Consider the following 57671-nt stretch of genomic DNA (forward strand, 5'->3'; position numbering starts at 1 on the left):
TAAGTCGCCTACCTGCAATTGCATATTTTGATTGGCCGTGACCATTGCCATTTTTACCGGCTGTAAAAACTTGCCATTATACGCCCCAGTTAAACCCATAGCTTCGTATTGCTCGCTCAAGTAACCCACTGTTTTTACTTCACCATGAGTAAGTGGGCCGCGACCTTGAAAGTCATCAGAGGCGAGCGTTTTTATATGCTGTTTAACGTTATTTAGGCTTACGCCGGGCGTATTTTCTAAAGAAGAGTGCTCGCTTGCAGGTTCAGAGCAACCAAAGAGAGCGACTAGCAGGCTTAGGCTAGCGCTTTTAAAAAGAGTAGAGGCCATAGTTTTTTGAATAGTTTTAAAAATTGGCTTTTAATATAAAGGAAGCACTGATGTGAGTCGAATATTTATCATCTTGCCAGTTCTATTTTTGAAAAATTGAAAATTGCCGGTGTAGGGTGTATAAATAATCGACAACAATAAATGGAGCACACACAATGAGCCAATCTAAAAAAAGCGGATACCTGTTTATAGGCAGCGGCGTAGCATTTTTTGCAGCAGCTTTGCTCGCACAGCAAGCGATGTTTTTTGCTTTAGCTGCATCTTTTGTAGTGTTAGGTACAATTAGTATAAAAAAAGCGGCACCCTAGGCGCTTAATATTTTAAAGCGTCGCGCTAATATTAATCTGTTTTATAGCGTACCTTAAAACGTAAAAAACCAGCAAATAGCTGGTTTTAATCATATAGCAAGTAACTAATTACTCATCTGCGTATTTTACGCGAATTTTGCTTTTATCAACGCTTAATTGATTAAGTGCTTTAATAGCGCTTCTACTTTCTATGTCGTTTGGCATTTCTACAAAGGCAAAACCTTTTGATAAACCAGTGTCTTTATCAAGCACCAAGTTACAGGTAGTTACTTTACCGTGTGCTGCAAACAACGTGCGAAGGTCTTGCTCTGTGGTAGTGCGAGACAAATTACGAACTAATAATTTCATATATAACCTAAATAAGGGGTTCGCTGAGGATTATCTCAAGTAACTTGGTTTTAACCTAATTTTATTTTAACCCTTTTATTTAAAGTTGTTTTTCACAAATAGCTCAGCTAACAATTATAAAACCATACTGGTAATAAAGATCTAGTTATTAAAACGAATAATTGGTAAGTTATATTTTACTTTATTTACTTACCATTAACCTGGACTGGTTGTTTATGTCAAAATTTTGCTTGCGTATTTTAACTATTACTTCTGTTTGTTCTTTGGGTATTTTAGCTGTAGGGTGCGGTAGCTCAGGGTCAAAAAGTGAGCCTGTAAATGCATCGGTTGTAGCGCAAAGCGCCGCGGTAATTAGCGGTCAAACAGCTGTAAGTATTGAAAATACCCGCGATATAGCAATTTCAGGTGAACTGTCTATAACGGATGCACAAGCCAATGAGGCAGTATTTAAAACGCAAAGCAATAACACCACAGCTTATGGTTTATTTAGCTTAACTGAAGATGGTAATTGGTCATATACACTTAATGGCGAGCATGCCACTGTGAGTGCACTAAACGAGGGCGAAACCTTACTTGATGAAATAACCGTCACATCGGCAGATGGCACCGAAGCGACAGTGTCTATAAGCATTATAGGCACTGCACGCTCTGATGATTTTATAGTAACGCAAGAAACAACCCTCAATGCCGATGGCGAAAACACAGGGCTAAGTGCTTATATATTAATAGAAAATGCGTTTAGTGAAGGTGCAATTGAATCGCCTGATATGTATAGCGGGAATCATCAAGATGTTGTGCATATTATTGAAGATACTGACCCAATCGTAGGTAATCACTTTGTGTTTTTAGCACATCGTGATGAAGACCAAGATAAAGATAAGGGCGCAACCGACCGCCAGCGCAACGAAATAAAAGCCTTTGATAAATCGCCCGCCGCAACGCTTGCCTTTAAAGACGAAACCGTACAATACAGTTGGAAGTTTAAAGTCTCTAGCGAGCTTGAGCTAAGTAGTAAATTCAGTCACTTTTTCCAAATAAAAGCCCGTAACGATAGCAACGACAATACCAATGGCAACGACGACCAACCTATTATTACGCTCTCTGGTGCACAAAAAAACAGTACAGGTAATCAGCTGCAAGTACGTTATAGCGCAGGCTTTGATGAAAACGGTAACAGCACAGGGCTTGATAAAAACCTTATCGAAACCGACTGGTCACTCATTACTGATGAATGGGTAGCGGTATTTGTACAAGCCACTTTTAGTGAAGCGGGGCAATTTGAAATGACCCTAACCCGCTTAAGTGACAACGAAGAGCTATTTAGCATTAGCGAGCAAAACATAGATATGTGGCGTGGCTTTAGCGATGATGACTTTGCCCGTCCTAAATGGGGGATCTATCGTTCAATAGTCGAAACCGATAGCCTTCGCCCTGAAGAAGAGCAGGTACGATTTGCTGATTTTGTGATTAAAAAAGGCGTTTTAGCGCAGTAAATATTTGCCTAGTTTTTTATCGTGGCTACTTACACGTTGTTGAATAATAGCCACTATGTGACGGCGTATCCACTGCAAACCGGCATCGTTGTCTTGGCGCTTATGCCAAATAACAGAGACAGGCGTTGGTGGCGTATCAATAGGGCTTTTTAAAACCACGAGCTTATTGGTAAATATTTCCTGCTCAAGCGCTATTGAGGGAATGACACAAATAAGATCGGTATTTTTAAGAATGTTAGGTACATTTGCCGCGTTATTTACCGTCATCGCTACTCGGCGTTTTAACCCTAATACCCTTAGTGCTTGATCCGATGGCCCTAAAATATCGCCCGTAATTGATACTAATAAATGATCTGTATTAGCAAAGTCAGTAATACTTAAAGGGGCATTAGCAAGCGGGTGGTCAGGGCGCATAAGTACAACATATTTAGGCTTTAATAAGTGCTCGGCTCTAATAACGTTTTCAGACAGGGTGTAGCGATTAATTGCCAGTTCGGCTTCGGCGTCTTTAAGTACATTGGCAGCTTCTACCGCCCGATTAGGGATTGCATGGATACTGGTGCCTGGGGCCTGCTGCTCAATAATTTTACGAAGAGGCCCCCATATCATTTCTACAAATATATCAGCGGCAGAAATACGAAAAGTGCGCTGCGCTGTCGCTGGGTTAAATTCACTTTGGTTTATAGCATGCTCTAATGCATTACAAATTTATGACGATGTGCGCGCTAAAATGGCTGAACTATCGGCGCTATTTCCAGAGGGGATGAGCTATGAAATAGTGTATGACCCTACCATATTTGTAAGGGGCTCTATTGAAGCCGTAGTCGATACATTATTTGAAGCGGTTTTATTAGTTGTGTTGGTCATTGTGCTGTTTTTACAAACATGGCGAGCATCTATTATTCCGCTAGTGGCAGTACCAATTTCATTAGTGGGCACTTTTGCTTTTATGCATTTAATGGGGTTTTCACTTAATGCGTTGTCGTTATTTGGCTTGGTGTTAGCAATCGGTATTGTTGTTGATGATGCCATTGTTGTGGTCGAAAACGTTGAAAGAAACATCAGTGAGGGATTAAGCCCCATTGATGCAACCACTCAAGCAATGAAAGAAGTAACAGGGCCTATTATTGCCACTACTTTAGTGCTTGCTGCGGTGTTTATTCCTACTGCGTTTATGAGCGGTTTAACAGGGCAATTTTATCGTCAATTTGCTCTTACAATTACTATTTCAACAGTGCTTTCTGCCATTAACTCGCTTACGCTAAGCCCCGCGCTGGCTGCGTTATTACTCAAACCTCATGGGCAAGACAACGATTGGTTAAGCCGTGCCATTAATAAATTATTTGGCCGTTGGTTATTTGCGCCTTTTAACAAAATGTTCGATAAAGCCTCGGGTAAATACACAGGAGCCGTTGGCCGAATAGTGCATAAGGGCGGCATAATTGGTGTGCTATACGTTGGTTTACTGGCCTTAACGTGGCAGCAGTTTGAAAATACGCCAACAGGGTATGTTCCGCCGCAGGATAAAATGTATCTCGTCGCTTTTGCGCAATTACCTAATGCAGCATCGCTAGATCGCTCTGAAGCGGTGGTTCGCCAAATGTCAGAGATAATCAGGGCGCACCCAGGCGTTAGTGACGCCGTCGCCTTTGCAGGTTTAAGCATTAATGGTTTATCTATAAACCCAAGTTCGGGGATGATGTTTACACCGTTAGAGCCGTTTTCAAAGCGGCAGGGCCCGCGCATGTCGGCAGCTGAAATAGCGGAAGATTTAAATAAACAACTTAGTCAAATAAAAGGCGCTAATGTTGCTATATTTCCGCCTCCTCCAGTAAGGGGAATGGGCACTATTGGTGGCTTTAGGCTGCAGCTTGAAGATAGAGGCTCATTAGGGTTTGACACCTTGCAGCAAGTAACAAATGAAGTAATTGCTAAGGCTAAAGCCGACCCCGCCCTTGCTAATGCGTTTACCAGTTTTACAACCGACGTACCACAGCTAGATGTAAAGGTAGACCGTAAAAAGGCACTAAGCTTAGGGCTTGAAATAAACACCTTATTTGAAGCAATGCAAGGCTATTTGGGCACAGTTTATGTGAACGACTTTAATTTATTTGGTCGCACGTATCAGGTAAATGTGCAGGCAGATGCACCCTACAGGGAAGATGTAGAGCAAATTAAGCAATTAAAAGTGCGCAATAAAAATGGCGATATGATCCCCCTTGGCGCAGTGCTTAGTATTGAGCATAGTTTAGGGCCAGATAGAGTAATGCATTATAACGGCTATGTTACGGCTGAGGTTAACGGCGTACCCGCACCAGGGTATAGCTCTGACCAAGCTAAAGCCGCAATAGAAAAAATACTCGATGAAACATTGCCAATGGGTATTGCGTATGAGTGGACAGACATAACCTATCAGCAAATTTTAGCGGGCGATACTTCAATGTATGTATTTCCACTTATTGTGTTGCTTGTATTTTTGGTTTTAGCAGCGCAGTACGAAAGCTTACGTTTGCCTGTCGCTATTATTTTAATTGTGCCTATGACATTGCTAAGTGCGCTGATTGGTGTGGCTATTTATGGTGGTGATAATAATATTTTCACCCAAATTGGCCTAATCGTGTTGTTTGGACTGGCCACTAAAAACGCTATTTTAATTGTTGAGTTTGCAAAAGAGCTGCAAGATACCGGTATGGATGCATTTAATGCCATTAAAGAGGCGAGCCGGTTGCGATTACGCCCAATATTAATGACCTCAATAGCATTTATTATGGGGGTTGTACCTATGGTGTTCTCATCGGGAGCAGGCTCTGAAATGCGCCAAGCTATGGGCGTTGCGGTATTTTCTGGCATGATAGGCGTAACGGTATTTGGCTTAATACTTACACCTGTGTTTTATTATATACTTAAACGCAGTGGTAAAAATTAAAGCGACAAAAAAGCCCTTAGCAATTTAATTGCTAAGGGCTTTTTAATGCGTTTTAAAAAGTAATTATTTTACTTCTTTACCTGCAGCTTGTTGGTCAGCGTGATAGCTTGAACGAACAAATGGGCCAGAGGCAGCATGCGTAAAGCCAATTTCATCAGCGTATTCTTTCAGTGCGTCAAATTCCGCTGGTGGCACGTAACGTTTAACTGGCAAGTGATGCTTAGAAGGCTGTAAGTATTGGCCAACGGTAAGCATGTCAACGTTATGCGCACGTAGGTCACGTAATACTTCTTCTATTTCACTAATTTCTTCACCTAGGCCAACCATTAAGCCAGACTTAGTTTTTACCTCTGGGTGCGCTTCTTTAAAGCGACGAAGTAATTCTAACGACCATTTGTAATCGGCACCTGGGCGCGCAAGCTTGTACAAACGCGGGGCAGTTTCTAGGTTGTGATTAAACACATCAGGTGGCGTTTCAATTAAAATCTCCAGTGCGCGGTCCATACGACCACGAAAGTCTGGCACTAAAATCTCAATAGTAATGGTTGGATTGTGCTTACGGATTTCGCGAATACAATCGGCAAAATGCTGTGCGCCGCCATCACGTAAATCATCACGGTCAACCGAGGTAATAACCACGTAGCTAAGCTTCATGTCTTTAATTGTCAGTGCAAGCTTTTCAGGCTCTGCTGCATCAGGTTTTAGTGGGCGACCATGGGCAACATCACAAAATGGGCAACGACGAGTACAAATAGCACCTAAAATCATAAAGGTAGCAGTACCGTGGTTAAAACACTCAGAAAGGTTAGGGCATGAGGCCTCTTCACATACTGAGTGTAAGCCGTGCTTGCGCATAGCTTGTTTTATACCGTCGATACGCTCGGTAGATTTTGGTAAGCGAATTTTAAGCCACTCTGGCTTGCGCAACATTTCAGTTTTTTCTGTAGGTAAAACTTTAACGGGGATCAACGCCATTTTTTCTGCGTCGCGTAGTTTTACACCTGGTTCCATTTTGACTGGTTTATTCATTCGTTTTCAAACCCTTCAGTATGCTTAACCTGTGTTGCATTAAGCTTCTTTATCATGTGTTTTACCAGCCCTTCACCTGCTTGTGCTAAGTTTTGAGGGCCGTTTAATTCTTTCGTTTGCACCATGTTCATGCCAGCATAACCACACGGGTTGATGCGTAAAAACGGGCTTAAGTCCATGTTAACATTTAATGCTAATCCATGAAACGAGCAACCACGACGAACACGTAATCCTAATGATGCAATTTTACTGTCGTTTACGTACACACCGGGTGCATCGGCTTTTGCGTAGGCTTTAATATCATACTCATTAAGGGTATCAATAATGCACTCTTCAAGCCATGTCACAAGCTCGCGCACACCGATTTTTAAGCGGCGCAAGTTAAATAATACATACATCATTTGTTGGCCGGGGCCATGGTAAGTAACTTGCCCGCCACGGTCTACCTTAATGACTTCTATGTCACCAGGGGCGAGTAAATGCTCATCTTTACCAGCTTGGCCTTGTGTAAATACACTCTCGTGCTCTACAAGCCAAATTTCATCTGGCGAGCTGTCGTCACGGGTGTCGGTATAGGCTTGCATTTTTTGCCAAATTGGCATGTAACGCTGACGGCCTAGTTGGCGTACGATTAAAGTGTTTTCGTTCACAACAAGTCTCAACTATGGCTTAAAGCATATGGCGTACGTCATCAATGTTGCTGATCACGTTGTAAATTTCTTCTATGTGTTTACCGCTTGTCACTGTGGCAACAAACGTTACCGACTCATAATTGCCTTTACTGCTTGGCTTTACTTTTGGTGCGTAGTCACTAGGTGCAATAGGTTGTAATTTAGCTAAAATTTGTTCCGTAAGGTTAACGTTTGCTAAACCCATAACTTTAAATGTGAACGGACATGGGTACTCAAGGTACTCATCAAATTTAGTATTTTTAACAGGTTGAACCACGACGGTGACTCCTCAAACAAAAAATGTTGGCTACGTGAGATAATATCAATCCGCAATAAGACTTAATCATTTTGCGGGGCTAAACGTGTTGCTACCTGCGTTAAAAATGCTCATTTAGAACAACTAAATAGCGATTTATTAGCCAAGTTATCAACACGTTTTTCCAGCCTCAAAATAGATTACTTAATTAACCGAATTGGTATAACGCTAAGCGTGACTGGCAGGTTTAGGGTGATCCTGCTTATATGGGGCGCATTCTAGCATTTTTCAAGCAAAAAAAAACGCCTCATAACAGAGGCGCTTCGTTTAACAGCCCAACGACTGTCGGGTTATTTTTACGTTTACATAATTTGTAAACGTAAGTAGTCGTAAATTTTGCTAAAGAAGCTGCCTTCTTCCACTTCTTCAAGTGTTACTAGTGGGTATTGTGCAATGTCTTCGCCCTCTAGTTGTAAGAATAACGTACCTACTTTAGTGCCTTTCGCTAATGGTGCTTCAAGCGTGTTGTCTAGCTCAAAGTTAGCTTTAAGGTTTTTATGTTGACCACGTGGAATGGTAATTGGGGTATCTTCTAAAATGCCTAACGATACATTTTCTTTATTACCCATCCAAATACGTTGTTCTGCAAAGCTGTCGCCTGCTTTGTAAGGTGTAATTGTTTCAAAAAAGCGAAATCCGTAGTTAAGTAGTTTTTTGCTTTCTACTTTACGTGCGCGCTCGCTTGATGTGCCCATAACAACCGCAATTAAACGCATGTCGTTTTTAGTTGCAGACGTTACTAAGCTATAACCTGCCTCTGATGTGTGACCCGTTTTAATGCCATCAACATCTAGGCTTTCATCCCATAACAAAGAGTTACGGTTATATTGTTTAATGCCGTTGTAAGTAAACGATTTTTGCTTATAAAGTGCGTACTCATCAGGTACATCACGAATAAGTGCAGCACCTAGGGTCGCCATATCACGTGGGGTAGTGTAATGCTCGTCTGTATCTAAACCGTGGCTATTAATAAAGTGGCTGTTGCTCATGCCTAATTTAGCGGCATGGGCATTCATTAAATCAGCAAATGCGCTTTCGCTACCTGCAATGTGCTCAGCCATGGCTACACATGCATCATTACCTGATTGAATAATAATACCGTGGTTAAGCTCATCAACACTTATTTGCTTGCCTACTTCAATAAACATTTTTGACGATTCAGGGAAGTTTTTAGCCCAGGCTTTTTCGCTCACTGTAACCATATCGGTTGGTGCAATGTTACCGGCGTTAATTTCTGTACCAATTACATAACTGGTCATCATTTTAGTTAAGCTTGCAGGGGCTAGCTTTGTATCAGCTTCACCTTCAGCAATAACTTTACCTGTTGTAAAGTCTACTAAAAAATAACCTTTTGCATTAATTTGAGGTGGAGCCGGAATAATTTGGGCGCTGGCTGAAAATACGGCGGCTGTGCAAACTAAGCCGCATACACCTTTGAGGATTTTATGTTTAATTGATTTCATCATACTCATTAATGGTTAAAGTTAAAAATTCGCGTTAGTCCATCTTATACCCAAACTACCCCGAGATGCGAGCGTCGTTGGAATTAAAAACAACTTAGACAAGGCATTGATTGTCAATAATAGTCACTCTATTGTTCAAATCAATAACGCAGTATAAATCGTTTTTAAACCACGCTTCAGGGCGTTTCACTGAGACTGATTTTCTGTGTTGTTATTTTTTAAAAGGGATTGCCATTTAAAAAATAACACCTAGATTTTAAGCCCCAATACAACGCTGAATCCTACATTTTGGCGTGGTTTAGGTATTTGTCTTACTGAGTGTAAAGCAAGAACGCGTTTTGAAATTGGTTTTGTTTTAATTTTTTTAATACGTCTTGTGCATGCTGGGCATCTTTAATCGGGCCCAAATGCAAACGATATATGTTGTCTGCTTTTACTATATTAGTAGGTACTTGATACTGCAGGCGTAATGTAGAAGCTAATGCTTCAATATTGCTAAGCGTACTACCCGCAGCTACCTGTATATATGTTTTACGTGCAGGAATGCTGTCGAGCGTAATCGCCTCTAGCTTAACCTTGGCTGTACCGTGAGTGTAATAGCCTAATTTATAAGCAGCAGCATACGAAAGATCTATTATTCTGTCATCATGAAACGGCCCACGGTCGTTTACACGTACAATCACCGATTTATTGTTGGCAGTATTAGTAACGCGTACAAAGCTTGGCAGGGGTAAGGTTTTATGGGCCGCGCTCATGGCAAACATATCGTAAATTTCACCGTTTGAGGTATGGTAACCATGAAACTTACGGCCGTACCACGAAGCGATCCCTTCTTCTGTATACCCTTTTTCATCAAGCATTGGCGTATAACGTTTGCCTAACACCTCGTACGGGCGACTTGCACTGGCACTTTTTTTAACATCCACCACAACGGCATCTTGCATTTCAAGTGCGGTTGGCTCGCGTAAAGGTGCGGCGTCGTGCTCCATATGATAACGACTATTAGAGCCGCTACTACATGCACTTAACATAAATATTAAGGCTGAAATAAATAACAGCTGGGTAGGCTTATTCATTATTTTAAAAGCATCCTTTTATCTGTCGCAATTGACATAATAATGCCAAATCCGGCCATTAACGTCACCATAGAGGTGCCGCCATAACTAATAAGGGGTAAAGGTACACCTACAACAGGCAACAAGCCCGATACCATGCCTATATTTACAAAAATATAAACAAAAAAGGTGAGGGTAAGGGCGCCGGCCAATAATTTACCAAACGCATCTTGCGCGTTTACCGCAATGTATAAACCACGGCCGATAATAAATAAGTACAGGCTTAATAAAACACACACACCAAATAAGCCAAACTCCTCACTTAATACCGAAAATATAAAGTCGGTATGGCGCTCTGGTAAAAATTCGAGTTGTGATTGCGTGCCTTGCAACCAGCCTTTACCTTCTATACCACCAGAACCGATGGCTATTTTGGATTGAATAATATGATACCCCGAGCCAAGCGGATCGCTCTCTGGGTCTAAAAACGTTAATACGCGCTGCTTTTGGTAGTCGTGCATACCGTAGTGCCAAAATGGCCATGCAGCCAGTGCGACAACCGAGCTTAAAAAGCCAATTAAACGCCAGCTTAAACCCGATAAAAACAACACAAATATTCCTGAGCTGGCAATCAAAATTGAGGTGCCTAAGTCGGGCTGTTCTTTAATTAATAAGGTAGGCAGCATCACGATGACAAAGCCAATAATTAGGTGTAATGGGCGTGGCGGAAGTTGGTTTCGGCCAATATACCAAGCCACCATCATAGGGACCGCCAGCTTCATAAGTTCTGAGGGCTGAAAGCGAGTAATACCTAAATTTAACCAGCGCTGAGCGCCTTTTGAGCTCACGCCAAAGAGCAATACGCCCACCAACATGAGTAACCCAACACAGTAAAGGGGGATCACTAAGCGTTTAAGTGTCGCGGGGGAGAACTGTGCAAGCACTATCATGCCTATAATAGCGCCGCCCATACGGGTGATATGGCGGATCATCATGGCCGAGTCTTGGCCGCTTGCGCTATATACTATGGTGATACTGCCTGCCATCATAAGTAATAAGGCAATTAGTAACGGTAAGTCTAAATGCATGCGCATCCATATCGAGCGCTGGGTGTTTAATACGGTCATTGCGCTGTATTCCTAGCAACTTCTATTGGGTTTGCTGCAAAATAGTAATCCATTAGCTCACGTGCAATAGGGGCACCCACAGAGCTGCCGCCACCGGTGTTTTCTACCACAATTGAAACCACAATTTTAGGGTCGTCATACGGAGCAAAACCAATATAAATCGCGTTATCGCGTTGGCGCTCCTTTAGTGATTTTGCATCGTAACGCTCACCTTGGGCAATACTCACTACTTGCGCTGTGCCTGTTTTACCCGCAGGGTCATAATTAGCGCCTTTAAAAGCACGGTGGGCCGTTCCTGTTACTTTTTTTACGGTATTGTGCATGGCATCGAGCGCGATACGCCAGTTATCAGGGTTATTAAGTACCACTGGCGGTTTTTCTTCGTTATTAATTTGCGTCACTTGGTCTTCTTTTTTAGCCACTTGTGCTAAATGCGGCGGATGGTTTATGCCTTTATTAACCAATATGTTAGTCGCGTTAGCAATTTGAATAGGGGTGGCAGTCCAATACCCTTGGCCAATCCCCACTGAAATAGTATCGCCACGCCACCACGACTCTTTAAAGCGGCCTTCTTTCCACTCTTTTGAGGGCAATATGGCTGTGGTTTCTTCGTGTATGTCTATTCCCGATAAGTCACCAAAGCCAAAGCGCGCCATAAAATTACTAATTTTTGTTATGCCTAAGCGGTATGCCGCATCGTAAAAGTAAGTATCGCACGACTCTTCAATCGCTTTGTAAACATCTACATGGCCGTGGCCCCAACGTTTCCAATCGCGCCATTTATGTTCAACATTCGGTATTTGAAAAAAACCAGGATCCCACACAGAGGTGCTTTCACTGACAATGTTTTCTTCAAGTGCCAGTATGGCCATATGCGGTTTTACTGTGGAAGCTGGCGCATAGCGCCCTTGAGTAGCACGATTAATAAGAGGGCGGTCGGGGTTTAGCAGTGCTTTATAATCTTTACTGCTAATACCATGGACAAATAAATTAGGGTCGTAACTTGGGTTTGAATAAAGTGCTAATACGCCGCCATCTTTGGCATCCATTACTACAACCGCGCCGCGCATATCTTTAAGCGCATGTTGGGCTATTTGTTGTAAACCTATATCTAAGGTAAGCACTAAATCACTGCCCGGCTGCGGGGGGGTCATACTTAATGTGCGAATAACACGGCCGCGGTTATTTACTTCAACGCGTTGAGAGCCGACTTGGCCATGCAAAAGCTGCTCGTAATATTTTTCTATGCCAAGCTTACCAATATCGTGCGTAGCGCGGTAATTTGTGGCTTGGTCTTCTTGTTCTAACTTATTAAGTTCTTTGCGGTTTAGTTTTGCAACGTAGCCTAATGCATGGGTTAGCGTATCGCCATATGGGTAAAAGCGTGCAAGGCGCGCTTCAATGCTAAAGCCCGGAAATTTATGCTGATTAACCGCAAATTGAGCCACTTCGGTTTCATCTAAGCGGGCTTTTAGTACTTGCGACTTAAAACGACGCGTATGCTTTATGTCATCAATAAAGTCTTTTTTTTGCTGCTCGGTAATCGTAATTATTTTGCTAACTTGCTCAAGCGATTTAGCTAAATCGTCGACCTCTTCAGGAATAACCTCGAGGTTATAAACGGGTTTGTTTTCAGCAAGCAGTACACCGTTGCGGTCGTAAATGAGGCCACGGTTTGGCGCAATAGGAATGACTTTAATACGGTTATCGTTAGAGCGGGTTTGATAGTCGGTGTGTTCTTCTACCTGAATGGTATAAAGATTAGAAAGCAAAATTGCCACTAAGCCTAAAACAAAAATAAAACCCACAAATGCGCGCCGTGCAAATAAGTTTGCCTCAGCGGAATGGTCGCGTATTGTGGGTCTTTGCTTAATCATAACAAGGCGTTACTCGCGATGATAAGGATGGTTGTTATTTAAGCTCCAGCCTCGGTATAGGCTTTCGGCAACAATAATACGCACTAAAGGGTGCGGTAACGTTAAGTTAGATAACGACCATTTTTGCTCAGAGGCGGCAATGCACTCAGGGGCTAACCCTTCAGGGCCGCCAATAAGCAAACTAACGTCGCGGCCATCGAGCTGCCACTTTTCCATATTTTTAGCAAGCTGGTGAGTATCAAGTGGTTTACCTGTTACCTCTAGGGTAACAATGCGATTGCCTTTTGGAATAGCGGCTAAGGTTTTTTCACCTTCGGTGTGCAAAATGCGTTTAATATCGGCATTTTTACCGCGTTTACCGGCCGGGATTTCTATTAACTCAAGCGCCATATCTTTAGGAAAACGGCGTTGGTACTCTGCAAATCCGGTTTCTACCCACGCTGGCATTTTTGTGCCAACGGCAATCATTTGTATTTTCACGTAATACTTCCAAGCTCAATTAAAAAATAGTGGCGCTTAGCCCCACAGTTTTTCTAGATCGTAATAGCTACGTGCGTGATCTTGCATCACGTGTACAACTACATCACCTAAATCTACCAGTACCCATTCGCCTTCGTCTTGACCTTCGTAACCTAAAGGTTCTTCGCCAGCGTGGCGAGCTTCTTTTGCTACGTTATCGGCAATTGATTGCACATGACGCTTAGAAGTACCCGTACACACAACCATGTAATCGGTAATGTCTGAGCTGTCACGTACGTCTAGTTGTACCACGTCGCGTGCTTTCATATCGTCAATTTTGTCTAGTGCAAAGGCAAGTAGTTGTTTCGAATCCAAGGTATTGTCTCAATTTTAAATTTAATAGCGTGCATTTTAACATGCTAGGGGGTTTTAATCATCACTTTGATAAAGCTGGTGTTGCTTAATGTAGTGACTGACAGGTTCGGGTAATAGTTCATTATTTTTATTGGTTTTTTTTAATTGCTCTCGAATAGCGCTTGAGGCAGCATCAAGGGTTTCACCAGGTAAAAAATAAAGCTTACCAAAGTTGTGTGTGGCAAGTTGCTGTAGCGCTTCAGTGTGGGCATTACTAATATAGCTTTTAAGCGCCTTATTTGGGTTACATGTTTGCCCCGGGCGATGATAAACCACTATATGGCATAGCTGTGTAATTGCTTGCCATTCATACCATTTGTCGAGGTTATTAAATGAGTCCATGCCCATTAAAAAAAGAATTGGCGTATCTGGGTGCTCAGCTCTTAGTTCTTGTAAACTCAACAATGAGTAAGAAGGCCCAGTACGATTAAGCTCTCTTAAATCAAGTGCAAAATGAGGGTAAGGGGCAATAGCGGCATTGAGCATATTAATACGGTGCGCTGTACTTATACCTGGCGCAGCTTTGTGCGCGGGAAGTGCACAGGGCATAAAGTACAACGTGGATAAGTTAAATGTATTTACACACTGCGAGGCCATATTTAGGTGACCTAAATGCACAGGGTCGAAGGTGCCGCCAAAAATTGCAATCATGTTAAAAATCTTTAGTTAAGTGCGTGGCAAGGCATTGGAATATCAAGCGGCTGGCAAAACTTAATACAAATATGCGCAAGCGCTTGGTAAGGCGCAATTAAGTTACCTTGTTTGTAGCTTGAATCAAACAGTGCAAGCTCACTGCTTATTTGCTCAAGTGTATTAATATTTAAGCGGTTAATTGCATTTTGCACTGGGCCTTGCTGGTTTTTCCAAATACCATTTTTTTTAAATAACTGTGCGATAGGCTCGCCATTTAAAAGCCCTTGCTGAATAGTGAGCAAACTGGTGAGTTCTTTATTTATAGCCCATAAAATACTCACCACTTCGGTGTTATCGCTGGCCAGTTTATTAAGTACCTTAATTGCTTGCTTGGCGTGGCCATTTAATAGGGCATCACTTAAGTCAAAAATATCAAACTTGGCTTGATTTAATAGCCCTTGCATCACAAGTTGCTGGGTTATTAAGGCATTACCATGCAGTAGCGAGAGCTTTTCGAGCTCCTGAAAACACGCTAACAAATTACCTTCGGTAGCGTTAATTAAGCTCAGTTTTGCTTCGTTTTGCATATTCAGAGAAAGGCGCGCTACTTGTTCATCTAACCAGCGTTTTAAATGATTCCCTGCAAGCGGGTAGCATGGTACAAATACACCGTGTTTATCGAGCGCTTTAAACCAGGCGCCACGTTGTACGTCTTGGCTGGCTTTAGCCCCTTTTACAATTAAAATGGTATCAGGGTTAATTAACTCGACTATTTTTTTAAAGGTATTACTACCTGGGGTGCCAGGTTTTTGTTGGTTTAAATCAAGCTCAATTATAGTGCGCGCACTAAACAAAGACATGCTTTGATATTGAGCTATAATTTCTTGCCAATCAAACCCTTGCATTAGGGTAAATTTAATTACCTCATCAAAGCCTTGGGCTTTTGCCGTGTCGCGTATTTGCTGCACACATTGCGCTTCTTGAAACGGTTCTTCACCAAACACTAAATAAAAGGGTTTTAAACCTTTATTTAATTCACTCGGTAACTGATTAGCATAACAGCGCATTATAGTTGCGACAGCTCTCTAACAATACGACTACTGGCTTGCTTACGAATTTCGCTAATAAGCAGCTCAAGCTCTTTTGCTTTTGCAAGTGCGTGATCGGGGTCGTCTTGGTAGTTACGATAAAGCTCAAAGCGTTTTTCTATGGCTTTTTCGCCTGGGCGTTTAACAACATAGCTTACCCCGTAGGCAAGCTCGTATTCAGCCACCTGACCATTTTGAAACAACGACAAGGTTTGGCGCTCAATACTTTCTTTGCGTAAGTAAAGCTGGGCAACATTTTTAGCCGAAGGCGTCAGTTCTACGTTACTGGCTTTAAGCTCTTTTTTAAGGTTTAAAAATAACGATGATTTTTCATCATCACCTTTAAGTGTAAGCGTTTTAAGGTTATCAGGCAGGCTAGAGGCTTTCTTTAAATGAAAGCCACAGCTAGATAACACAAAACACATTAGCACTAAGGCTAATGTGTTTTTAAGGGTGTTAAAGCTAACCATTTAGTTAGCTACCACGTTAAGTAGTTTACCCGGTACGTAAATAATTTTACGAATGGTTGCGCCATCAGTAAATTTAGTTACGTTAGACTCTGCAAACGCAAGTGCTTCTACCTGCTCTTGTGTTGCATCGGCGGCTACAGTTAGCTTAGCGCGTAGTTTGCCGTTTACTTGTACGATGATTAATTTTTCATCTTCAACAAGGGCAGACTCGTCTACTTTAGGCCATGCTGCATCTAAAATGTCACCCTCTTTACCAAGCTCTTGCCATAACTGGTGCGATAAATGCGGCGTAATTGGCGCAAGCATAATAAGTAGGGCTTCTAATGCTTCGTTAGCAATAGCAACATCTTGCGTATCGTTTAACGGCGCTTTTAATAACTTATTAGAGAGCTCCATAATGGCAGCAATTGCAGTGTTAAACGTTTGACGACGCTCAATATCATCGCTCACTTTTGCAATGGCTTTGTGTAGCTCACGACGCAGTACTTTTTGTGGGTTACTAAGCGCTGATTTATCAAGTGCTTGGTAGCCAACTGTTTTCACATCTACTGCGTATTTCCAAATACGTTTTAAGAAGCGGTGCGCGCCTTCAACGCCTGAGTCTGACCATTCAAGCGTTTGCTCTGGTGGTGCGGTAAACATCATAAATAAACGCACAGTATCTGCACCGTATTGGGCAATTACTTCTTGTGGGTCTATACCGTTGTTTTTAGACTTAGACATTTTGCTCATGCCCGATGAGAACACAGGTTCACCATCTTCTTTGTGCCATGCTTTAGTTACGCGGCCTTTTTCGTCAGTTTCGGTATTTACATCGCTTGGCGAAATCCATACGTCACCGCCTTTTTCATCTTTACGGTAGAACGTTTCGGCAAGTACCATGCCCTGACAAAGTAAGCGATCGAATGGCTCGTCTGAATTTACTAAACCAAAATCACGTAATAACTTATGGAAAAAACGCGAATACAATAAGTGTAAAATAGCGTGCTCAATACCACCTATGTATTGGTTCACTGGTAACCAATAGTTAGCTGCTGCTGGGTCTAGCATGCCTGCGTCGTGACGCGGGCTACAGTAACGTGCGTAGTACCAAGACGACTCCATAAAGGTGTCAAAGGTATCTGTTTCATGTGTTGCTGGTACGCCGTTTACCGTTGCTTTTGCCCATTCTGGGTCTGCTTTGATTGGCGAAGTAACGCCATTCATAACTACATCTTCTGGTAAACGTACTGGCAGCATTTCTTCGGTGGCGGCTAATTCGTTACCGTTTTCGTCGCTCAGCATTGGGATTGGTGAACCCCAGTAACGCTGGCGGCTAACACCCCAATCACGTAAGCGGAAGTTAACTTTACGCTCACCCACACCCAGTGCTTCTAGTTTGTCGGCAATAGCGTTAAATGCGCCTTCAAAATCAAGGCCATCAAATTCGCCAGAATTAACTAACACGCCTTTTTCAGTGAATGCTTCTTCTTTTAAATTTACTTCAAGCTCTGAGCCTTCAACTGGTGCAATTACTTGTTTTATGTCTAGGCCGTATGCTGTGGCAAATTCATAGTCGCGTTGGTCGTGAGCAGGTACTGCCATCACCGCGCCTGAGCCGTAATGCATTAATACAAAGTTAGCAACCCAAATTGGAACTTGCTCGCCCGTTAATGGGTGAGTCGCGTAAAAGCCTGTTGCAATGCCTTTTTTCTCCATTGTTGCCATGTCTGCTTCGGCAACTTTGGTGTTTTTGCATTCTTCAACAAACATTGCAATTGCATCGCTGTTTTTAGCGGCTTCTTGCGCAATAGGGTGGCCACCGGCAACGGCTAGATAAGTTACACCCATAAATGTATCTGGACGTGTAGTGTATACGCTAAACTTTTCGTTGTTGTCGGTACGCGTAAACTCAATGTCTAACCCTTCAGAGCGACCAATCCAGTTGCGCTGCATGGTTTTAACTTGCTCAGGCCAGTCTTCTAACTTGTCTAAGTCGTCTAAAAGCTCTTGTGCGTAGTCAGTAATTTTAATAAACCACTGTGGAATTTCTTTTTGCTCAACCACTGCACCAGAGCGCCATCCGCGGCCATCTATAACTTGTTCGTTGGCAAGTACAGTTTGATCAACTGGATCCCAGTTAACCGTTGACATTTTTTTGTACACTAAGCCTTTTTCGTACAGCTTAGTGAAAAACCATTGTTCCCATTTGTAGTACTCTGGGTGACACGTGGCTATTTCACGATCCCAGTCGTAACCAAAGCCTAATTGCTTAAGTTGGTTACGCATGTAATCAATGTTTTCGTATGTCCACTTAGCTGGCGCTGTTTTGTTTTTGATAGCGGCGTTTTCTGCAGGTAAACCAAACGCATCCCAACCCATTGGTTGCATTACGTTTTTGCCTTGCAGGCGCTGGAAACGAGAAACAACATCACCAATGGTGTAATTACGCACATGACCCATATGCAGTCGGCCACTTGGGTATGGGAACATAGAAAGACAGTAATACTTTTCTTTGCTCTCATCTTCGGTGACTTTAAATACCTGGTTTTCTTCCCAGTAACTTTGGACTTTTGACTCTATGTCTTGCGGGTTATATTGCTCTTGCATCTATGATTCCAGACTTCTTGCAAACTAATAAAAAATTGCCGATAGGATACCCCAAATAAAAGCCTAATCACAGCGTATAAGCACGGTTTTGTTAAAATCTCACTTTCAGTGCAGGTTAACCTATACTTATCTATGTTAAAGGCCAACACGCCCTTGATTTTGATGGAGTATAAAATGGCAGATTATAAAACATGGCTTAGCGATTTAACTAATTGGTTAAAAGATGTAAAAGATCACGAAGTAAAAGATGCAATGACCCGATTTGTTGAATCTGAGCAAGCACTTAAAGACCTAGGCAAAGAAAAATACGGACTCTATAAAAGTTATTTGCAGCGCGACATAGAACACGTTCAAGAAAACGAATCGCACTATAATTCGCTTGCATGGCAAGAGCTTAAAGAGTCGTTATGGTATGAGCTTTCACACATAGAGGACAAAACCCAGCTTGAATGGCAGTCTCTTAGTCAAGATTTTAAGCACAATGGGATGTATCACGCAGGCGAATGGATAGCCATGGGCACATTAGTATGTAAGAATTGCACCCATAGTTTTGATATTTATCACGCTACACAAATTACACCGTGCATTGAATGTGATGGTATTTATTTTAGCCGTAAGGCATTACAACCCTAAATATATGTATTAAGTGGCTTGTAGGCCACTTAATACGCCCAAAGCCAGCGAGTATGTTGGTACAAAAAGAAGTTAGAATGACGAAAAAACTGCTGCCATTATCTGTTTCACAGCTCGCACCGAGCATTTCTACTAATCACGTTAGCACGTGTATGAGCAATCCATACCCAGAGCAACTTACCTTTATAGGCCAACAACGTGCCCAAAGTGCGCTCGACTTTTCACTTGGGATGGAGCTGCCAGGCTACAATGTTTATGTAATGGGTGAGGCCGCGCATGGCCGATTTACACTCGTAAAAGACAAACTTAAACAACACGCAAAAGATCGCCCCACACCTAATGAGTGGTTGTATGTTAATAATTACGACGACCACCGTGAGCCAATTGCGCTATTTATGCAAGCAGGGCAAAGCAAGCAATTAAGTGACGACATAGACTCATTTTTAGATGAAGTACTCGACACCTTTCCGGCAGCGTTTGATAACCCAGCTTATCAACGCAAAAAAAAGTCAATCGAGAGCGAATTTAACGACGCTTACGACAGCGCTATTACCGCAGTAGAAGAAATGGCGCTTGAGCAAAGCGTAGCGCTAATAGAAGAGAAAAACGCCGTAGGTTTTGCGCCTTTAGTTGAAGGCAGGCAGTTAAGCGATAACGAATTTGCCGCCTTAGATGAAGAGCTTCGTGATGAGTTTTTTGAAAAAATAGAAAAACTAGAAGATGCCTTAATTGAAGCGCTGATTGAGCTACCTCGCTGGAAACGCGAATCAAAAGAAAAACAGCGTAATCTAAAAAAGGCCACAGCCGAGCAAGCTACAAAGCCGCTATTAAAAGACTTAGAGCATAAATACGCTGCACATATTGGAGTGCTGCGCTACTTAAAAGACATTCGCGTAGAAATAATCGACGCAGTACTTGAGTGGCTAGACGATGAAGATGAAAGCGAAGAAAGCAAAGAAGACTTTGACCGTAAAGGCATGCTTACCGACTTTTTTGCGCCTAACATTTTAGTTGAATTTAAAGAAGACGATGCCGCACCTGTGGTGTATGAGCCAAACCCAACCTTTGGCAATATATTTGGCAAAATTGAGTATTCAACATCGCAAGGCTCGCTTATAACTAGTTATCGCTCTATACAGCCTGGTGCATTGCACCGTGCAAATGGCGGTTACTTAATTATGGATGCCGAAAAAGTGATGGCCAACCCGCAAGTGTGGGATGGTTTAAAGCTTTCGCTTAAAACGCACCAAATTAAAAACGACCTACCGTATCAAGACAGCTCTGTAGGCAGCAGTTTTACGCTGCGCCCGCAATTAATTCCTCTTGATGTAAAAATTATTTTATTAGGCTCGCGCGATTTGTATTACACCATAGGTGAGTACGATGAAGAGTTTGCAGAGCTGTTTAGAGTACTTGCCGACTTTGATTACTATTTACCAAGTAGCGATAAGCTTCAGTACCAATTTATTACTAAAGTAAGTGAGTACTGCCAGCAAACGTTAAAGTGCACAACCACAGAGGCCGCCATGGTGCGGTTACTTAAATTTAGCTACCGCCAAGCAGAGCACCATAATAAATTATCGGCGCGCTTTGCCGATGTGCTTGAGCTGGTGGCTGAGGCCAGCTTTTACGCCAAGCAAGATAAGCAAACACTGATTGATGCGCATCATATTGATGAAGCCATTGAAGGTAAGCAGTACCGCACCGGCCAAATAAGCGAAAACATGCTAAGCGATATTAAAGAAGGTCACACGCTTATTGCCACACAAGGCCAAGCCATTGGTAAAGTAAACGGCTTAACAGTGCTGCACATTGGCGATACGTCGTTTGGTACACCCGCACGTATTACCGCCACCGTATATGCCGGCGCCGATGGTGTAATAGATGTTGAGCGTGAAGCCGAGCTAGGTAAAGCAATTCACTCAAAAGGTGTAATGCTACTTACCGGTTATTTAGGCAACAAATACGCCCAGCACTTTAGCTTAACGCTAAGTGCTAACATAGCCATAGAACAAAGCTACGGGTATATAGATGGCGATAGCGCCTCACTTGCTGAGTTGTGTGCGCTTATATCGGCTATTACTAGTTTGCCTATTAGCCAGTCTATTGCCCTTACTGGCTCTATTAACCAACACGGTGATGTGCAAGCCATTGGCGGTGTAAACGAAAAAATAGAAGGCTTTTTTAAGCTGTGTAAAATGCGCGGCTTAACAGGCGAGCAAGGCGTTATTATTCCAAAATCTAACCAAGTTAACTTAGTACTTGATGATGAAATACTTGAAGCGGTTGAGCGCGGTAAATTTAATATTTACGCAGTAGAAACTGTAGACCAAGCACTTAACTTATTAATGGATATTGATGCAGGCGATATTATTGACGGCGAATACCCAGAGGATTCTGTTAACGTTATTGCTTTAGCACGCTTAAAAGATATAGCCGACATAGTTAATGGCGATAGCGAAGAAGATAAAGAAGCCGAAGAAGATGAGGAAAAACACTAAATGATCAATATAATTTTAGCGGTGATCATCGCTATATTTTGTTTTTTAATTTTTCAAAATAGTAAAAAAGCAAAGCAACAAGCTGGCATTAACGCGCAAATTGAAGCCGACTACCTTGTCGCTAACGCAAAAGTTGAGGGCTTAATAGAAACCGCCTCAGGCTTGCAGTACAAAGTGCTGCGCAAAGGTGAAAGCGAAAATACACCTAACCCTACTAGCAAAGTAAACGTGCATTACCACGGCACGTTAATAGATGGCACCGTATTTGACAGCTCAGTAGAGCGTAAAACGCCAATAAGCTTTGGTTTAAATCAGGTTATTAAAGGCTGGACTGAAGGCTTACAACTTATGAGCCCAGGCGATAAGTACATATTTTATGTACCGCACCAATTAGCCTATGGCGAAAAGCGAGTGGGCAGTATTCCACCTGCATCACTGCTTATTTTTGAAGTAGAGCTTTTGGCTATTGAGTCTTAATACACGCGTAAAAAAGTGTTAATAACTTTATAAAAAAACCCGTTAGCTAACGGGTTTTTTATTGCTTGTCTTTCAGTTATTTAATATTAATACCAATTCGCTTAATTAAGTATTATTGCGGTTTGGTATAACTTTAATTATTTGGCCACTGTTGCCATAGAAAGCTTATTAAGCACCACAGCTATTTTATTAAGTACTTCTTCGCAGCCTTTTATATTGTGGCGTTCTTGCAAATAAGTGGGGCTGTTGTAGGTAAGCCAAACTTGGCCATTGTTGTCTTGAGATATATGTACTTTTTGCGGTAAGTCTATCGCCACACTTTGGACACTGCATTAACGGTGTGCCTACCTTTGGATTACCAAAAATAATCACTTCACTTGGGGCCAATTCCATATCAACATTTTGAGCGTTTTTTTGATGATCTACCCGCGCAAAAATGGTTATCCCTTTGTTACTGGCTATTTTTTCAAAACGGTTAGCCGTTTCTTGAACAGAATAATTACTTTGAAAACGTACTAAGCTGTCATTCGCACTCGCCACGGCCGTGGCCGAGAGTAAAATAACCCCTAAAAATAGTCGGTTTAACATGGTTTGCTCCTCATAAAAAGGCTGATACCAATTCGCTTAATTAAGTGGTTTATTTTGATGCTAGAAAAACGTGTTTATAGCTAGGCAAAAAATTCGCTATTTAGTCGTTCTCGGCAATTGCTCCTGTATTGCGCTACCTTCTGCATCCATGCAGTCGTAAATGAGCATTTTTTAACGCAAGTAGCGACACGTTTAGCCCCACAAAATGATTAAGTATTAATGCGAATTGCTATTATAAAGCGTATGAAAAATACACACTATCTGAGTTCTTTATTTGGTTCAACACTGCGCAAAGGGAATATGTATAAAACGTGAGCATAAAAGCCTTTAAGTACCTATTTTAGTTGCGATTAATTCGAAAAATAAGGATGAATATGAAATTATTTGCATTGCATATAGTAATGATAGTCGTTATCATTCGCGGCGTTTTATACACCTCTTTTCAGGATCAACATGTTTAACCAAAAATACTTGGCGCTTAGTATTGCTGCGTCTTTTTCTGCTTTTTCTAATGTGGCATTTGCCGAGCAAAATAACGAAATTGAAACAATAGAAGTAACAGGTCGCGCTCAGCAGTTTTACCTAGAAACCGAAAGTAAAATTGGGACTAAAACGGATTTAGATCTTATTAAATTACCGCAATCTGCGCAGGTATTAACCGAGCAGCTTATTATTGACCAAGCCGCGCGCGATATTACCGATTTATACCGCTCAATAGCTGGGGTAAGTGAGTACAGTTATTCGGGTGTTACTTTTCGCGGATTTAGAGACGATGCCAATGTATTTTACGATGGCGTACGCGGCGACCCGTACTCGGGCTTTGGTGTACCCCAATTATTTAATGTAGCGCGTGTAGAAGTATTAAAAGGCCCAGCCTCTGCGTTATATGGTGGTGGTGAGCCAGGCGGTATGATCAACTACGTGACTAAAAAGCCAAGTTATACGCAAAGTAAAGAGCTAAAACTAACGCTTGGTAATTACAACACACATGGTGCCTCACTTGATATGACCGGCGGTTTAACCGACACCATGGCATACAGAGTAGGTGGTTATTACGAAGAGCAAGACAGCTTTCGTAATAATGCAGATTCAAAAAACAGTGAGTTTACCGCTGGTTTATTATTTGATTTAACCGATTCAACCACACTAACCACCACAGTTGATTACATCAAGCAAGACTTAGGCGGTAACCGTTTACGTGGTGTACCGGTAGATGACAATGGCAACTTTTTAGTTGACCCTAGTTACAACGCAAATGAAGCTTTTGACTACCAAGACATGGAAGCGTTAGTGCTGCAAGCCGAGCTAAAGCATTACTTTAATGATGATTTTTCTGTAAGTAGCACACTGCGTTACATGGATAACGAACGCGACCAAGCCTACCATGAGTCGCAAAGCTGGGTAGATCTAAACGGCGATGGTGAAGCTAACATTGATGATGAAGCCATTAAACGCGAATACCGAAAGCAATACCGCGCCAACGAAGAAACAAGCTTAACCACCGACTTTGTTTATAGCTTTGAGCAGGGCCAATTAGCACACCAAGTATTATTTGGTGGCGACTACCACATAGTCGATACCGAGTACGATTACTTACGCGCCCGTTATGAAGCGGACGGCGTGGCTAACTTAAACATATTTGACTTAAATTACGGCGAAACCGACCCAAGTACTTATAACCTTACCGACATGAACCGCGATGGTGTTGAAACCGACCGTTTTGGACTATACGTACAAGATGTTGTAAGCATTAACGAGCAATGGACCGTGATTGCCGGCCTGCGTTACGATTATTTTAAAGAGCTAAATAAAGAAACCGGTTACAGTTACTCAGATAACGATGTAACACCGCGTGTGGCCGTTACATATCAACCTGTTGAAAATACCTCGTTATACATAAACTACTCAGAAAGCTTTAACCCAGCTTCGTCGGGTGACCAAGAAGATGTAGAAGGCGAGGGCAACTTAACGCCAGAAACCGGTAAACAAACCGAAATTGGTATGAAAAACCAATGGCTAGATGGCAAAATTATGAGCACCTTTGCTATTTACCAAATTAATAAAGAAAACGTAGTAATGAGTAATCCCGACGACACGGGCGCAGGTGACGGCATTGCAGCACTTTTAAATATTGGTGAGGTAGAAAGCCGCGGATTTGAAACAACGCTGGTAGGCGATTTAACCGAGCACTGGACGCTAACAGCTAACTACGCCTACAACGATACACTAGTTGTTGAAGGTGTAACGGGCGATACTATTTCAAGCACCTACGGTGATGGCTCTCGCTTTGCTAATGCCCCGCGCCACCAAGCTGGTTTATGGTCGCGTTTTGCGCTTGATAGCATCGACTCGTCTATAGCATTTGGCGCAAATTACGTAAGCGAGCAAATAAGCCAAGATGGCCAAAAAGTTAAACCCTTTACTGTATTTGATATGAGCTGGACTACTCGCTTTGACGATGTTTTATTAAGCGTAAATATTAATAATATATTTGATAAAGAATACGCAGTAAGTGGCTTTAGTGAGCGTAACGGTCACTTTCCGGGCAGCCCACGAGAAATAGTAGGCCAAGTAACCTATAAATTTTAAAGCAATTTAAGCGCGAGCTTATCTCGCGCTTAATTTTTATCGCTATTAAAATTAGCGGCTTCTTGCGCTGTGTTAATAGCTGTAATAGGGAAGGGGATCACAATACCTTCTTGGTTATAGCGTTTATGTAGCGCTTTAATAAAAGCAGATTTAACCCAAAACCGATTAAAGTACTCTTTTGCACGCAGCATTACGGTAAAATTAATGCTTGAGTTATCAAAGGTGTGATACACCACAAAGGTATTGTAATCATCAACCCCCCATTCATGGTCAATCAGTACTTGGCGCGCAACTTCTAGCGTTACTTGCTCTACAAATTCTAGATCTGAGCTGTAGTGAACGCTTACATCAACAGGTACGCTCAGTTCTTTTTCGGGATAAAAGTAATTAATAATACGCGATTTAGAAAGCTGACTATTAGGAATAATAATCATATTATTTGGCAGCATTTTAACCCACGTAGAGCGCCAACCAATTTTCTCTACAAAGCCTTGCTCCTTTGACTCAAGCTCAATAAAATCCCCCACCCGTATGGGTTTATCTATAACAAGTTGTACGCCCGAAAAAAAGTTTTCAAGGGTGGGCTGCAGGGCAAGTGCCACCGCTAATGACGTAATACCTAACGAGGCAATTATAGGTGTAATAGAAATACCCAAGGTGCCTAACAGCACTAAAGCCCCGACCGATAAAACGCTTACCCTAATAATGCCTTTAATAATACTTTGCGAATTAAAAATTACCGCCGACTCTTTGCTGTAGTAATTAATGGTGCCCACAAAAAAGCGGTCAAAAAATAAAATAATAGCCACTAAGCCCAAAATAATATTAATGGTCGAAAACGAAATATAGCTCGCAACCGGCTCGCCTTGTATTAACAACCCTTGCTCTATAATGGTGAGTAGCACAATAATTGTGCAAAGGGTAAGCGGTTTAGAGATAGAGGCGATAAGTAAGCTATCGAATATAAATTTAGTATGAGAGGTCCACTTTTTAAGCCAGTACATTATAAAAAAGCGGATGCAAAACAAAGCTATAGTTATAGAAACTAAACAAATAGCAATAACTACCCAAGGTTGCTCTGTTAGGTTGTAAAAAGTAGTAGCAGACATTACTTACCTCTCTTTTATAAACTTAAAAGAGTAAGCAGCAAGTTATGTACCTATATGAATAGTTAGCCAAGGCAAGGAAAGAGGGGCTATTTAAATAGGGTTAGACTGGCAAGCTAATACCTGCCAGTTTTAATGAAGGACTAAGGCCGTATATCTTCCGAGGTTAAATTTATACTTTTTTAGCTAACCACATACCGCCAAGTACGGCTGCAAAAAATAACCAAAATTCCATTTTAAGTGAAGTAAGTTGCACAAGGCCAGGGCCTGGGCATATGCCGCTTAATCCCCAGCCTAAACCAAACAGTACAGAGCCAGTGATTAGCCGAGGGCTAATGTTTTTAACATCACTTAAAGTAAACGTTTCACCAAGCAGTGGTTTATCTTTTTTGGCAACCCAAAACCACGCCAGCATCATTATTCCCATAGCCACAGCCATTACAATAATTAAACTGCCATCCCATTGGTTTTGAAAATTTAAAAAGTTAAGTACTTTGTCGGGGTTTGTCATACCACTAATGATAAGCCCTAAACCAAATATAAATCCTAAAATAACATGAATTACTGCTGTCATTTTTTTACCCTACTAGGTTTGCTGTTATTATAGCCACGGCCATAAATGTACATGTTGAAACCCACGAACGGGTAGAAAAACGCGACATGCCACATACGCCATGGCCACTTGTACAGCCATTAGCTAATGAGGTGCCCATACCGACAAGTAGCCCAGCTATCACTATAAGCACAGGCGATAAGCTCAGCTCACCTTCTAATAAAGACGGAGCAAATATACGCACCACAATACCGGCTAATAATAGCCCTACAATAAAGTATAATTTCCAACGCGACTCAGCCGTTTGCTTATTAAAAACATATTTAACAATGCCTGATATACCGGCTATTTTTCCGTATAAAACCAGTAATAGTGCGCACGCTATTCCTATTAAAGCACCCCCTATAGCTGCCGCTATTGGCGTAAACTCTGTAACCATTTTATATTCCCCAAACAACCGACACACCTAGGCCTGATTGCTCCATTTCAATTGATATTTGTTGGTTTGGCGCTAAGTAGTTAGCACCCGATACTTTTTTAGCTGGCGAGTAAAAAGCCATTGCATTTAATTGTACCGTGTTACTAATAGAATGGCTAAAACCCGTAGTAAAATGCCATTCTTGCACACCTGACGCTAAAATATTAAGTAAAACGTGTGATGAAGGAATAGGTTGCTCTGTATACGAAATACCAAAGCGAATTTTTTGTTTTGCTGTACGCTGCCACTGATAGCCAAGTTTATAAATGGTCATATCGTCCCAACCAAAACCTGCGCCCGCATCACCACCCAGTGGAGCCGACATTAAATTATCAATCGGGTTAGCAATGCTGTTTACTTCACTGTAATTTATTTTTTGCCAATCAAATACAAGCTGGTTGTTTGGCGTAATTTTATAAGCTGCGCCAATTTGAAGCGAACTAGGTAAATCAAATCCACCTTGCTCTGCAAACAAACCTTTATAGCTATTAAACTCTTGCATAGATACTGATGAGCGGTAACTTGCCCCCCAGCTTAATGACGAGTTTATATCTTGGCTAATACCTAATTGAATACCTAAGCCTGTGCTGGTGTCGGTGCCATTATTTGTAAGGGCTTGGGCGATTGCGAAAAAGGTGCAAAGTTTCCAAGGCCTGTAGCTTTAAACTGCTGCACTGCATAAATTGGTGATACACCAAGGCGTATTTGCTCGTTAAGTTTGTAGCTTATTGTTGGGCTAATAAACATTTGCTTTAAATCAACACCCGTAGTGCCAGCATAAAATGTGCCTTCAGGCTCTGAATCGGCGCTGTAGTCGGTGTTCATACCGCCATTACCATAAACTAATAAGCCAATACTTACTTTGTCATTAAGCTGGTGGCCAATAGCAAACTCAGGAATAGCAAATAAAGTGTTATCACTTTTTTGGGTTTTTGCTTGCAGGTAGAATGCGTCAGGGTAAAAGGTATCTACATCGGATGCTGAGTATTTTCGATCAGGCGAAAAAAGCTCTAAGCCCACAGATAATTGCGTGCCATTTGCTAAAAAGGTAGCAGGGTTATTAGCGCCAGACATTAACTCTTCAGATAGCGCAACACCCGCACCCGCCATGCCTTTGTGGGTCATGCCATAACCATGAGTAAAATACCCATTGGTAGCAAATGCGTTAAACGAACCTAAAGTAAGGGTTAGGGCCAAACCAGATACTAACTTATTTTTCATTTTGATAGACATACGTAGTGGGAAAACGCGGACAATAGCTAATTTTCTATATTCAAAAAAGGAATTTAAATCGATTACTTATAGTAAAAAGGAATACTGAACGCGAGGGGTAAGCCAATGTTTAGTGCAGTAATTATTAGATGGTTTAATACTGATATTAAATCAATCATTTACCTAAAAAACACAAAGCGGTGAAAAGGGTTCACCGCTTTCAGGACTAATTACATAGACTCAAGTGTTTTACCACGGGTTTCTGTAATGTATTTAGCCACAAAAAATATGCTAATAAGTGCCGATAAAGCATAAAAGCCGTACGCACCTGCAAGGCCAATTTTAGCCAGCATAATAGGGAAGGTCATGGTAATGGCAAAGTTAGCAATCCACTGCGCGCTTGCAGCAACAGCAAGCGCTGCACCGCGAATACGGTTATTAAACATTTCGCCTAATAACACCCACACAACGGGGCCCCAACTTAAACCAAAAAATACCACAAATAAGTTAGCCATAATAAGCGCAAACGTACCCATGTTATCGCTAAGTGCAAGCTTGCCTGCTTCATCAAGGCCTGCGCTGCCAAATATATAAGTAAGCGCGCTTAAGCTGATAAACATACCAATACTGCCTACTAATAGCAGTGGCTTACGGCCAATTTTGTCAACAAGGGCAATAGCAATAAAGGTCGATATAATATTAGTCGTGCCCGCTAATACATTTATAAATAACGATTGCGACTCGTCAAACCCAGCGGCTTGCCAAAGCTCAGAGCCGTAATAAAACACCACGTTTATACCTACAAATTGCTGAAACACACTCAGCGCAACACCCGCCCATACAATCGGGTGTACTTTTTTACTGCCATCAATAAATAAATCGCGAATACTTGGCTTTTTATCGCTACGTAAGGAGCTTTTAACATCGCTTATTTGCGCAGCAACGTTGTCGTTCGAAATTTTACTAAATACTGTTTTTGCATCGTCCACTTTACCTTGCGCCACTAAATAACGAGGCGACTCAGGGATAAACAACACACCCACTAAAAACAGTATTGCAGGCACAAGCTCAGCCCAAAACATCCAGCGCCAAGCGGCTATATCAAGCATTAAAATATTTTGCGCGCTGCCTGCTGCATCAGCAATTAAATAGTTACTTAAAAACGCAGCAAATAAACCCAATACAATAGCGAGTTGCTGTAATGTAGCTAAACGACCACGAAGGGCAGGTGGTGCAACCTCCGCAATATAAGCTGGTGCCAATACCGATGCCGCACCAATACCTAAGCCACCAAATAAGCGGTAAAAAATAAACTCGGCCGAGCTTTCGCTAATGCCTGAGCCAAACGCACTAATGGCAAAAATAATCGCGGTGATGATCATAATTGCACGGCGACCAAACTTATCAGCCAGCGGCCCCGCAGCAAGTGCACCTAAGGCACAGCCAAGTAATACAGACGCTACGTTAAAGCCCGTAGCTACACTGCTTGAATTAAACGCATTACCGAGTGCCGACACCGTGCCGTTAATAACACCCGAGTCAAAACCAAATAAAAAGCCACCAATAGCAGCCACTGCAGAAATAAAAATTACGTAAAAAAGAGAGCATGTGCCCAATGTGTGCGCCGAGCTATTACTGCTCGGCGAGAGAGGTGATGTCATAATTGTGTGTCCTGGTTTTTATTATTGTGTACTTTACTATATTGAGACGTGTGGTGCTGCGTATTTTAAACGAATTTTATCTGGGCTAACTCTTTCATAATCAATATTAAAATTATTGTTTAATACTTCTAGCAGTCCTTTAATATCGCCCGTTTTGAACATGCCAGCTACTTGTACTTTTTTGAGACGGTCATCCTCTGAAAGCTCGAAATCTATATTTGTATAGCGGCTGATTTCAGCCATTGCTTCAGCAAGTGATTCACCTCTAAATATTAAGCTACCTTTACGCCACGATAATCTAGCGGCTACATCCATAGGATCAACTTTTTCGGCCGCTTTAGCAATTTTGCCTTTGAAGCTTAAATCAAGTTTTTCTCCCTTTGACACCGAAGTTGAACTATTTGATAAATACTGACCTTGTTTATTAGTCCCTTGGGAAAGATTTGGTAACGGTTTGGTACTTTGCTCTGCAACAAGGACTTTGCCATCTGTCACAATCAGTTCTATTTGCTTTTGACCTACTTCTACATTAAATGCAGTACCAACAGCCTGAATAACTTTATCACCAGCGATAACACTTAAAGGGCGCATTTTATCGTGAGCTACGTCTATATGAATTTCGCCACGCAGTAAATTTATTACGCGAGCGTGTTGGGTATACCTCACTTGAACAAAGCTATTTGTGTTTAAGGTGATTTTACTTTTATCAGAAAGCAGTATGTCCTTACTTTCACCTACGTCGGTTTGAAAGTTAAGCTGTTTAGCAACCACAGCTGATTGATTAACCGGGTAAAAAAATGAAAAGTTAAACGCTTCTTGAAAAAAGCTAAGTGCAACAGCTAATAAAATAGATGCAGCTGTTGCACCTAACCACACAGGGAGGCGTTTTTGTTTTACTGGTGTTTGTGGAAACAGATCTGACAAGCGGCTGAGGTCGTCCATTTTGTCCCACAGCTGTGCTACTTCAAGTAACACCTCTACATTTTTATAAGATTGTGACAACCATTGCTTTAACGCTTGTTCTTCGAGCTTAGACAGTCCACGATCAAGTTTAGCCAGCCACTCACTTGCTTTATCAAGGCGCGCATCGTCGCTAGTGTTTCGTTCGTTTATATGATGAACATTACTCATTCCTCCCTCCTGCATTTAGCTGCGAAGAAGTATTTGGTTGCCCATAAACACTTTTTGTAGATTGACGCATAAATTGCGTACAACGTTTCATGCCTGTTGCTATATGTTTTTCCACGGTACTTTCACTAAGGTTTAATTGAGCAGCAATTTCTCGCTGCGAATAACCATACACTTTTTTTAATACAAACACTTTACGGCACTGCACAGGTAAAAGCCGTATGGCTTCACAAAAATTAGAAAATTCACTATCGGTGAGTGCTTTTTCGTACATTTCGTCTTGCTGGTGTTCCGATAAGAGTTGCTCTAACGCTTCCATGTTGTCGATCCCATCGACTAGGCGTATATTGGCTTGCTTTTGGTAATCGAGCGCTAAATTTCGCGCCGTTTTATAAATAAAAGATTTTGGTGAGCTTATGTTTTCAGTGTTTTTAATCTGACAAATTCGCACATAAGTTTCTTGCACTATATCTTCAATTTCATGTGGCGGCACTATACGTGCAACTACATTTGAGAGACTTTTGCGCGAGGCCAAATAGACCTTATAAAAAAGTGTGTCTTTCGTCATTTAGTGTGTGTCTCGTGTGTGTGTTTACGGCAATTATTGTTATTGTTTTGCCAATACAAACTAAGACGAATGGTAAGAAAAAATCCGCCATTAAATTTAAAAATAAATAAGTTTTTTTATTTTTAAATTTAATGTTCACTAACCGCAAAGGGCATAAAGCTTGTAATGTAAAGGCGAAGTGTACTACAGTTTTTGCCATTATAAATACCTTACTAAGTACTGGCTCTGTACTTTAGAAACTTTAACTTTTTAATTAATAAGTAAAAAATTGCAATGTGGACTGTATTTTTAATTGTTTAAAAATACAGTTAAAAGCGCAAACAATAAAAATAATAAAGGCATAAAAAAAATTAGCATGGCTAGTCAAAAAAATAATTTATTAAAAAAAAATAAAAAAAATTTATGGAGGAAAATAAAAAGTCACTCGTCTTTGTTCTGTGTATGGCCAAAAACTATACACAAGGAATATTTACATTTGCCGCTTTGTTTACCGCTTTATGCGCTGGTTTTTAGCTTACTCACCACCGAGGTAAAAGCGAGCGCTGTAAACGATAAAGCTGTGTTTAATATTCCAAGACAAAGGGCTGATTTATCGCTAATAAATTTTGCCGAGCAAGCCGATATTACTTTGCTTTTTCCGCTGGATAAAATTCAGCAGTTACAAACAAATACTATTGCTGGCGAGTATTCAATAATAAACGCATTACAGATTTTACTCGATGGCACAGGGTTGCAACCGCATGTTAGCGAAGATGGGCAAATATCTATTTTAATAGACCCAAGTTTCGAGAGAACTGACAACATGGCTAACTATAAAAAAAATGGCGTGTCCAGTGCTGTACTAGCTGTACTAAGCACAATGGCAACGCTCCCTGCAGTGGCAGAGACAGCAGCACAAGAACCAGAAATAATTGAAGTACGCGGGATCAGAGGCTCGCTTGGCCGAGCTATGGATGCCAAAAGAGAAGCGGGCGGCGTGGTCGACTCCATTTCAGCAGAAGATATTGGTAAATTTCCTGACACAAATTTAGCTGAGTCTTTACAGCGAATTACGGGGGTTTCAATAGACCGTTCAGGCGGTGAAGGGCAGCTTATTACGGTGCGTGGTTTTGGCCCGCAGTTTAATACTGTGCTTGTAAATGGTCGCCAAATGGCCTCTGAAAATCAAAGCCGTGCGTTTAGCTTTGATACTATTGCATCAGAGCTAGTTAAAAGCTTAGATGTATTTAAAACCTCAACAGCCACTATGCAATCTGGTGGTATTGGCTCAACAGTAAATGTAAATACTGCGCGACCATTTGCGATTAGCGGTTTTAAAGTGGCAGGTAGCGTTAAGGGTATTTACGATGAAAATAGCGAAGAAACCACACCTGAAATTTCTGGATTAATTAGTAATACATTTAATGATGACACATTGGGTGTGTTGTTCGCTGTTTCTCGCCAAGAGCGCGAAACACGCTTAAACCAGGCGCAGGTAGACGGCTGGTTAGAAAACGTGGGCGTCCCAAACCCGCAAACTCAAAGCGGGCAAGCATACACCGGTAATATTTTTTCGCCGCGTAATTACGATCATAAAGTAACAACAGAAACACGTACACGTACCAATGCAAACTTAGTAATACAGTACGCACCTTCAGATGATTTAGTTATCACTGCTGATGCGCTCTACTCTGATTTTGATGTAGAAGCAGACACAACGTCTTATGGGCATTGGTTTACAGCGCCAAACTTAGAAGGCTTTGGCGGCGCTGCAGGGCCAACTGTTGATGAAAATGGCACTGTGGTTGATTTATATCAAGAGGTAGGCCTTGCCACCGATATGCACGCTAAAAAGTTTGATCGTTTAACTAACTCTAGCGCATTAGGTTTAAACTTTGATTGGCATGTAAACGATAACTTAAATATGAAGTTTGATTTAAGCCACTCAAAAGCTGAGCGTGAGGCTAATAATGGTGGCGGGGATCAGTTATCGTTGATTGGCTATGCTAACCGAGTTCGATTTGAAGTGGATGGGGGTATTTTACCTTATGCGAGTGAGTTTGCCTCTGCTAACCCTAACATTTATAGCGGCCAGCAAGAGCTGGACGGTGTTGCTTATAACCCTGCAGTTACACCTGATGGCGTATCAAACCATTTAGATACAGCCAATAGCCGAGCACATGTAATGCTACGCCGTGGTTGGGCTGTAGAAGATACCGTGGATCAGTTTCGTTGGGATAGCATTTGGCATAACGATGGTACATCAGGCCTAGTCTCGGTCAAATTTGGTGCTATGTATTCAACTGAAACTAAAAACCTTGATCGTTGGGATAACGAAGGTGTTGGTATTCACTGTACTTTTTGTGGTTACCCAGATGACCCAAGTATGGATGGCTTAGCGCAATTTGTATTTGACGCAGGAGATGACTTTTTATCTGATGTGAGCGGCAGCGGTCGTATGCCAACGTCATGGCTTGCACATGATGGTGAGGCAAACTTTGCGTACCTTGAGCAAATAGCTGCAGCGAATGGTCAGCCTATTAGTTTTGATGCAGTTAAGCGTAATAAGTCGTTTGAGATAACTGAAGATACTTTCTCGTTTTATACAGAATTTGATTTTGAAGCTGAACTTGCAGGCATGCCTTTATACGCAACAGCCGGCTTTAGATACGAAAGCACCGATGTAGAAGTAAAAGGCACAGACGAGCCAGTTAGTGCATTAACAATCTTAGATAAAACGGAAATGCTCGCAAACTTTGGCGCCGTAGAAAATATTTCAGCAAGTTCAGATTACGAAGCGATTTTACCTAACTTTAGTGTAAAGCTTGAAATAAGCGATGAGCTAATAGCACGTGCTGCTGTATCACAAACAATTACACGACCAACACTCGATAGTATGTCGCCTGTAACTGTAATCGAAACAACTCGGCAGGGGGGCAATTTAACATCAAGCTCTGGTAACCCTGAACTTGAACCGTTTACCTCTGATAACTTAGATTTATCATTAGAGTGGTATTACGCTGATGCCAGTTATTTATCCGCTGGTTACTTTAGAAAGAATGTTGCTAACTTCATTATCAATACCACTGAAGATTTAACCTTTGAATTGTCTGGTGGCGGATTGTTGACTGACCCTTCAACAGGTAACGATGTAGATAGCCCTGATGCAGCCGACTCAACGGCTGTATTTACAAACACCTTACCAAATAATAGCGAATCGGCGATTGTTGATGGCTGGGAAATAGCCTTACAGCATAGTTTTGACAGTGGCTTTGGCTTTATGGTTAATGCAACATTTGTAGACAGTGATGCAGAGCTAGACCCTGCAGATATAACTCAAGTATTTGCATTAACAGGCTTAAGCGACTCTTATAATGTGGTTGGCTTTTATGAGAATGGACCATTTCAAGCGCGTTTAGCCTATAACTGGCGCGATAGCTTCGTACAGTCACTTACACAGCTAAATGGTGATGGTGTGACAATTGTGGAAGATTACGCACAACTTGATGCTAGCGGCAGCTATGACATTACCGAAAATGTATCGGTATTTTTTGAAGGTATTAACTTAACCGAAGAATATGTGCACAAGCGTGGTCGTTTTTCTAATCAATTATTATTGGTTGAAGATAGCGGACGACGTTTTGCGTTAGGTATTCGCGGTAGTTTTTAACTTTAATTAATAAAGTGGCTTTTACATTTAGTAATAGCCACTTTTTAAATATGCCTTTATAGGTAACAAGTATGAACCAGCAAAATAAAAAAATAAAAACAGTGGTTGTCGTTGGTGGTGGTATAGCGGGCTGGCTAACAGCCGGACGATTAGCGGCGCACCATAAAAGTAATACCCCCGATGGCCTTAATGTTGTGCTAGTTGAATCTCCAAATGTACCAATTATAGGTGTTGGTGAAGGCACTTGGCCTACCATGCGTAGTACATTAATAGCACTTGGTATTAGCGAAACCGACTTTATACGTGAGTGCGAAGCAAGCTTTAAACAAGGTGCAAAATTTGCCAAATGGGTGGATGGCAGCAATGATGATTTTTATTATCACCCATTAGTTTTGCCACAGGGCTTTTCAAAAACAGATATGGCAGGGCATTGGTTAAATAATACCGCTGAGTCAACGTCTTTTTCTAATGCAGTATGTTACCAAGAAGCTATTTGTGAGCAAGGGCTTGCTCCTAAAACAATTCGCACCCCAGAATATGCTGCCTTAGCCAATTATGCCTACCACTTAGACTCGGCAAAATTTGCCGTTTTTTTACAAAAACATTGTACGCAGGAGCTTGGCGTTAAACATTTTTTAGCTGATGTAACACAGGTCAATAGTGCTAAAAATGGCGATATTGCAAGTGTTACCACAAAGCAACAAGGTGAAATTAGCGGTGATTTATTTGTCGATTGTACCGGTTTTTCATCATTGTTATTAGGCGAGCATTATAAGGTTCCTTTTATGCCTTGCGATGATGTGCTGTTTATCGATACCGCCTTAGCAGTGCAAGTCCCCTATGAGAATGAAGATGAGAGCATTGCGTCTCACACAATTTCAACAGCGCAAGAAGCAGGCTGGATATGGGATATAGGGTTACAACACCGCCGTGGGGTAGGTTATGTGTATTCGAGTAAATACAGTAGCGAAGCACAAGCACGAGAAAAGCTTAAAGAGTATGTTGGCGATAAAATAGAGTCGTTAACAATTAGAAAAATCCCTATTAAAAGTGGCCATCGCTCACACTTTTGGCAGAACAACTGTGTTGCGGTAGGGCTTTCGGCTGGCTTTTTGGAACCGCTTGAAGCTTCTGCATTGGTATTAGTAGAAATGTCAGCGCAAATGATAAGCGAACAACTCCCCCACACCCGCGATATTATGGATATTACCGCCAAGCGCTTTAATGAGACGTTTAGCTACAGGTGGGAAAAAATAATCGACTTTTTAAAGTTACACTATATTTTATCAACCCGTGACGATAACGCATTTTGGCGTGATAACAGAGACCCAAAAACGATTCCTCAAAGCCTACAAGATCTAATGAAATTATGGCAATACCGCGCCCCTGCTGACCACGACTTTACAAGTAACAATGAGGTGTTTCCAGCGGCGAGTTATCAATATGTTTTATATGGTATGGGCTTTAAAAGTGACTACAGCACAACTTCCTATATGCTTAAAGACACTGATTTTGCTAAAAGTCAGTTTGATAAAAATAAAAGCATGATAAACCAAGCAGTCACTAACTTACCTAGTAACCGAGAATTGTTAAATAAAATTAAGAGTCATGGCTTTAGCACTATTTAGCTTAAAAATTTACACATAAAAACAATAAAGAGACACGCATGGAAAATTTAGTCGCATTAGAGCAAAGTGCTCACCAGCATATAAAAATAGACACACAAAAAGCACAATCACACGCTGAAAACATTAATATGATCCCTGTTGTTATGGCAGAACTTAATCAAATTGCCGTTCAGCAGCCTATAGTTTTTGCAAAAAACTCAGAAACAGGGCAGTTTACACTCAATGCTTTATTAGGCTTTGAGCAACATGAGAACTTGTTTTATCAGCACTCGCAGTGGCAGGGAGTATATTTACCGCTTCAGTTACAGCGTCAGCCATTTTTTGTTGGTGATACTCATGCAAAGCAAACTCAATACCCTGTGTGTATTAATTTAAATAGCCCAGCAGTCATTAATAACCAAGCGCAAAGCCAGAATGATTTAGAACCAATTTATACCCAAAACGCAGAAGAAAGTGGTTATTTTAAAAAAATAAAGCAGTGTTTAGGGCATTTACTACAAGGCGAAATAGACAATAAAAAGTTAATAGATACCTTGTTACAGCATGAGCTACTGCAGCCATTATCGCTTGAGGTAACGTTTCAGAACAGTCAAAAAACAAAGTTAAACGGCTTATACACTATTAATCAAGAAAGACTCGCACAACTTGATAGTGATCAAATTACGCTTTTACATCAACGCGCTTTATTACCCGCTATTTATACTGTTATAACCTCACTTGGCCAAATATACCCATTGATTGAGCGTAAAAATGCGGTGCTTAATTTAGCCGATGATTGATTTTACACTTAACAAAAATATGGTGTTACAGATACACACTGTTGGGGAAGAGCAAACCCCAATTATTGTTATTGATGATTTTGTAAATAATGTAGATGCACTTATTAATTTTGCTGTGTTTTCTCAAAACGCTAGAGAAACATTTTGCGCACAAGAAAGTGATTTTTATCCAGGAGTAAGAAAAGCAGCACCGCTTAGTTATATCGAGCGGTTAAAAGGCCTTGCGCCAATTATTAATTCACACTTTGATATGACAGATAAAAGCGAGTTTGATGTAATACTTTCTGCTTTTTCAATTGCATGCACTGAACCTGATGAGCTAAGGCCAATACAAATGCTCCCTCATTTTGATACACCTAATATGAATCAACTTGCTATGGTGCACTTTTTATGTGATGAAACGCATGGTGGCACTTCATTTTATAAGCATAGAGCCCTAGGGTATGAACGCATAACAAAAGAGCGACTTATGCCATATAGGCAAACTATTAAGCAGCAAGCCATGGCGCAAAAGCTTCACAAAAACCCACATTATATAAATGGCAGTACAGCTTTGTTTGAGCAAGTTTACAGTGTAGAGGCAAAGTTAAATCGGGTTGTTATATACCCAAGCAACTTATTGCATTCTGGTAATATAAATGCGGCTAACGATTATGCACGCGATCCAATTAATGGGCGTTTAACTATTAGTAGCTTTGCTGTTTTACGTTAGCTTTTTATTAACTGCTAAAACTTTCAAAGTATTCTTTTAAGTTAAAAGTTGAATATGTCCCCTGAAAGCTGGTTAAAACTAATTAACCAATTAGCACGCGTAATTTATAGCGCAGTTTAGCTTATTCAATTAAAGTGGCTAATTAGTTTATTGAGTATTAATTCTTTTTTGAGGCTAGATGTATGCTAGAGATTGTTGCTACTGAAGACCTAAAGACTGCCGCACAGTTTACGTTTAACAATATGAAACCCTATTACGAAATGTATGCGGTAGATTGGGATGTAGAAGACGTTTATCAAGCTACCAAAAACCTTAAAAATTTTGATATTTTGTGTAAGGAGCAACACATAGGTGTCGTGCGCTTATCGTTTGATGAAGGGCGTTGCCAACTTCGCGATATTCAGATTGCAGCTACTTATCAAAACAAAGGTTATGGTGTTCACGTTATTGCTAAAGTAGTTGATATGGCTCGTCAACAAGGCGTCAAATTCATAGATCTCAAAGTATTTCAGCGTAGCCCAGCATTTAAGTTATATAGCCGTATTGGATTTGCAGTCGATAGAAAAGACGATCGTTTTTACTACATGAGCTTGCGAGTCTAATAGCAACAGTATTAAGAGGCGTAAAGTACTTGGTTTCACTACTCTTTAGCTAACTTTAGTCAAGTCCGACTGTATTGCCTTATGCAGGCATTAGTTTTTAGGAGAGCGAGGTGTACTTAATTGCTGTGTGGTCTGCTCAAAAATTTAAAAGTACATTTAGGCCTGCAGGTATTGGCTCAATCCTATTTGGTGTTTTTTTGGTTTACATAATTACGATTAGTTACCGTTAATAAGTGGCTAAGCTTGCCAAGGGTAACTAAGAATGAGCGTTAACATATTACCCAGTTTCTCCCTCATACCTCAAAGTTATTAAAGTATTCTTTTTGTAGCTCTATACTCAGCGCTTTAGGGCGAATACCTTGTACTAAGCTGTATACCTCATCTTTTGTGTAACCTGCCGAATTTAAAATAAGCGCAGCAACCAACCCTGTGCGGCCAGTGCCGCCTTTGCAATGAATGGCAATGGTTTGTTTTTGCTGTATGGCTTGTAGTATGTCTGTTTTGTGGGTATTCCAGCTTGATGTAAAAGGCTGTTTGGGTGCTTCGTCGTCATTTATAGGTAAATGAAACCAGGTTATATCGTGCTTTTTGCACTCACTATTAATTGTTTCTACATTGTTTTTTTCAAGCTCCTTTTGTGGCATAAGCGATAGTAGCATGTGAGTGCCAGCGGCTTTTAATGTAGCGATTGAATCCGCTAGGTTTTGCGTTTTTGTACCAGGGCAAGGTGTAAAAATAATATTTGCGCCGTTATTGAGTGATAAAACATCGTATGGGTGCGCGCTCATGGTAAGTCCTTTATTTTTAATAAATTTGCTTTTATACGCTCACTATAGCGTGTTTTAGTTACAAGTTTAAGATTGAATAATAAGCACAAATGCTAGATACTGTTTTTATATACAGTTGTGGCGATGTTATGAAAAAAGAATTACCAGCAAAATACTATTTAGCGCATTTTAGAGAGCTTATTGAGTTTGTAACAAGTAAATGTATGCATTTACTTGAGCCTAAACATAGTGAATTTATTAGTAAAATTAACCAACTAGATGAGCAAAGCCAATGCATGTTGGCGCGTGTGTATTCGCGCAAGCCTTATTTAGTGCAGGCGCAATCGCTCAATTATGAAGAAATAACTTCGCCGCATCAGGCTATTTATACGCTAAAAACAGCGGGTATTTTATATGAGCCAAACGCACAGCATTACAAGCAGCTTATAGCGCATTTAACCAAGCCCATGCTGGTGGAGTTACTCAGTAATTACAGTGAGCAAGTAAGCTTTAAAAAAAGCGCAGCTAAAGGGGAATTGGTTACTATTGCGTGTCAGTTTTTTAGTGAGCGCGCAGATGAGCTTGCCCCTTTATATAGCCAGTATGTCATTAATAACCGTGAAGATTATTACGAGTATTTTGAGTTTTTATTTGCAGGGCGCTTAAGTAGTGGCGATGTAAACCATCAAAACCGCTTTGTTATGCGCGATTTAGGGTTAACCGCTACCCGCGAAGGGCACAGCGAGAGCTTGTCGCGCTTTAATACATTGGCTGAGGCGCAATCTAATTACGTTTTAAATCGTTACCGTTTAGCGTTTAAAAACATCGGCAAAATAGCCGGTAATACAAAAGATGAAACCTTTGATGACAAAACCCCTTACACCGAGCTTGCGCATTTAGTTTTAGCGCAACCGGCGCATGGCGCACAAGCGCACGACATTAAAAATAAACTGCTGGTTAGGCTGTATAAACAACTTAAAAATACCGATAGCGAACTTGCCTTTAGCCTACTTGAAGGCTGCACCGATTACGCTGAAGCCCAAGAAATTCAAATAAGAGAGCAATACCGCCTAGGTAATAAAGCGTGGGTAAAAGCGCAGCTAGAGCAAATTATAGAAAACCCACTCACCGACGATTTACTGTACTTTGCTGATGACTTTTTGATGCGAAAGTTTAATAAACAAACGCGTTCGCGCTTAAGCACTATGCTGGCCGACACCCAATGTGTGCTTGAAATTGACGAAATTTACCGAGGCGATGTAGAGCAAGGCGTAAATGAGCATTACAGTGCAAAAGGGTTAACGGTTTTTAATACCGAAAATACCTTATGGCTAAGCTTGTTTGGCTTGGTATTTTGGCACGAGTTATTTATTGAATCGCCATACCCGCCGTGTAATGAATTTGATATTTACCCGCAAGTTTTACAGCTTGGTAATTTTTATGAAGCGCAAAGCACGCAAATTGACGCACGTTTAAAAAGCTGTAGCACTAATCAGGCGCTGCTTAATTTGGTATGTAAACATGCCGCGCAGTATTTTGAGCAGCCCAATGGTTTATTTAGATGGCGCAGCAATTTATTAGAGCCACTAGAGGCACTTATTTTAAACAGCCCGCTTGAGGCGTTAATTGCGCACTTAACGGCTATGAGCAAACACTATTTACAGCTAAAAGACGGCTACCCCGACTTAATGGTTATTAATAATGGCCAAGTACATTTTGAAGAGGTAAAAGCCCCAGGCGATAAGCTTAGGCGCAACCAACTTACCACTATTGATAATTTAAAAAATGTAGGCTTTACAGTACATATTGCTGCTGTTAAGTGGTTTGTAGATCCTAACCGTATTTACAGCGTGGTTGATATAGAAACCACGGGTGGCTTAAAAGGCGGTAACCGCATTACCGAAATTGGCATTGTTAAAGTGCAGCACGGTAAAGTAATTGATACCTGGACGACACTTATTAATCCGCAGCGCCATATCCCAAGCTTTATTACTAAATTGACCGGCATAAGCGATGGCATGGTTTACAACGCGCCTGTATTTGCCGATATAGCCAAGCCACTACTAGATAAACTTGCAGGCAGTATTTTTGTAGCCCATAACGTAAACTTTGATTACGGTTTTATAAAAAAAGAATGCGAGGTTGCAGGGCACTTTTTTAAAATGCCAAAAATGTGCACCGTGGTTGAATCGCGCAGAGCGTTTAAAGGCTTAAAGTCGTATTCGCTTGGTAACCTTAGTACGCATTTTAATTTAAATTTAACCAGCCATCACCGCGCATTGGCTGATGCTACCGCCACTGCCGAGCTGTTACTGCTGATCCAAAACAGTGAAACGCTTACGCAGTAAACGAGTAATTTATATTTAAGAGTATGAAACTTAAATAATTAAGTAACGTTATTATAATTTTTTATTTATTTTTGGAATAAAGTGTTTTTGTAAATCGTCTTCTTTATGTCAATCCGACAAACTAGAGGACAAAACAATGACTAAATTAAATAAAATTGTAAGCGTAATGATGTTAAGCGGTGTGTGTACTTTTACAGGTGCAGTGCAAGCCGCTGATATTGAACTATCTCAGTCAACGTCGGCGCAGCAACAAACATCTACATCTATTGCGCTTTCACAAAATGGTTTAACAGCCAGTGGTAGCAACGAGTCAAACGTATCTAACGATACACAAGTAACGGCTGATGATTCGCAAAACACAGATTCGACGGCGAATAACACGCAAACTCCAGCGCAAGAAAGCAGCGAAGCCGCAGAGCCTGCAAATTCATTAGTTGCATCTGCCGGCTCATCTTTAAATAATGCATTAAATGCATCGGCCGCGTCTTTAAATACCACAAGCACTACCACAGCCAATACAGCGCTTGATACAACAACGCAGTTAACCTCATCGGCGGGTAATTTAACAACCGCTGTGAGCCAGTCGTCATTACTTTCTGTTACCTCTGAGCAAGGCGCTCAGCCAGATACTACCGACACACCAGCCGATGCCTCTTTACTTTCAAATGTGGGCAGCGCTACCGATTCAGTTACACAAGCTGATGCAAATAATGCGCTTAATGCCGGTGAGCTTACAAACCAATTAGCAATTACTAATACGGCTGCAAACTCAGTAAGCTCTGCACTGCAAGTAGGTGATGCAATTAATACCAGTAATGAAGTAGTAAGCAGTGTTCAGCAATCTTTAATTGCCAGTGTGCAAGACAGTACGGTTAGTAGTTTACAAAGCACGGTACAGCAAAGTGTTAGCGGGCAGGTGAGTGCAGCGGTTACTGATCAAATTAGTAACGATGTAGCACTTAGCACCGCAAGTGAAGTAGTAACCAACATTACTAACGATTTAGACCTAGGCCTTTAGAGCGTGTTGAACTTTGCAGATTGAAATTTGTTCAATCTAGGGGCGATTAAACTGAGCAAAGCTTCCGCATCTTGCTCTCGCTCTTTATCTGCATCCATGTAGGCAACAAATAGCTTATCGCCCCTAGACAGAACCCGAAGGACAGCGCATGTTTGGCATTTATGCTGCGTTATCGCCTATTTATGGGGAATAACCACACTTCATAGGCTCTGCCTTGCCTAAAAACCAAACATGCTGCTGCAAATTCAACCATCAAAGATCAACACGCCCTAAGCGTATTTGCAAAATGCCGAATGGGGAAACCTATTCGGCCTGTTGGAGAATAAATATGAAAGCAGTTATAACCGCCACATTGTGTGTTTTTAGTGCTCAAGCGGTGCTTGCACAAACTAACCACATTAAAACAGCTGAGCAAAATAAGCCCTTTAAAAGTAGCTTTGAGCTAAATGCTGATGCTGAAGTTGGGGTATTAAGTAACTCGGCGCTCTCTGTTCAAGAGCTTGACGATATTTCCTCGCAAAGCGACAGCGGCATCAAAACCGCAGCCGGTGTTAATGCTAAATGGCAAGTAACCAAAAGCGCTAAATTAACCTCAAGCTATAAGTTTGAACAACAAGACTACGATGAATTTGATCAATACGATTTAGACCTGCATCAATATGGTTTAGATGGCAGTTATAGCTTTAATAGCCATGAGCTAGGGGTTCGTTACGATGGCGCAAAAGCAAATGTAGATGGCGATACATTTTTACATTTTAATCAAGCCAGCGCCTACTATGGCCATTTTTTAAACCCGCATACGTACTTGCGTATGAGTGTAAAAACCAAAGCTAAACGTTTTGCTACTGCAAAAGCACGTAATGCCGACGGCGTAGGCGGCGATGTAGCGCTTTATCATTTTATAAATAACGGCCAAACCATGCTAATGGCAGCGCTAAGTGCCGATAAAGAAAACGCCGACGACAACCAATACGACTTTAACGGCTACGGTTTTACTACTAAAGTTACGCACAAATTTACGGCCTTTAATGTAGCGAATAAAGTGGGCGCAGGCTGGCGTTATCAAAATAAAGATTACGATGAGCAAACAACGGATGATTTTTTTGAGCAAATACCGTCGCGAGATGAGCACCGAAATGTCGTTAATGCGTTTTATAATCTAGCTTTATTTGAGCACGTAACACTCATAGCCGAGGCTGAATATGGCGATTATCAATCAAAGCTTAGTAGCAATACCTATACGCAATCGGTTTTATCGGCATCAGTTAAAGTGCACTTTTAGGTGGGTAAATGGCACCATAACCAAAGGTGTTGTCTTTGCCTTGCTCGCCTAAGTCGACGGCCAGCGATGTAAGCTCGTTAAGTGCTTTGGTTTTATTATTACCATGTTTTAACAATAAACAACTTAATGCCGCGCTTACATGCGGCGCTGCCATTGACGTACCCGACTCCCTTCCAAATTTTCCATTGCCTTGGCTTGTAACAACATTTACACCAAGGGCTGCAAAGTCTATGTAATCGCCTTTATTTGACCATCTATAAATTTGGTTTTGTGAATCAATAGCACTTACCGCTATCACGCTTTTATACGCACCTGGGTATAACGGCTGCGACGCCGGCCCTTGGTTACCTACAGCAGCTACAATTAACACGTTTTGTTTTATTGCTGCAGTAATACTTGCTTCTAAAACTGCGTTATTTGGCCCTGTTAGGCTCATATTTATTACGGGTATTTTATTACTGACTAGCCAGTTAAGTGCTTCTACTATGGCAAATAATGTAGCCCCTTGTGCATATTCAGATTGCCTATAAAACACCTCGGCACTGTAAAGCTTGGCATTGCTTAAAAGCGGGTTAAGTTTTGTGCCTTTACCTGTAATTAGCCCTGCAATGGCGGTGCCGTGTAAATTAGGCGAGCTTAACCCTTGTGGTAAAAAGCTTTGCGTGGTGATATTTGTGCTTTTAAAAGCACTGTGTTTGGTATTAATGGCGCTGTCGATCATGCCAATTTTTACGCTTTGTGTGCAGTAGGGGGCAATAGAGTTATTTGATGTTACTTTTGCGGTAGGCTCGCCTTTTTGCGCTTGGTATATGTGGTTTCGGTCAAGTATTGCAGACTCATCTAAGTTAAGTGCTTTTAATAACTCACTTTTAGAATTAACACCTTGGGGCACGTTAAAGCGAACTAAACTCATGTTAAGTGCGTTGTAATTTTTTACCGACACAATGGTTACATTTTGCTGCTTTAGGGTATTAAGTTGTTGGCTATTGGCCATTAATAACCATTGGCGCTCTATTGCTCTAAAGCCGTTTTCTAGCTCTACTTCAACAAATGCGGTGTTTTGGCTATTTATATTAATGTTAAGCACATTGGGTAAGCTGCTAATTGGCTCACTCATTTGCGCTTTTAGTTCATCAATCGACACTTGTGGTACAGGCACCGGAAGCGGCAGGCGTTGTGCGCGCTCTATAGTTTGCTCAATACGCTGCTCTATTGGGTTTAACTGCCCAAGCACTTGATCGACTCTCACTATATTGGCAGAGCTCGTTGCGCTAAATATGCAAAGCGAAGCGGCTATTATGTGTTTAACGCGTGTGTTTTTAATATTCATAGTGGGTTACTTCTATTAAATTTATCATGCTTGTAGTTAACGTTTAACACATAGAAATATTTCATTATTCAAATTATTTTGATTATTTGGGAATAAATGTTTTTTTGAATCGTCTTCTTTATAAAAGGGGTAAAAATCAATGAACGAAACATTAAAAACCTTATTGCCCATGCTTAGGCGTTTTGCCTATTCGCTAACGGGTAGTAAAGCAGATGCAGACGATGTAGTGCAAATAACAATTGAAAAACTATTAGTAAAAGGCATTCCGGATGACGTTGAGCCTGCTAAATGGGCGTTTAAAATTTGCCGCAATGTGTGGATAGACGAATACCGCTCACGCAAGGTAAGGCAAAATACGGCCCAGGCCGATGTTTTACCAGAGCCAATTACAAGTAATGAGCACCAAACACTCGAAAACAAACAAGTGCTTAAAAATGTAAATACAGCACTTGGGCAATTACCCGAAGAGCAACGCGCCATTGTATCGCTGGTGGCAGTGCAGGGCATGGCCTATAAAGAAGTAGCACATACACTCGATATACCTATAGGCAGTGTAATGAGTAAATTATCGCGAGCACGCAGTACACTTTATAATTTAATAAAACCCGACTTTAAAAAGGAGCAAGTATGAACATTAACGACGAAACACTTAGCGCCTTTTTAGACTCAGAGCTAAGCGAGCACGAAATGGAGCAAGTGCGCAAAGCCCTTGAAACCGATGATGAACTAGTAATGCGACTTGCAGAGCTAAGCGAAGTAGACATGCGAGTAAAAGAGCACGCAACAAGTATTGATGACGCACCCCTTAGTGACTCATTAGCTAAAACGGTTGCAAAGCTTGATACAGCAACGACAAAAAATACGTTAAATAGCAATGTAGTAACGTTAACGCCTTGGCAAAGGGTTAAGCAGTCGGCTAATAAAAGCTTAGCAATAGCTGCAAGCGTTGCCGTGGTATTTGGTATTGCAATGACTAGTTATTTACAACCCAATGAGTCGCAAAATTTAGTAGCCAGTAACATAGCATCAGCACTTAATACACAGCTAAGTAGTGGTGAGTATAAGCAAAGTGATGGCTCAGTATTTAGCGCGCAGCTTAGCTTTAAAAATCAGCAAGGTGAGCTTTGTAGGCAGTATGCGCTAAGCTCAAACAATACCACGCAAACAAGCATTGCTTGTAAAGCGCAAAGCGGTTGGCAAATTAAAGCGCAAACAGCCGCGCAGCAAAGTGATAATGGCGCGCAATATCAAACGGCGTCTAATAACAGTGAGTTAGATGCTGTTATAGATAGCATGATCAGCGGCGCACCACTAGATAGAGCGCAAGAGCAGCAAGCAATTAGTGCAAAGTGGCAGTTAAACCAATAATAGCTTTTATAAAACGAGGTGAATGATGAAAACATCTATTTTAATTATCAGTATTTTACTTATGGCGGGTTGCGCATCTAACCCCGACTACCGCCCAGCTAATAATGGCTCACAAGGTTATAACGAGCAAAAAATTAGTGACGATCAATACCGCGTCGAGTTTAAAAGTGTGTCAAACAACGTAGCCGATGCGGGTGACTATGCATTGTTACGCGCGGCTGAACTTACCCAAGCGCAAGGCTACGACTGGTTTGTTGTAACAAATAAAGAAACCTTTGTTGAGTCTAAATCGCAAGCGCCCGCGTCATCTATTGGTGCATCACACAGCCAGCAATATGAGCGAAACTGCGGTTTATTAACCTGCGAAACACGCGTACGCCCGAGCAATAGCGTAGGCGTACAAGTGAGCAACAATGATAAACGCAAAGAAGTACACACCCTGATTGACATTAAAATGGGCAAAGGCATTAAACCCAGCGACAACAGCTATAGCGCACAAGACTTAATTGAAAACTTAAGCAAAAAAAACGCAAAAGTAAGTGCTTTGTAAAAGCACTTAGCTTGTTTTAGCTAAGTGCTTTTTTCGTGGTAAAAAACCAGTAACCAGCATAGTACCCACAATAACAAATAATGCGCCGAGTAACGTATTTGGTCCTATTTGCTCATCTAAAATTAAATGCCCCCAAAAAATGCCAAATAGCGGAATTAAAAACGTGACCGTTAAAGCTGAGGTTGGGCCTATATCGTCAATAAGTTTAAAAAATAAAATATAAGCAAGTGCGGTACACACCACGCCAAGTGCTAATACGCCAAGCATAACGTTGGTACTAGGTACTTCGCGCATTGGCATAAAAAGTATAAGGGGCAGTACTATAAAACTGGCTGCCCACATAGAGCCGTGTGCGTTATCAAATGGGGCAAGCTTAGGGGCATTTTTTGTATAATGGGATGCAATGGCATAACACAGGGAGGCGCTTAGCGCTGCTGCAATAGCAATAAGTGACTGACTATTTAATACAAAATGATTTTGCCCAACTAAAATGGCCACGCCTATTAAACCTAACAGCAAACCTAACACCATGCTTTTAGTCGGTTTGGTTTTGCTCCAAATAATGCCCACCACCGCGCCCCATATGGGCGTTGTAGAATTTAAAATAGATAAAGTAGAGGCGCTAATCGTTTGCGCGGCATAAGCAAACAGTAAAAAGGGTAGGGCGGAGTTAAGTGCACCAATTATAAAAAAGTGCTTTGTGTGCGCAGTAAACGCCAAGCGGCGTTTTAAGTACAGCGCCACAATAAAGAGGGTGAGTGCGGCAAAGCCAACTCTAAACTCTATTAACACCGCTGGGCCTAAGCTGTTTGCTGCCATTCGCATAAATAAAAATGACGCGCCCCAAATTGCAGCCAGAAAAAATAACCGAAGTAAACTTGCTAAGCTCATGATAGTATTTTAATTATACAAATTAATTTACAGAGTAACAGGCTTTGCATTAACTGTAAGCCAGATTCGGTACTCGCATATAAAAATAATAAAAAAGGAATAGTCATGAGCCGATATTTACTGATCACAGCAATTATGGGAGTGGGTTTATTAAGTGGTTGTGGGTCTACGCCTATTAATTTATACGATGATATAACCATGAAAAAACATGAGTACAATGGCATAAAAGCGTATAAAAAAGGTGATTATAAACAAGCTTTTATGTATCTAAAAGACCCTGCAGCACTTGGGTATAAAAGCGCGCAATACACATTGTCGTTTATGTTTTTAAAAGGGCAGTACTTAACACAATCTACTAACATGGGTATGGGGTGGCTAGGCGTTGCAAAAGAGGCTGGAGTTGAAAGTTGGCAGGCGCAATACAATACCTTTTATAACGCGGCCACTTCGGCGCAACAGCAGCAAATAGACGAAACCGTTGCGTTGTACATAAGCCAATATGGTAGTAAAGCACAAAAAATGACGTGCCGTCGCTCAACAACCCCAAGACGCACGTTTGGCGAGATTAAAATTGATTGCAACAAACACGATGGCACTGTGACTAAATACGAAGTGCAAACAAAAGAGTAATGCTAAGCGGTGGCTTGTTTTTGTTCAAAGTCACTTTTTACAATTTCGAGCGCTTTTAATACATCCTCTGGAGCAACCTCGTGCTGCTCCAAAAGCATAATTAAATCTACTGCCAGTTTTATATATGTAGGGGCGTTATCAAGTGGGCTGGTCATCTAAATCTTTCTTTTTTGAAATTTGGCTAATAGCAACATCAATAGCGGTTTGTACGCGCTCTTCCATGTGAATACGTTCACTTTGTGGTAAATAAAAGGCCATATCTACATCGTATCTAATATAACGTGGCGGCAATTGATTAAGTACCGTGCAACAAAAATCGGCCATTACATCTTCACTGTAAACTTTATCTAGTTTACGTTTAATGATTTCTTCAACTACAATTTTTTCGTAAAAGTTATGTATGTCGTCGTGCAGTCGCATCGTGCTAGCGCCTTTTATAGAGTCCGTTTATTTGAGTGTATACTAAGCACTAAAATAAATCGATAGCAGCTTTAAATAGTTGTTTATGAACATTAATTAACGCATTTAAATTACGTTGATAACCGCCACCTAAAGCGCACATAAGTGGGATGTTATGGGCTTTGCAGTAGTTAACAATAAAATGATCGCGCGCATAAACCCCTTCAAGCGATACGTTAAATAACCCTAGCTCGTCTTTTTCGTAAATATCAGCCCCTGCGTTGTATAAAATAATGTCGGGGTTATGAATACGCACGCAAAATTCGAGGGCTTGTTTTAACGTTATTAAGTACTCGGTATCTGATGTGTTGGCAGGTAGGACGAAGTCGTAATCGGAGTGTTGCTTTAAGCGCGGAAAATTTTGCTCGCAGTGAATAGAGCAAGTAACTATAGCGTTATTATGTTGCGTAATTTGTGCTGTGCCATCGCCTTGGTGTACATCACAATCAAATATTAATATGGTATCGGCTTGGTTTGTATTGATTAAATGCGCGCCAGCCACAGCTAAGTCGTTAAAAATACAAAAGCCACTGCCGTAATCGCTATATGCATGATGATAGCCACCACTTAAATTAGCGCAAAAACCATGTTTTAGTGCGTATTCGCTACCTTGAATACTTGCCCCAACCGAAAGTAGCGTACGCTCTACTAATTCGCGTGAATACGGGAAACCCATTTTTTTAATTGCTTTATTACTGAGCGTGGCGTTTAAAAAATCATTTATGTAGCCTTGGCTATGGCACAGTGCAAGCTGCTCGGGCGTTGCTTTGGTTGGTGTACTAAACTGTGTAGCCCCAAAGCCCAAGCCTTCTATTTCTGCTTTTAGCATTTGGTATTTTTGAATAGGAAAACGGTGGCGCTCAGGAAGCGTTAAATCACTGTAAAGCGGGTGGTAAAAAAGCTGCATTAGCGTAATTGTTGTTTTTCGACTTGTTGAATTTTATCTTCGGTGGCCGAAATAGCTTTACGGCAGCGGCCTAAACGCGCATGCGTGGTTAAAATTTCCATATTAAGTTTTTGTGCTTGCGCTGGGCTGGCTTTTTCCATTTGTAGTTTACGCTCTTCAATCATTAACACTAAGCGTCGTTCAAACTCGTGGTTTTGTTTAAGCTCGTCGTATAGCTCGTGCGACGATTGCATTATTTTTTTTACGGCTTGCTTATAAACCGTATTTTTGGGTCTAGGTTTGTACTGGCTTTTGTTTTCTTTTGCCCAGATGGGGGTCGATTTAATAACACTAAATACAGCTTGTACTTGATTACCTATGCGCTCGAGTGCATAAGCATAAGCATGGCGATGATCACTGGGTGGTAAGCTGGTAATTTCGTCTTCAATTTCTGTTACGTAGTCAGTTAAGTTCATGCTTTTAGTACTAAATACGCCGCGGTCAAATAAACTAGGCTGCGCCTGCATATAGCGGTTTTTAGAAAACAATTTAGCTTTATCAAATTGCTCAGCTTGTTGTTTGAGCGTAGCAACTTGTTGGCGTAATTTATCTAACGCGTGTGTTTGCATTTACAGATAAGCCTCGTAAATCAGTTTTAATGCTAGCAGTATAACCATAGTGTTAAAAACAGGGCGAATAAACTTACCGCCAAAGCGAATGGCTGAGTGAGCACCAATCCAAGCACCTAACATAATAAAAAAGCCCATGATAAGGCCTAATAAAAAGTTTACATGACCAAGTGCCACAAAGGTAATAAGCGATATAAAGTTAGATACAAAGTTCATTGAACGGGCTAAACCACAGTTAAGCAGTAAGCTCATTTTATAAAATAAACTATTAGATGCGGTCCAAAAAGTACCGGCGCCTGGGCCTGCTACGCCATCAAAAAAACCTAACGCTAAGCCCTGTAACCACTGCTTTAGTTTAAGTATTGGTGTTACTTTTGGTAAATCATCGCCCTGTGTGGTGCTTAAACTACCAAACAAGCTATAACAGGCCACCATAATAATAATGATAGGCAAAAGCTTATTTAAAAATTCAATACTTAAGTGATCGACTATTAACGTACCAATCACAGCGCCTATGGCTGTAGCAAAAATGGAATCTGCCCAAAATTTAGGACTAAATAGATTTTTTTTATAATACGTGTAGCTGGCCGTTAATGAGCCAAAGCTTGCCGCAAGCTTGTTGGTGCCAAGCGTTACATGCGGTGGCAAGCCTGCGGTGAGTAGTGCAGGGACTGTTAATAAGCCACCGCCGCCGGCAATTGCATCAATAAAGCCAGCAGCAAGGGCCGCGGCACATAAAACTGCCAGTGTTGTGGGATCTAAAGCAAGTTCAAACATTAATAATCTATTTGTCTTTTAAAAGGTGGTAAGGTGTCGAGCATGGCTTTGCCGTAGCGCTTGGTAATTAAGCGTCTATCGAGAATGGTTATACGGCCTTCATCGCTCTCTTTTCGCAGCAGTCTACCACAGCTTTGTACCAATTTCTTTGCTGCATCGGGCACCGTAATAGACAAAAATGGATTACCGCCTTTACTTTGTACAAATTCGGCTTGGGCTTCTTCTATTGGTGATGTAGGTACTGCAAACGGTATTTTTGTAATTATTAAGTTTTCTAAATATTTTCCAGGTAAATCAAGGCCTTCAGAAAGGCTTTGGGTACCAAATAAAATACTCCCCTTGCCTTCATCAATATTTTTAGTATGTAATTTGAGTAAAGCTTCTCGTGACATTTCACCTTGTACTAATAAGTTAAATCCTTTTGTTCTAAGAAACTTACTTACATGGTTCATTTGCCAGTAAGAGGCAAATAACACTAAGTTGGCTTTTTTAGTGTTTAGATACTCGGGTAGTGTTTTAGCAATATGATCGCTAAATTCTTTATCTGTTGGCTCTATACTTGAGGCCGGAATGCGTAAAGTGGCTTGTTTTGGGTAGTCAAACGGAGAGGGGACTTTAATAAACTTTACCCCTTCTTCTTTAGCAAGACCGCTTTCATAGGCAAAGTGGTCAAACGAACCGAGAGCACTTAAAGTTGCCGAGCATAGTACCGCCCCTGCGCATTCATTCCATAGCTTGTCTTTTAAGTAGTAGCCAACTTCGATAGGGCAATCACTTAATAGGTGATCGTGATGGTTTTTATATTCTAAACGTTTGATCCACCTTGCGTGAGGTGTACCTTCGCCTTTATTTGCATAGCTATACCACAGCTTATTTAATTGCTCTAAGCGGTTTATATAGTGTCCGCTTTCGGCCAAAACAGGGTCGGCAACGTAGGGTTTTATATCGCCATCACTTACATCTTGAGTGAGGGTATCGTGCATTTTGTTTAAGCAACGCAGTGCATCTAGTGTGGCGTCACTTATATCTTTAGCTTTGTTGTGCAATGATTTTGGTATTTCGCCATGCTCAAAACGATATGTATCGTCTTTTGAGTATTCAAAGTCGGCATTATCAAGAATATCACGCACCACTTTTAAGTCTTTATTAGCATCGTTAATGCTATCGCACAATTTGAAATTTTGACCAATGGCCTTTTGACCTACTAATACTTTAGACATTTTGCCACTAAATTTAGTGAGCTTATCGAGCCAATCAATGGTGCCTTTAATAGTGGCCGCTGCCGATGAAAAGTCGCGGGTAATATGCGCAAGGTGGTGAGCTTCATCTATGACATAAATGGTGTTATCGGGCTCGGGTAAAATTTTACCGCCCCCTAAATCCAAATCTGCCAGTAGCAGTGAGTGGTTAATAACAAGCACATCCATTTGCATAAGCTGATTACGAGCAAGCTGAAACGGGCAGGTTTGATGGGCTTTCATTTGGCGTTGGCAAGCGTGTTTATCGCATGCGATTAAGTTCCACACTCTATCGGGTATGGTGTCGGCCCAGCTATCCCTGTCGCCTTGCCATTTTTTATTTACATAGGCATCGTAAAGACCTTTTAAGCATTTCGTTTCCATATCACTTAGCGGCGAGGTAAGTGTGGGCATAAACTCCATTTGCGTTTGGCTATCGCCATTAACAGCATTATGTAATTTATGGGCACATATATAGCGTTGCCTACCTTTTACCAGGTCAAACTTAAAGTCGAGCCCAGAGTGTTTTTTAAAAAAAGGCAGCTCTTTTGCTATTAATTGCTCTTGAAGGGCCACGGTTGCAGTAGAAATAACCAGCTTCTTTTTTTGAGCAAGGGCAAGCGGAAACGCGCCTAAACAATAAGCAAGCGATTTACCAGTCCCTGTGCCAGCCTCAATAACACATATTCGCTGCTTTTTATGGTATTCGCCAGCCAGTGTTTTTGCTATTTCGGCAACAAGGTAGTTTTGGCTACTGCGGGGGCGGTAATCAGTAAGGTTACTAGCCACATGCTGGTGTACTTGCCTAATTGTTTTTTTTAGTTGGTCAGAAAGCATGGGGAGATAAACCTAAAATATGTATATAATTACAGTGTATGGATTTTAGAGTTATAACCGTGTAACTACAAGCAAGGATGAAATTAATTTAGTAAATTAATGCGGCGATTTTTTAAGTTTATAAATTACTCCCTATTATGGCCTGTTTATATTTTGAGGTTGAACAATTTTCAATCCTTAACGTTCATGGCCTTAAAGTAGAAAAACAAAATATAAGTAAGGTTTATTGATAGTGTATTTAACATCTGGTTTTGTACTTTCTGCACAAGCGCACGATAGCGCTCAGGGTTTACAATATGAAATTTGGTTTGCTACCGATAATGGACCAATAAAGACAATTTCTGAGAATGAAACCGCACTATTTTTTATAAAAAACTCAGATGAAAAAGCAGCTCAAGCTATTTTATCTGCCGAATCACTAAACTTTTTAATTAAACCTCTTTCACTTAAAAATTTTCAGCAGCAAGATATGTGTGGCTGTTACTTTTACTCACTCAAACACTTTTATAGCGCGAGCAAAGCGTTAAAAAGTCGCGGTATTACACTTTATGAAGATGATATAAGGCCCATTGAGCGCTATTTAATGGAGCGATTTATTAAAGGCGGGGCGTGGATCACGGGTAAACGAGTGGATCATGCGCATTACACTGAAATTTTAGATGCTAAATTAAAAACCAATGGCGATTATACGCCCGTGCTTTCTAAGTTATCACTTGATATAGAGTGCAATGAAAGTGGGGTGTTGTTTTCTATTGGCTTGGTAGGCTGTGGTTTTGATTGCGTAATCATGATTGGAGAGCCTGAGCATCTCGACCCAGTGATTGGTTATACTATTATATGGTGCGCAGACGAGGTTGCACTATTACAGCAACTTGTAACACTTATTAAGCAGTGCGACCCAGATATTATTATTGGGTGGAATGTTATTGAGTTTGATTTTGCAGTTATTTATGAGCGCTCTGTGGCACTGGGGGTAAAACTATTACTAGGAAGAGGAAACCTTCCTTTATATGTTCGAAAAGGCCATTTTACACGGGTTTCTATTCCCGGGCGCTGTGTAATTGATGGCATTGATACTCTAAAAAATGCCACTTATAGTTTTGAAACTTTTTCACTTGCTAATGTAGCTAAAGAAATTTTAGGCGAGTCTAAATTAATTGAATCTAGTAATAGCTTACAAGAAATTATTCGTCAATTTAATGAAGATAAACTCTCGCTCGCTAACTACAATCGCCAAGACTGCATACTCGTTAATAAAATATTCGATAAGCTAAAACTTCTCGATTTTGCTGTTATTCGCACACAATTAACAGGCCTTGAGCTGGAAAAGCGCGGCGGCTCAGTGGCGGCTTTTGTAAACATGTATTTGCCTTTATTACATCGCAGCGGTTATGTAGCACCTAATATGGGCGACCATGGGCTGACGTTTGAAAGCCCAGGTGGTTATGTTATGGAGTCGGTACCGGGGCTGTATAAAAATGTCATCGTGCTTGATTTTAAAAGCCTGTACCCCAGTATTATGCAAACCTTTTATATAGACCCGCTTGGACTAATAGAAGGAATTGAAAACCCTGAAAACAGTATTGAAGGGTTTAATAATGCATTATTTTCAAGAGAGCAGCACCATTTACCAGCGCTTATAAAAAGCCTAGCGCTACAGCGCCAACGGGCAAAAGATAATCACGATTTAATGCTATCTCAAGCGATTAAAATAATAATGAACAGTTTATATGGTGTATTAGGCTCACAAGGCTGTCGTTTTTATGACCCTCGACTCTCAAGCTCTATTACTTTGCGTGGTCATGAGATAATGCTGCAAACTAAAAAGTGGATTGAAGAGCAAGGTTATAGTGTTATTTACGGAGATACCGATTCGACCTTTGTAAAATTAACGGATGATTTAAGTGTTGAGGCGTGTAATAAAATAGGTAAACAGTTAGCTAAACACATAAACACATTGTGGCAGCAAAACATACACGCTAAACATAATTTAACTAGCCATTTAGAAATAGAGTTTGAATCGCTTTATAGCCCTTTCTTTTTACCCACCATAAGAGGTAAAAGCGTGGGGTCTAAAAAACGCTATGTGGGGCAGTTAATAAAGCCGGATGAATCAAAATTGGTTTTTAAAGGCTTAGAAACCGTAAGAAGTGACTGGACTAAACTGGCTCAACAGTTTCAATTTGATTTATTTACCCTCCTTTTTAAGCAACCAGAGCAAATTAATGACCTTGTAAATGATTACATTAGTAAACTTTTACGTGGCGAATTTGATCATTTGCTGGTTTTTAAAAAACGTTTAGGTCAAAACTTAACCGACTATCAAAAAAATATCCCTCCCCATGTACAAGCAGTAAAAAAGTTTCAGAAACAAAATAGTGAATTTACGCTAAAAAGAGGTGAATTTGTTACATTTGTTTACACAACGCACGGTGTTGAGCTGTATCAAGGGCTGCATAGCTACGACTACCCATTGTATATAGACAAACAAATTGTACCTCTATTAGAAATGATTACGCAATTTGTTAACGTTAACGTAAATAGTTTCGAGCTAAAACAGTTCGAACTATTCTAACTTGTACCTATTAATGCAATTTTTGATTGCATAATCCACGCTTTAGCTTTATTTTTGTACAGTTATTCCTCATCTAAGCCACGGCAAGATCATTATAAATTGAACTTATAGAATATGTAGTGATCAGATCAAGGCATAATAATCACCTTGGTCACGTAAAATATGAGCGCTACTTTTCTGAAACACTTTAATTCAATTACCGATCCTCGCATTGAACGCTGTAAAAAGCATGAGCTTATCGATATTCTCCTTTTAGCCATTAGTGCAGTAATCTCCGGTGCACAAGGATGGGAGGATATTGAAGACTTTGGGCATCTAAAACTTGATTGGTTAAAAAGATATGGCGCTTTCAACGCGGGTATTCCAAGACACGACACCATAGCCCGTGTCATTTGTCGGTTAAAATCAGATGAAATAGAGCATGCATTTCAATCTTGGATATCTTCACTTATTGAAACCACGGGTGCTGATATTATTGCTATGGATGGAAAAACTGCACGTCGTTCATTTACAACCAAAGATAGAAAAAGTGCTTTACATACCGTCAGTGCATGGAGCTGCCAACACCAGTTAGTTTTAGGGCAAACAGCCGTTGATAGCAAAACAAATGAAATCACAGCCATACCTGA

The 57671-nt window shown here is 41.0% G+C and carries 54 protein-coding genes and 2 pseudogenes (2 of these 56 running past the window's edge); 21 read left to right on the plus strand and 35 right to left on the minus strand.

Translation table 11 applies throughout. The annotated features are described in order from the left end of the window. Positions 1–327, minus strand: the 5' end (the start) of a protein-coding gene (locus tag VOI46_RS05350) for a M28 family metallopeptidase (RefSeq protein ID WP_004585906.1). Its footprint begins 1296 nt before the window's first position; 327 of the gene's 1623 nt are visible here — the first part of the coding sequence; its start codon is at positions 325–327; its stop codon lies beyond the left edge, outside the window. 155 nt (positions 328–482) lie between these two features. Between VOI46_RS05350 and VOI46_RS05355 the strand changes: the two genes are divergently transcribed. After that, positions 483–635, plus strand: coding sequence for a hypothetical protein (locus VOI46_RS05355; protein WP_171046485.1), 153 nt, complete (start codon positions 483–485; stop codon positions 633–635). A 108-nt stretch (positions 636–743) separates the two neighbouring features. Here VOI46_RS05355 and VOI46_RS05360 read toward each other — a convergent pair whose 3' ends face one another. Further along, positions 744–983, minus strand: a complete 240-nt coding sequence (locus VOI46_RS05360; protein WP_004585907.1) for a hypothetical protein — start codon at positions 981–983, stop codon at positions 744–746. 215 nt (positions 984–1198) lie between these two features. On the opposite strand from VOI46_RS05360, the gene VOI46_RS05365 reads away from it, so the two are divergent. Further along, complete coding sequence (locus VOI46_RS05365; protein ID WP_004585908.1) at positions 1199–2476, plus strand: VCBS domain-containing protein; 1278 nt, start codon at positions 1199–1201, stop codon at positions 2474–2476. Here the strand turns inward: VOI46_RS05365 and VOI46_RS05370 are convergent. Further along, positions 2465–3085: a LysR substrate-binding domain-containing protein gene (locus tag VOI46_RS05370; RefSeq protein WP_004585909.1), complete on the minus strand. Its 621-nt coding sequence runs from the start codon at positions 3083–3085 to the stop codon at positions 2465–2467. The two genes, VOI46_RS05365 and VOI46_RS05370, sit on opposite strands and share 12 nt — an antisense overlap. Before the next feature lie 82 nt (positions 3086–3167). On the opposite strand from VOI46_RS05370, the pseudogene VOI46_RS05375 reads away from it, so the two are divergent. Continuing rightward, positions 3168–5402 (plus strand): annotated as a pseudogene (locus VOI46_RS05375) (efflux RND transporter permease subunit); the annotation flags it as partial. A 63-nt stretch (positions 5403–5465) separates the two neighbouring features. Here VOI46_RS05375 and lipA read toward each other — a convergent pair. From lipA to leuS, 13 genes are all read right to left on the minus strand, one after another. Further along, positions 5466–6431, minus strand: coding sequence for a lipoyl synthase (gene lipA / locus VOI46_RS05380; protein ID WP_004585911.1), 966 nt, complete (start codon positions 6429–6431; stop codon positions 5466–5468). Continuing rightward, the gene (gene lipB, locus VOI46_RS05385; protein WP_004585912.1) at positions 6428–7081 is read right to left on the minus strand and encodes a lipoyl(octanoyl) transferase LipB; all 654 of its coding nucleotides are present in this window, start codon (positions 7079–7081) and stop codon (positions 6428–6430) included. The genes lipA and lipB overlap by 4 nt, the downstream gene beginning before the upstream one ends. A gap of 19 nt (positions 7082–7100) precedes the next feature. Next, positions 7101–7379, minus strand: a complete 279-nt coding sequence (gene ybeD / locus VOI46_RS05390) for a DUF493 family protein YbeD (RefSeq protein ID WP_004585913.1) — start codon at positions 7377–7379, stop codon at positions 7101–7103. A 341-nt stretch (positions 7380–7720) separates the two neighbouring features. Then, on the minus strand, positions 7721–8881 hold the full coding sequence (locus tag VOI46_RS05395) for a serine hydrolase (protein ID WP_004585914.1): 1161 nt from the start codon (positions 8879–8881) through the stop codon (positions 7721–7723). Positions 8882–9192: 311 nt separating this feature from the next. Beyond that, complete coding sequence (locus VOI46_RS05400) at positions 9193–9957, minus strand: septal ring lytic transglycosylase RlpA family protein (protein ID WP_004585915.1); 765 nt, start codon at positions 9955–9957, stop codon at positions 9193–9195. Then, on the minus strand, positions 9957–11063 hold the full coding sequence (rodA, locus tag VOI46_RS05405) for a rod shape-determining protein RodA (RefSeq protein ID WP_004585916.1): 1107 nt from the start codon (positions 11061–11063) through the stop codon (positions 9957–9959). Before rodA ends, VOI46_RS05400 begins: the two co-directional genes overlap by 1 nt. Continuing rightward, entirely contained in the window at positions 11060–12940 is a 1881-nt protein-coding gene (gene mrdA / locus VOI46_RS05410) for a penicillin-binding protein 2 (protein ID WP_004585917.1), read from the minus strand. Before mrdA ends, rodA begins: the two co-directional genes overlap by 4 nt. 9 nt (positions 12941–12949) lie before the next feature. Further along, positions 12950–13420, minus strand: coding sequence for a 23S rRNA (pseudouridine(1915)-N(3))-methyltransferase RlmH (gene rlmH / locus VOI46_RS05415; protein ID WP_004585918.1), 471 nt, complete (start codon positions 13418–13420; stop codon positions 12950–12952). 36 nt (positions 13421–13456) lie between these two features. Then, positions 13457–13774, minus strand: a complete 318-nt coding sequence (gene rsfS / locus VOI46_RS05420; RefSeq protein ID WP_004585919.1) for a ribosome silencing factor — start codon at positions 13772–13774, stop codon at positions 13457–13459. Positions 13775–13828: 54 nt separating this feature from the next. Then, on the minus strand, positions 13829–14464 hold the full coding sequence (gene nadD, locus VOI46_RS05425) for a nicotinate-nucleotide adenylyltransferase (RefSeq protein WP_004585920.1): 636 nt from the start codon (positions 14462–14464) through the stop codon (positions 13829–13831). A gap of 11 nt (positions 14465–14475) precedes the next feature. Then, positions 14476–15513 (minus strand): DNA polymerase III subunit delta, encoded by a 1038-nt coding sequence (gene holA, locus VOI46_RS05430; protein WP_004585921.1) that lies wholly within the window; start codon positions 15511–15513, stop codon positions 14476–14478. Next, the gene (gene lptE / locus VOI46_RS05435) at positions 15513–16004 is read right to left on the minus strand and encodes an LPS assembly lipoprotein LptE (RefSeq protein ID WP_004585922.1); all 492 of its coding nucleotides are present in this window, start codon (positions 16002–16004) and stop codon (positions 15513–15515) included. Before lptE ends, holA begins: the two co-directional genes overlap by 1 nt. Next, complete coding sequence (gene leuS, locus VOI46_RS05440) at positions 16005–18593, minus strand: leucine--tRNA ligase (RefSeq protein ID WP_004585923.1); 2589 nt, start codon at positions 18591–18593, stop codon at positions 16005–16007. 174 nt (positions 18594–18767) lie between these two features. Here leuS and VOI46_RS05445 point away from each other — a divergent pair, with 174 nt between their 5' ends. The 3 genes from VOI46_RS05445 to VOI46_RS05455 all read left to right on the plus strand — a co-directional run bounded on the left by VOI46_RS05445 (position 18768) and on the right by VOI46_RS05455 (position 22204). Beyond that, entirely contained in the window at positions 18768–19226 is a 459-nt protein-coding gene (locus VOI46_RS05445; RefSeq protein ID WP_004585924.1) for a hypothetical protein, read from the plus strand. 77 nt (positions 19227–19303) lie between these two features. Continuing rightward, positions 19304–21727, plus strand: a complete 2424-nt coding sequence (locus VOI46_RS05450; RefSeq protein ID WP_004585925.1) for an ATP-binding protein — start codon at positions 19304–19306, stop codon at positions 21725–21727. Next, positions 21728–22204 carry an FKBP-type peptidyl-prolyl cis-trans isomerase gene (locus VOI46_RS05455; protein ID WP_324738179.1) on the plus strand — a complete coding sequence of 159 codons (477 nt, stop codon included), beginning with the start codon at positions 21728–21730 and terminating at the stop codon, positions 22202–22204. Between the two features lie 137 nt (positions 22205–22341). On the opposite strand, the gene VOI46_RS05460 is transcribed toward VOI46_RS05455, so the two are convergent. Continuing rightward, a complete protein-coding gene (locus VOI46_RS05460) occupies positions 22342–22521 on the minus strand; it encodes a hypothetical protein (RefSeq protein ID WP_324738180.1) in 180 nt (59 codons plus the stop codon). A gap of 55 nt (positions 22522–22576) precedes the next feature. Then, positions 22577–22792, minus strand: a pseudogene (locus tag VOI46_RS05465) (hypothetical protein); the annotation flags it as partial. Positions 22793–23245: 453 nt separating this feature from the next. Between VOI46_RS05465 and VOI46_RS05470 the strand changes: the two are divergent. Beyond that, positions 23246–25381 carry a TonB-dependent siderophore receptor gene (locus VOI46_RS05470; RefSeq protein ID WP_004585927.1) on the plus strand — a complete coding sequence of 712 codons (2136 nt, stop codon included), beginning with the start codon at positions 23246–23248 and terminating at the stop codon, positions 25379–25381. A gap of 29 nt (positions 25382–25410) precedes the next feature. On the opposite strand, the gene VOI46_RS05475 is transcribed toward VOI46_RS05470, so the two are convergent. From VOI46_RS05475 to VOI46_RS05510, 8 genes are all read right to left on the minus strand, one after another. After that, the gene (locus VOI46_RS05475; protein WP_004585928.1) at positions 25411–26490 is read right to left on the minus strand and encodes a mechanosensitive ion channel family protein; all 1080 of its coding nucleotides are present in this window, start codon (positions 26488–26490) and stop codon (positions 25411–25413) included. Between the two features lie 169 nt (positions 26491–26659). Beyond that, on the minus strand, positions 26660–27061 hold the full coding sequence (locus VOI46_RS05480) for a DUF6691 family protein (protein ID WP_004585929.1): 402 nt from the start codon (positions 27059–27061) through the stop codon (positions 26660–26662). 4 nt (positions 27062–27065) lie between these two features. Continuing rightward, on the minus strand, positions 27066–27479 hold the full coding sequence (locus VOI46_RS05485) for a YeeE/YedE thiosulfate transporter family protein (protein WP_004585930.1): 414 nt from the start codon (positions 27477–27479) through the stop codon (positions 27066–27068). A gap of 1 nt (position 27480) precedes the next feature. Further along, positions 27481–28143 (minus strand): outer membrane protein transport protein, encoded by a 663-nt coding sequence (locus tag VOI46_RS05490; protein ID WP_324738235.1) that lies wholly within the window; start codon positions 28141–28143, stop codon positions 27481–27483. Then, complete coding sequence (locus tag VOI46_RS05495; protein ID WP_252183187.1) at positions 28095–28739, minus strand: outer membrane protein transport protein; 645 nt, start codon at positions 28737–28739, stop codon at positions 28095–28097. The genes VOI46_RS05490 and VOI46_RS05495 overlap by 49 nt, the downstream gene beginning before the upstream one ends. A gap of 221 nt (positions 28740–28960) precedes the next feature. Beyond that, positions 28961–30391 (minus strand): sugar porter family MFS transporter, encoded by a 1431-nt coding sequence (locus tag VOI46_RS05500; protein ID WP_004585931.1) that lies wholly within the window; start codon positions 30389–30391, stop codon positions 28961–28963. 36 nt (positions 30392–30427) lie between these two features. Then, positions 30428–31522 (minus strand): FecR domain-containing protein, encoded by a 1095-nt coding sequence (locus VOI46_RS05505; protein WP_004585932.1) that lies wholly within the window; start codon positions 31520–31522, stop codon positions 30428–30430. Then, positions 31515–32087: an RNA polymerase sigma factor gene (locus VOI46_RS05510; RefSeq protein WP_004585933.1), complete on the minus strand. Its 573-nt coding sequence runs from the start codon at positions 32085–32087 to the stop codon at positions 31515–31517. Before VOI46_RS05510 ends, VOI46_RS05505 begins: the two co-directional genes overlap by 8 nt. 355 nt (positions 32088–32442) lie before the next feature. Between VOI46_RS05510 and VOI46_RS05515 the strand changes: the two genes are divergently transcribed. The 5 genes from VOI46_RS05515 to VOI46_RS05535 all read left to right on the plus strand — a co-directional run bounded on the left by VOI46_RS05515 (position 32443) and on the right by VOI46_RS05535 (position 39457). Continuing rightward, positions 32443–35736, plus strand: a complete 3294-nt coding sequence (locus VOI46_RS05515; protein ID WP_083901788.1) for a TonB-dependent receptor — start codon at positions 32443–32445, stop codon at positions 35734–35736. A gap of 71 nt (positions 35737–35807) precedes the next feature. Next, complete coding sequence (locus tag VOI46_RS05520) at positions 35808–37364, plus strand: tryptophan halogenase family protein (protein WP_004585936.1); 1557 nt, start codon at positions 35808–35810, stop codon at positions 37362–37364. Between the two features lie 38 nt (positions 37365–37402). Beyond that, the gene (locus tag VOI46_RS05525; RefSeq protein WP_004585937.1) at positions 37403–38143 is read left to right on the plus strand and encodes a SapC family protein; all 741 of its coding nucleotides are present in this window, start codon (positions 37403–37405) and stop codon (positions 38141–38143) included. Then, positions 38136–38855, plus strand: coding sequence for a DUF6445 family protein (locus tag VOI46_RS05530; RefSeq protein ID WP_004585938.1), 720 nt, complete (start codon positions 38136–38138; stop codon positions 38853–38855). The genes VOI46_RS05525 and VOI46_RS05530 overlap by 8 nt, the downstream gene beginning before the upstream one ends. Positions 38856–39037: 182 nt before the next feature. Next, a complete protein-coding gene (locus VOI46_RS05535) occupies positions 39038–39457 on the plus strand; it encodes a GNAT family N-acetyltransferase (protein WP_004585939.1) in 420 nt (139 codons plus the stop codon). Positions 39458–39750: 293 nt separating this feature from the next. Here the strand turns inward: VOI46_RS05535 and VOI46_RS05540 are convergent, their stop codons facing one another. Next, positions 39751–40245 (minus strand): dual specificity protein phosphatase family protein, encoded by a 495-nt coding sequence (locus VOI46_RS05540; protein WP_004585940.1) that lies wholly within the window; start codon positions 40243–40245, stop codon positions 39751–39753. Positions 40246–40334: 89 nt separating this feature from the next. On the opposite strand from VOI46_RS05540, the gene VOI46_RS05545 reads away from it, so the two are divergent. The 3 genes from VOI46_RS05545 to VOI46_RS05555 all read left to right on the plus strand — a co-directional run bounded on the left by VOI46_RS05545 (position 40335) and on the right by VOI46_RS05555 (position 44872). Further along, the gene (locus VOI46_RS05545) at positions 40335–42572 is read left to right on the plus strand and encodes an exonuclease domain-containing protein (protein ID WP_004585941.1); all 2238 of its coding nucleotides are present in this window, start codon (positions 40335–40337) and stop codon (positions 42570–42572) included. 136 nt (positions 42573–42708) lie between these two features. After that, positions 42709–43590, plus strand: a complete 882-nt coding sequence (locus tag VOI46_RS05550; protein ID WP_004585942.1) for a hypothetical protein — start codon at positions 42709–42711, stop codon at positions 43588–43590. Between the two features lie 328 nt (positions 43591–43918). Beyond that, positions 43919–44872: a hypothetical protein gene (locus VOI46_RS05555; RefSeq protein WP_324738181.1), complete on the plus strand. Its 954-nt coding sequence runs from the start codon at positions 43919–43921 to the stop codon at positions 44870–44872. Here the strand turns inward: VOI46_RS05555 and VOI46_RS05560 are convergent. Further along, complete coding sequence (locus VOI46_RS05560; protein WP_004585944.1) at positions 44856–46202, minus strand: S8 family serine peptidase; 1347 nt, start codon at positions 46200–46202, stop codon at positions 44856–44858. The genes VOI46_RS05555 and VOI46_RS05560 overlap by 17 nt on opposite strands. 139 nt (positions 46203–46341) lie before the next feature. Here VOI46_RS05560 and VOI46_RS05565 point away from each other — a divergent pair, with 139 nt between their 5' ends. The 3 genes from VOI46_RS05565 to VOI46_RS05575 are packed head-to-tail and all read left to right on the plus strand — an operon-like array spanning position 46342 to position 48120. Continuing rightward, positions 46342–46833, plus strand: coding sequence for an RNA polymerase sigma factor (locus VOI46_RS05565; protein ID WP_004585945.1), 492 nt, complete (start codon positions 46342–46344; stop codon positions 46831–46833). Then, entirely contained in the window at positions 46830–47570 is a 741-nt protein-coding gene (locus VOI46_RS05570; RefSeq protein WP_004585946.1) for a hypothetical protein, read from the plus strand. Before VOI46_RS05565 ends, VOI46_RS05570 begins: the two co-directional genes overlap by 4 nt. A gap of 25 nt (positions 47571–47595) precedes the next feature. Beyond that, positions 47596–48120, plus strand: coding sequence for a hypothetical protein (locus VOI46_RS05575; protein ID WP_004585947.1), 525 nt, complete (start codon positions 47596–47598; stop codon positions 48118–48120). Between the two features lie 6 nt (positions 48121–48126). Here the strand turns inward: VOI46_RS05575 and VOI46_RS05580 are convergent, their stop codons facing one another. Further along, positions 48127–49011 (minus strand): DMT family transporter, encoded by an 885-nt coding sequence (locus tag VOI46_RS05580; RefSeq protein WP_004585948.1) that lies wholly within the window; start codon positions 49009–49011, stop codon positions 48127–48129. A gap of 105 nt (positions 49012–49116) precedes the next feature. On the opposite strand from VOI46_RS05580, the gene VOI46_RS05585 reads away from it, so the two are divergent. Then, the gene (locus VOI46_RS05585) at positions 49117–49641 is read left to right on the plus strand and encodes a hypothetical protein (protein WP_004585949.1); all 525 of its coding nucleotides are present in this window, start codon (positions 49117–49119) and stop codon (positions 49639–49641) included. Positions 49642–49643: 2 nt separating this feature from the next. Here the strand turns inward: VOI46_RS05585 and VOI46_RS05590 are convergent, their stop codons facing one another. Genes VOI46_RS05590 through dinG form a run of 6 tightly spaced genes read right to left on the minus strand, consistent with a single transcriptional unit; the run spans position 49644 to position 54467 of the window. Then, the gene (locus tag VOI46_RS05590) at positions 49644–49796 is read right to left on the minus strand and encodes a YbaM family protein (protein ID WP_004585950.1); all 153 of its coding nucleotides are present in this window, start codon (positions 49794–49796) and stop codon (positions 49644–49646) included. Beyond that, a complete protein-coding gene (locus VOI46_RS05595) occupies positions 49780–50061 on the minus strand; it encodes a late competence development ComFB family protein (RefSeq protein ID WP_004585951.1) in 282 nt (93 codons plus the stop codon). The genes VOI46_RS05590 and VOI46_RS05595 overlap by 17 nt, the downstream gene beginning before the upstream one ends. A 49-nt stretch (positions 50062–50110) precedes the next feature. Further along, positions 50111–51007: a histone deacetylase gene (locus VOI46_RS05600; RefSeq protein WP_004585952.1), complete on the minus strand. Its 897-nt coding sequence runs from the start codon at positions 51005–51007 to the stop codon at positions 50111–50113. Next, entirely contained in the window at positions 51007–51615 is a 609-nt protein-coding gene (locus tag VOI46_RS05605; protein ID WP_004585953.1) for a primosomal replication protein, read from the minus strand. Before VOI46_RS05605 ends, VOI46_RS05600 begins: the two co-directional genes overlap by 1 nt. Then, positions 51616–52392 carry a TSUP family transporter gene (locus VOI46_RS05610; RefSeq protein ID WP_004585954.1) on the minus strand — a complete coding sequence of 259 codons (777 nt, stop codon included), beginning with the start codon at positions 52390–52392 and terminating at the stop codon, positions 51616–51618. Continuing rightward, positions 52392–54467 (minus strand): ATP-dependent DNA helicase DinG, encoded by a 2076-nt coding sequence (gene dinG / locus VOI46_RS05615; RefSeq protein ID WP_324738182.1) that lies wholly within the window; start codon positions 54465–54467, stop codon positions 52392–52394. Before dinG ends, VOI46_RS05610 begins: the two co-directional genes overlap by 1 nt. Before the next feature lie 232 nt (positions 54468–54699). Between dinG and VOI46_RS05620 the strand changes: the two genes are divergently transcribed. Together VOI46_RS05620 and VOI46_RS05625 are read left to right on the plus strand one after the other, a co-directional pair. Next, positions 54700–57042: a DNA polymerase II gene (locus tag VOI46_RS05620; RefSeq protein ID WP_282337656.1), complete on the plus strand. Its 2343-nt coding sequence runs from the start codon at positions 54700–54702 to the stop codon at positions 57040–57042. 162 nt (positions 57043–57204) lie between these two features. Then, positions 57205–57671, plus strand: partial view of an ISAs1 family transposase gene (locus VOI46_RS05625; RefSeq protein ID WP_024602346.1) — the beginning only. Its footprint extends 670 nt past the window's final position; the window shows 467 of its 1137 coding nt (coding positions 1–467); the start codon lies at positions 57205–57207; the stop codon falls past the right edge of the window.

Origin of the sequence: Pseudoalteromonas sp. CuT4-3, assembly GCF_035666335.1 — a bacterium.
GTDB lineage: Bacteria > Pseudomonadota > Gammaproteobacteria > Enterobacterales > Alteromonadaceae > Pseudoalteromonas > Pseudoalteromonas atlantica.

Bases quoted from the DNA above. Each gene is read 5' to 3' on its own strand.
- VOI46_RS05610 (WP_004585954.1), bottom strand. From the start codon at position 52,392: ATGTTTGAACTTGCTTTAGATCCCACAACACTGGCAGTTTTATGTGCC.
- VOI46_RS05395 (WP_004585914.1), bottom strand. From the start codon at position 8,881: ATGAAATCAATTAAACATAAAATCCTCAAAGGTGTATGCGGCTTAGTT.
- VOI46_RS05605 (WP_004585953.1), bottom strand. From the start codon at position 51,615: ATGCAAACACACGCGTTAGATAAATTACGCCAACAAGTTGCTACGCTC.
- VOI46_RS05525 (WP_004585937.1), top strand. From the start codon at position 37,403: ATGGAAAATTTAGTCGCATTAGAGCAAAGTGCTCACCAGCATATAAAA.
- VOI46_RS05515 (WP_083901788.1), top strand. From the start codon at position 32,443: ATGGCTAGTCAAAAAAATAATTTATTAAAAAAAAATAAAAAAAATTTA.
- VOI46_RS05500 (WP_004585931.1), bottom strand. From the start codon at position 30,391: ATGACATCACCTCTCTCGCCGAGCAGTAATAGCTCGGCGCACACATTG.
- VOI46_RS05600 (WP_004585952.1), bottom strand. From the start codon at position 51,007: ATGCAGCTTTTTTACCACCCGCTTTACAGTGATTTAACGCTTCCTGAG.
- leuS (WP_004585923.1), bottom strand. From the start codon at position 18,593: ATGCAAGAGCAATATAACCCGCAAGACATAGAGTCAAAAGTCCAAAGT.
- VOI46_RS05495 (WP_252183187.1), bottom strand. From the start codon at position 28,739: ATGAAAAATAAGTTAGTATCTGGTTTGGCCCTAACCCTTACTTTAGGT.
- VOI46_RS05470 (WP_004585927.1), top strand. From the start codon at position 23,246: ATGTTTAACCAAAAATACTTGGCGCTTAGTATTGCTGCGTCTTTTTCT.
- VOI46_RS05570 (WP_004585946.1), top strand. From the start codon at position 46,830: ATGAACATTAACGACGAAACACTTAGCGCCTTTTTAGACTCAGAGCTA.
- VOI46_RS05455 (WP_324738179.1), top strand. From the start codon at position 21,728: ATGATCAATATAATTTTAGCGGTGATCATCGCTATATTTTGTTTTTTA.
- lptE (WP_004585922.1), bottom strand. From the start codon at position 16,004: ATGGTTAGCTTTAACACCCTTAAAAACACATTAGCCTTAGTGCTAATG.
- VOI46_RS05485 (WP_004585930.1), bottom strand. From the start codon at position 27,479: ATGGTTACAGAGTTTACGCCAATAGCGGCAGCTATAGGGGGTGCTTTA.
- VOI46_RS05480 (WP_004585929.1), bottom strand. From the start codon at position 27,061: ATGACAGCAGTAATTCATGTTATTTTAGGATTTATATTTGGTTTAGGG.
- VOI46_RS05580 (WP_004585948.1), bottom strand. From the start codon at position 49,011: ATGAGCTTAGCAAGTTTACTTCGGTTATTTTTTCTGGCTGCAATTTGG.
- VOI46_RS05530 (WP_004585938.1), top strand. From the start codon at position 38,136: ATGATTGATTTTACACTTAACAAAAATATGGTGTTACAGATACACACT.
- VOI46_RS05560 (WP_004585944.1), bottom strand. From the start codon at position 46,202: ATGAATATTAAAAACACACGCGTTAAACACATAATAGCCGCTTCGCTT.
- nadD (WP_004585920.1), bottom strand. From the start codon at position 14,464: ATGATTGCAATTTTTGGCGGCACCTTCGACCCTGTGCATTTAGGTCAC.
- VOI46_RS05505 (WP_004585932.1), bottom strand. From the start codon at position 31,522: ATGAGTAATGTTCATCATATAAACGAACGAAACACTAGCGACGATGCG.
- holA (WP_004585921.1), bottom strand. From the start codon at position 15,513: ATGCGCTGTTATGCTAATCAGTTACCGAGTGAATTAAATAAAGGTTTA.
- VOI46_RS05475 (WP_004585928.1), bottom strand. From the start codon at position 26,490: ATGTCTGCTACTACTTTTTACAACCTAACAGAGCAACCTTGGGTAGTT.
- lipA (WP_004585911.1), bottom strand. From the start codon at position 6,431: ATGAATAAACCAGTCAAAATGGAACCAGGTGTAAAACTACGCGACGCA.
- VOI46_RS05360 (WP_004585907.1), bottom strand. From the start codon at position 983: ATGAAATTATTAGTTCGTAATTTGTCTCGCACTACCACAGAGCAAGAC.
- VOI46_RS05590 (WP_004585950.1), bottom strand. From the start codon at position 49,796: ATGACCAGCCCACTTGATAACGCCCCTACATATATAAAACTGGCAGTA.
- dinG (WP_324738182.1), bottom strand. From the start codon at position 54,467: ATGCTTTCTGACCAACTAAAAAAAACAATTAGGCAAGTACACCAGCAT.
- VOI46_RS05565 (WP_004585945.1), top strand. From the start codon at position 46,342: ATGAACGAAACATTAAAAACCTTATTGCCCATGCTTAGGCGTTTTGCC.
- VOI46_RS05355 (WP_171046485.1), top strand. From the start codon at position 483: ATGAGCCAATCTAAAAAAAGCGGATACCTGTTTATAGGCAGCGGCGTA.
- VOI46_RS05550 (WP_004585942.1), top strand. From the start codon at position 42,709: ATGACTAAATTAAATAAAATTGTAAGCGTAATGATGTTAAGCGGTGTG.
- VOI46_RS05450 (WP_004585925.1), top strand. From the start codon at position 19,304: ATGACGAAAAAACTGCTGCCATTATCTGTTTCACAGCTCGCACCGAGC.
- VOI46_RS05400 (WP_004585915.1), bottom strand. From the start codon at position 9,957: ATGAATAAGCCTACCCAGCTGTTATTTATTTCAGCCTTAATATTTATG.
- rodA (WP_004585916.1), bottom strand. From the start codon at position 11,063: ATGACCGTATTAAACACCCAGCGCTCGATATGGATGCGCATGCATTTA.
- VOI46_RS05520 (WP_004585936.1), top strand. From the start codon at position 35,808: ATGAACCAGCAAAATAAAAAAATAAAAACAGTGGTTGTCGTTGGTGGT.
- mrdA (WP_004585917.1), bottom strand. From the start codon at position 12,940: ATGATTAAGCAAAGACCCACAATACGCGACCATTCCGCTGAGGCAAAC.
- VOI46_RS05595 (WP_004585951.1), bottom strand. From the start codon at position 50,061: ATGCGACTGCACGACGACATACATAACTTTTACGAAAAAATTGTAGTT.
- VOI46_RS05585 (WP_004585949.1), top strand. From the start codon at position 49,117: ATGAGCCGATATTTACTGATCACAGCAATTATGGGAGTGGGTTTATTA.
- VOI46_RS05365 (WP_004585908.1), top strand. From the start codon at position 1,199: ATGTCAAAATTTTGCTTGCGTATTTTAACTATTACTTCTGTTTGTTCT.
- VOI46_RS05540 (WP_004585940.1), bottom strand. From the start codon at position 40,245: ATGAGCGCGCACCCATACGATGTTTTATCACTCAATAACGGCGCAAAT.
- VOI46_RS05545 (WP_004585941.1), top strand. From the start codon at position 40,335: ATGCTAGATACTGTTTTTATATACAGTTGTGGCGATGTTATGAAAAAA.
- VOI46_RS05445 (WP_004585924.1), top strand. From the start codon at position 18,768: ATGGCAGATTATAAAACATGGCTTAGCGATTTAACTAATTGGTTAAAA.
- VOI46_RS05575 (WP_004585947.1), top strand. From the start codon at position 47,596: ATGAAAACATCTATTTTAATTATCAGTATTTTACTTATGGCGGGTTGC.
- VOI46_RS05510 (WP_004585933.1), bottom strand. From the start codon at position 32,087: ATGACGAAAGACACACTTTTTTATAAGGTCTATTTGGCCTCGCGCAAA.
- VOI46_RS05370 (WP_004585909.1), bottom strand. From the start codon at position 3,085: ATGATATGGGGGCCTCTTCGTAAAATTATTGAGCAGCAGGCCCCAGGC.
- VOI46_RS05535 (WP_004585939.1), top strand. From the start codon at position 39,038: ATGCTAGAGATTGTTGCTACTGAAGACCTAAAGACTGCCGCACAGTTT.
- VOI46_RS05555 (WP_324738181.1), top strand. From the start codon at position 43,919: ATGAAAGCAGTTATAACCGCCACATTGTGTGTTTTTAGTGCTCAAGCG.